Genomic DNA, 57,671 nt, shown 5'->3' with positions numbered 1-57,671 from the left:
AGATTGCGATTATGGGTTGTACTTCGAAGAATGGTGGCAGCAGGATCTCGGAGATATGTTGCGACGCGACCGAAACCATCCTTGTGTATTGTTCTGGAGTATCGGCAACGAGGTTCTAGACATGAAGCCCGAAACAACTCGCAAGCTTGTTGAATTTGTGCATCAGCTTGATCCAACCCGGCCGGTTACCTGCGGCATTGATTCAATTGGGCCGGGTCCGGATGAGAACCGCTCGCTTCTTGATGTGGCCGGTTACAATGATGGCCGTGGTTCTTGCTTTGGTTATGAGCTAGATCACGAGAAACATCCGAATCGAATAATGGTTGCTACGGAAGCGCCGCACACCTTCCAGACCAGAGGCTTCTACCGGACGCAGACCTGGTGGCGTGACAAGAACCGTCACCGCATCGAAATCCCCAATTTGACGGAGAAGGAGCTCTTTTTTGACGGTGCGCTCCAGTACAATTCCTCGTATGACAATAGCGGGGTCCGGACCTCTGCCAGACATTCGTGGGGCTTTGTTCAGAAATATTCATACCTGATCGGAGAATTCCGCTGGACTGGCTTCGATTATCTTGGAGAATCGTTCGGCTGGCCTGCACGAAGCGCGAATTTCGGAATCATCGATTTGGCCAACTTCCCGAAGGACCATTATTATTTCTACCAGAGCCGATTTACGAGTAGTCCCATGATTCATCTGCTTCCTCATTGGACACATCCAGGCTTGGAAGATAGCCGTATACCGGTATGGATATACACGAATTGTGATGAAGCAGAGCTGCTGCTGAACGGTCGCTCGCTGGGCAGAAAGAGAATGGGAGATGCGATGTACTTGTCGTGGGACGTGAGCTATGAGCCTGGCACACTGGAAGCTATCGGGTATGTAGCAGGACAGCCGCAGGCTGTAAAGAAAGTGCGTACTGCCGGTGAGCCTGCGGGCATACGGCTGGAGACGGATACGGACAGCCTGCGCCCGGATGGACGCGATGTCGCGCAAGTCAGCTTCTCAATCATTGATGCACAAGGGCGATTCGTGCCGAGCGGGGATAGTGTTGTCGCTCTTCAGGTTGCCGGACCTGCAGAGCTTCTTGGCACGGAGAATGGGGACCCATTGGACCTGACTCCGCCGCGGTCTCCGCTTCGCAAGGCGTTCTACGGTCTCGGCATGGGGCTTGTGCAGTCAACCTTCGAGGACAAGCCGATTGAAGTTACGGCTGCCGTAATCGCAGGATCGACTATATTTACTGATTCAACCACAGTGACTATTGCTTTAGAGCGCATTGCCCTAAGAGGGGGGTTAAGCTCCAGGGAGCTTGCCATCTATTATTCCATAGACGGTTCAGAGGCGAACACGCTTTACAGGGGAGCCTTCGAAATCAATAACAGCTGTACCATTCGAGCTGTCGTGGTGGAGAATGGAGATACGATCCTTGAGCTGCTTGCCGAATTCAAAAAGGGAGTGCATGAGAAGGTCATTGATCTGACGCATGGCAATCATCAGGAAGAGCCTGCTAGGTTCAACGGGCCGTTCGCTTTTCAAGTATGCGGTGATTGGACGGATGGCACCCTGCGGTATCATTTCCAGCCTGACGGAACGGTGCTGCAATCCATCGGCTTAGATACTCCTCTGCTGTATGGAACATGGTGGTGCGATAGGGGAACGGGAGAGCTTGCGCCTCTGGATCGGCAGAAGAATCATAAGCTCACGCTTGTCACTCAGCCAGCGGAAAGTCTGTCTCTTGAACATGACCATTGCAGGATCACATTGACTAGATTGACTCAGGGGACAATATGAACGGATATAATATCTTATTTATCATGACAGATCAGCTTCGATTGGATGCGCTCGGCAAAACAGGAGGCTGGGTAAAAACGCCTCATATCGATGCTCTTGCCGCAGAGGGAATGCTGTTTACCAATTGTATCACCAATTCTCCGGTTTGCATTCCGGCCCGGGTTTCTTTAGCTACAGGCTTGTACCCTCATAATACAGGGGTTTGGAAAAATATAGAGTATGATTTGCCGGCGGACAGCAGCACATGGATGCAAACGATTCGGGATGCGGGTTACCGTACCGGTCTGATTGGCAAAACTCATTTGCACCGTCACATAGGCGATCTGAGGGAACGTGAACATCTTATGCATACCTATGGATTTGATCATGTGGACGAAATTGGCGGACCAAGAGCCAGCATGTGGGTTGGCAGCCATATGACGGACGAGTGGAGCAAAGCTGGCGTGCTGGATGCATATATTCAGGAATATAATGACCGGTTCACCACCAAACCGTATGTAGCGAGACCGTCGGTTCTTCCTTTGTCTCTGTATGCGGATGTATATGTCGGAACCAAGGCCCAAGCATTCATCAGCAGCTATAAGGACGACAAGCCTTGGTTTTGTATGGTCAGCTTCGGCGGTCCGCATGAGCCGTGGGACGCTCCTGAGCCTTACGCCAGCATGTACGAACCGGAGCAAATGCCAAAGCCTATCCCTAGACCTTCAGTTGACTCAACTCGTCCCATAGGGCATTTGGATGAGCTGATGAACGAGAATCGGCATTCACCTGTTCTAGAGGAGCAGGACATTGCCGCCATGAGGGCCAATTATGCCGGTAATGTGACCCTGATTGATGAGCAGATCGGTCAGATACTTCAAGTCTTGAAAGAGAAAAACGAATTGGATAAGACGGTGATAGTGTTTACCGCGGACCATGGGGAAATGAACGGGGATTACGGCTTGCTTTACAAAGAGAACTTCTTAAACGCAGCGGTAAAGGTGCCGCTTATCATTTGGACCCCGGAGCTAAAGAGCAGTGAGCATGCTGGAGCAGTATACGACGGAATGGTGGAGCTGTTCGATATTGGTCCGAGCATGTGCGAATTAGCCGGAACGCAGCTTGCGCATCGTCATTTTGCGAAATCGTTGAGTCCTGTTCTCGAAGACCCCAGGACAGTGCACAGGGAAGAGGCGATATCCGAGATTCACGGCGAAGTGATGCTGCAAAACCGGGAGTGGAAGTTAGTGCTTAACGCACAAGGTACTCCTTATCTGCTGTTTCATTTGACAGAGGATCCCAATGAGCAGCGTAATTTGGTGGGAGAACCGGCTTATGGCGAAGTAGTTCAGAAGCTTAAGGATACTATTTTTGCAAGATTGATGTCCAGCTTAGTTTATAAGAACTAAGCCAAATCATTAACGGAATGGGGGATTTACGTTGGAAGCCAACCATACCTTGGTCAACCGACCGAACTTCATATTTATTTTGTTGGATGATATGGGATGGAAGGATCTGGGTTGTTATGGAAGCTCCTTCTACGAGACGCCACATCTAGACCGCCTTGCAAGCGAGGGAATGAGATTTACGGATGCATATGCAGCTAGCCCAGTGTGCTCTCCTACACGCGCTAGCATTCTGACAGGGAAGTATCCAGCTTCTCTCGGAATCACGAACTGGATTGGCGGCGATGCAAAGGGGAAACTGCTTGATGCACCTTATCTTCGCTATTTGCCCTTGGAAGAGAAAAGTATGGCCCGTGCTCTTAAAGAGCATGGATATCGCACCTGGAACGTAGGCAAGTGGCATATGGGCGGAAAAGATTTTTATCCCGAAAAACACGGCTTTGACGTCAACGTCGGCGGCTGCGACTGGGGATCGCCGCACAAAGGATACTTCAGCCCTTATGGAATTGAAACGCTTCCGGATGGTCCGGAGGGAGAATATTTGACGGATAGATTGACCGATGAAGCGATCAGACTGATTCAACAAAAGGATCAGGCGCCGTTTTTCCTTTACTTATCGCATTATACGGTGCATACACCGATCCAGGCCAAAGCGGAAGATATCGCCAAATATACCGAAAAAGCCAAGAAGCTGGGATTGGATCAGTTAAGTGCTATCGAAGAGGGGGAACTCTTCCCCTGCGAGCACAAGAAACATTTGCGCGTCCAACGAAGGGTGATTCAATCGGATCCCGTCTATGCGGCAATGATTGATAATCTGGACTGGAATATCGGAAGGCTGCTGCAGGCTCTGGAGGAGACGGGACAAGCTGAGAATACGGTCATTATCTTCACCTCGGACAACGGTGGATTGGCTACAGCCGAGAGCTCGCCTACATGCAATGCGCCGTTGCAGGAGGGAAAAGGCTGGATGTACGAAGGCGGTGTGCGCGAGCCGTTGATCGTCAAATGGCCGGGAACAATAAAGCCCGGCAGTGTATGCGAGGTTCCGGTAACCAGCCCCGATTTTTATCCGACCCTGCTCGAAATAGCGGGACTCCCCTTATTACCAGAGCAGCATTCGGACGGAATCAGCTTCGTCCCTTTGCTGAAGGGAGAAGATAGCCTGGAACGGGAAGCGATATATTGGCATTATCCCCATTATGGCAATCAAGGAGGCACCCCTGGTTCATCCATACGTATGGGAAATGATAAGCTCATTGAGTTCTTTGAAGACGGGCGTGTTGAGCTGTACAATTTGCTTGCGGATTTAGGTGAGGAACATGATATTGCCAAAGAGCGGCCGGACTTGGCGGAGAAGCTCCAAAAGAAGCTAAGCCAGTGGCGAGAGCAGGTTGAAGCGAAAATTCCAGTGCCGAATCCTGAGTATACACAATCATTTTGATGTCCAAACGCTGGAACTGTTCACGTCAATAGAATGGAATATCGCCGCTTCTTTCGTCATTGAAAGATAGCGGCGATACTTTTTTAAATATCCTTTAACTGGGATCTTCATGATCTTTCAATTTTCGCATAGTTCTATATTGCCCGGGTGTTAGCCCGGTTTCCTTCTTAAACGAACGTATGAAATTTTGAGTATTTTTGTAGTTCAGTTGTATAGAAATTTCATTAATCGCCAAATCGGACTGAATCAGCATTTCCTTCGCTTTATTGATTCGGTCGTATTTCACATATTCAGAGAACGGAACACCTTGTTCCTTTCGGAATATCAGCCCCAGATATCCCGGCGAATAGTTCAATTTCGTGCTGATCGACTCAAGGGTTGGCTCTGTTTCATTTTGGATAAGCGACAGCATTTGCTCGGATATTCGTTGATGCTGCCGTTCGTTTTTTTCTTCTATTAAACGTAAAGATGGTATGATTACACGATGCTTGAACCAGCTTTCAATTTCATCAGCTGTCTGCAGCTCCATAAGTTCTCTAGGTAAGGATTGTCCGTCTAGTATTAAATTCGCATTCTCATTGTCAGGCTGGTATAGACGAACAATGTCATTCAGCAGTCTTATGAGAATCATCTGGTAGTCTGTAAGAGATAGATGATTGTTTTGGAACAGCAATTGAATAAACCGATGAAGCGCATCGTCGGCTTTTTCTGGTTCATTCAATTTTATGGCATCAGTTAGCTGAATAGATAAGTATTCAGGATAGTCAATTGGGTTTCTGTTGCTTGATGGTTCTACATCTTCAATAAATAGTAGAGACTGATTCCCGAACCGAACTCTATACTTAAGGGCATTCATGGCTTCTTTAAGAGCTAAAGGAGCATCGATGAGATCTGTAAATGTAGTACTAACTCCAGCACTCACCGATAGCTTAGTGTAATCGCGAATTTTTTCTAAAGTATTCTGAGCCTGAATAAGGATCGTACCTTTATTCAAGTTTGCATCTTGATTCTTTAATCCAAGGATGCAGATGAGGGATTGATTCATCACAACAGAAGATAATCGCATGGAAGAGGGGATGACTTCTTCCAAGATATTCATCAGGATAAAAATAAGCAACTCCCGATCGCTCTCCTTGAACCGACTGTTTGTCAGGGTGTCTATTTGAATAGCGATGAGAGCGTATTGCTCTTGAAATTGCAGCTGTTGGTGATGATCCAGTATTTTTTCCTGAATTTCGTTTCGCAGCATCCCACTGGACAAAAGCTGGAATACATAATATTTATTGAGATGAATGCCTTGCGATATGATTTGCTGTTTCATATTTTTCAGAGCAGATCCAATATATTCTAATTCATCATATGTCCAACTTCCTGGTTTTTTCTTCTCAATTAGACTTGAAATTTTTCTAATGGGGTTATGAATTTTCATAGCTCCTGTGAATGACAATGCCACCATGATAATTATTAATCCGCAACATATCATTAGCGTGAGCCAGCCGATCCAACGACTATCTTTATGAATGACTGATTTCGGCACAATGGAAATATAATAAGTCCAGTTAGTAAACTCCGATTTTTTGTAAAAAAAATATACATCCTCTCCTTGAAACTCTCCCCTTGTGAAACCTGAAGGCGTATCCGGATATTGCTCTAGGAAAGGAATATCTAATCGATCAGGGATGTTTTTATTGTCATTAGAAGCCAATACCTGTTTTTCTTTATTAATAATGAACAAGGTGTTAAAGCTTTGTGACTTGGCAATCCATTCACTCCACTTACTCTCGCTGATTTTTACAGCTAGCAAACCCATAGGTGACCTCCATACATTTGCAGGTACGGACTGTATATGCCAGATGCCTCTTGGCAACTGAGTATTGTGTATGAGAGGTTCTTGTCCCAAGTGATTATCTAATAATGTAGAAGATTTGAACTTTAATTGCTGTAATAGCAATTGGTAAGCATCTGTTTGATGTTGGTTTAATTGAAAGATTTTCCCCGGATAAATAGCCCAGTTATGCTTCATGTTTATATAGTAAATTGACTCGATGCCGAGTTCTTTAGTGAACATGTACTCCAAGTTGAGAGAAGCATCACGTATGACTTGAAAATTCCTCTCATGAAGTGCTGTATTCGATAGCTTATCCATTATTGGGAGGTTCGAGAATTGAACGACTGAACGCTCAATGATTTTCAAGTTCTGCTCGATGGATATCTCGGTTTGAGCAAGCAGTTGCTGGTTGCTGTTCGTCACTTTATTTAATATACTGGCCGCTGAATTGTGATACGCAAAATACCCAAGCAATACCATGGGGAAAATGGAAAGAAACAAGCCATAGATAAGTAGTCTCATGAAATATGTAGACAATAAATCACCCCTTTTTCTCATTTAACCATAGCTTATTAGGGATTTCACACGCAATAATCATTCTCCCCAATTCGTAATCATCATACATCGAAGTGTGTGATGATTATAGACAGTCATACAATATAGCTGTAATTTCGAATTGTAACCCACATCAAGCGTGAAGATGGGATGCGTTATCAATACGAATATAAACAACAAGGAGCTGAGAATACATTTGACTAATTTTTTCTCGAACAGACAGCGTATCAAAGGAGCTGCGGCACAAAACCTACTTAAGGATATTTGGCGAAACAGATGGCTCTATATTTTTGTGATCCCAGGGGTGTTTTATTTCTTGATTTTTAAATATATCCCTATGGGAGGTGTGGTCATTGCGTTTAAAGATTACACCCCATTTCTAGGAATTGTAGAAAGCCAGTGGGTGGGGTGGAAGCATTTCGAAAGACTATTTCAAAACAACGATTTTGTGATGTTATTCCGCAACACCATTCTAATCTCCTTATATAAGTTGTTGTTTTACTTTCCCGTGCCCATCATTCTTGCGCTTATGCTCAATGAAGTGCGTCTGAAGGTGTTCAAACGTTTTGTACAAACGGTTATTTACATCCCGCATTTTTTCTCATGGGTAGTCGTTGCAGGAATTACGTATGTGTTACTGACCACTGAGGGCGGCATTGTTAATGAGTTTATCACGTGGGCCGGCGGGGAGAAGATTAATTTTTTGGGCCAAAATGCTTGGATTCGCACCTTGCTTACCTTACAGACCATTTGGCGAGAAGCGGGTTGGGGGACCATATTGTATCTTGCGGCGATGAGTGCAGTAGATCCACAGCTTTATGAGGCGGCCAAGATAGATGGAGCAGGCAGATTTCGTCAGATGTGGAATGTGACCTTGCCTTGCATACGCAGTACGATTGTCATCTTACTTATATTGCAGATCGGAAACTTTATGGATCTAGGTTTTGAGCAAATCTACAACATGATCAATGCAGGCAATAAAGATTATGGCAATGTGTTTGATACGTATGTCTATACGATCGGTATAAAGGAAGGACAATTCAGCTATAGTACAGCTATTGGGCTGTTTAAGTCAGTCATAGGTCTAATCTTAGTGCTTGGCTCTAATTATTTGGCACGAAGGTCTGGTGAGGAAGGCATATTCTAGGGATAGGAGGAAATCTACAAATGAGGAAAAGTGGTTTAGCGGACCGTAGCTTTGACACTATAAACGTGCTACTGCTGATTGTAATTTCATTGATTTGCATTTTGCCTTTTTTGCAGATCGTAGCGGGCTCTTTTGCAACTCAGCAAGAGTTGATGGAAAAAAAGTTTGTGTTGATTCCTGAGGTGTATTCGCTTGATGCATATCGATTTATTTTTTCGGATATAACCATACCCAAAAGTATGATGATCTCTGTATTTATTACCGTTTGTGGGACAATCATTAATCTTGTTCTCACTTCTATTACTGCTTTTGCATTAGCTAGACGTGGCTTGAGAGGCCGGCGCTTTATTATGTTTCTAATCGTGTTCACCCTGCTGTTTGATGGAGGGATGATACCGGCATATCTCGTCGTGAAGGAATTAGGTCTCATAAATACGTATTGGGCAGTAATGATTCCGAATGCGATTAGTGCATTTAATTTGATCTTAATGCGCAACTTCTTCATGAGCTTGCCGGAGGAATTATTCGAATCAGCTAAGATTGACGGCTGTAATGATCTTAAAACATTTATCCAGATCGTTATTCCGTTATCTATGGCTTCAATGGCTACATTTATGTTGTTTTATGCTGTGAATCACTGGAATAATTTCATGATGCCATTTCTCTACTTGAATTCACCTGACATGTGGCCTGTGCAGATTTGGCTGCGTCAAATTATCATTATGGCAACTGCAGATTTTGGTGATTTTGGAGCTAGCATCGAAATACCATCTCAATCCCTTCGAATGGCTACGATTGTTGTAGCTACTCTGCCTATATTGCTTGTGTATCCATTTATTCAGAAGCATTTTGTGAAGGGTGTTATGATTGGCTCGGTTAAGGGATGACAATGAGAATCCATTTTGTGGAATGGGTTCGCATCATCTTTTAATAAATAAAACTAAATGGAGGGTTAGAATGCTTAAAAAAACAAAAAAAGCTTCAGTCATTCTCGTATCGTTCGTGCTATTGTGTGTTGTTGTCCTATCAGGCTGTGCGGGGAATGAGAATGGCAACGGCGCCGATTCCAATGCTGTCGGTTCGAATGGAGCGTCGGCAACAGATGGGAAACAAGACGACGCTCCCGAAGCAACAAAATCATTGGAGCCCATTAAGGTAACCGCGCTTCAACCATATTGGGGAGCACTGCCTGATATGGATGGCTCATTGTTCAAGTACATTGAAAAATCTATGAATGTAGAATTTGAAACGGAGTTTGTATTCGGACCGAACTTTATGGATAAGGTGAATGTCGCCTTAGCATCGGGAAACCTTCCTCACATGCTATATATCTTCGATGGGAAGCAGCCTTCTATCGTTACTGCGATTCGGGCAGGTGCATTCTGGGAATTGGATGGAAAACTTGAAAAGTATCCAAATCTAATGGCAGGTAAAGATAAGATAAGAGACGAGAATATCAAGGTGGACGGAAAAACTTATCAAATTTATATTCCTGAGGCTATCTCAAGACAAGGTATGAACATGCGCCAGGACTGGCTGGACAATCTAGGTCTCCAGAAGCCTACAACAATTGATGAGTTATATAATGTATTAAGGGCTTTTACCCAGGATGATCCTGATCGGAATGGAAAAAATGATACGATAGGTCTAGCGCAAAGACTGCACGCTGGCGTGCCTGTCGGATTTCCGATTCTGCTTGCTAAGTTTGGCGCCCCTAATGGTTATGAGGTGAAAGACAACAAATTTATTCCGGCTTTCACGACAGAGGCCTATAGAGAGACGATGCGTTTCTTTAAGAAATTATATGATGAAGGTATTATGAACCAAGATTTTAGCTATCTTCAAAGAACCCAGGGTGAAGAATTGATTCAAAATGGAAAAGCCGGAGTACAGATAAGCAACGTCGATGAAAAACTATTGTGGAATCCGTTACTAGACAGCAATCCTAATGCTTCCATCGTCTCATTATCCTATCTAGAGGGACCTACCGGCAATCACTTATTTACAAGTAAAGGCTATTGGGTGACTATTGCCTTCCCGAAAAGCACAGTAAAAACAGAGGAAGAGCTCGACCGACTTCTTGCCGCTTTGGATTTGATGGCTGCGCCAGAGCAAAAGGAATTTTTTATGCTAGGCATCGAGGGTGAGCATTACAAAAAGGATAACGGGAATATATCGATTGTAAAAAATGTGGAATCTGAGCTGGTTTCTTTGCGAATGTTTGCCCCTGACGCCTTTGAGCCTATAGCTCCACCTGGGACTCCAAAGCATATTGAGGACATGTATGATGTGTTAAGTGAAAATGAAACCTCTAATAACTTGGTGAACAATCCGGCGGCTTCCATTATATCGAAAACGGCTATTGAACTAGGTGGAGAGCTGGATAAAATGATTCAAGACGCAACTGTAAAGTACATTATGGGTGAGGTCAATGATCAACAATTTGACGAGGTTATTGAAAAATGGAAAAGCTCGGGCGGAGTTAAAATGTTAGAAGAGTTCGAGGCTGAATATAATAAGAAGTAAAAAATGATGTAAATAAAGTTGCGATCCCCTCACCAGCTCTACAGGTGAGGGGATTATGCTCTTTAATAAGAACGAGTATGGTCTATGAAAGGGCTAGGCATTTCCTCTTATTTATTCCATGAGGTGACGATTAATGGGGGTAAAGAGATTTGAATTCGAATCCGCAAGGTCCACCATCCGGGTTATCGATTAACTCAACGATGGAGCCGTCGGCTCGAAATAATGGCTGATAGTGCTTGCCAATGTGAGTGGCCGACTCGTTCGCGTAGTGGCAGATGAAAGCTCTCCGAAATCTGTCTTTTGTCTTATTTCGATAGGAGCCATGAATAAGATTTCCGTTGAAGAACAGCACATCGCCAGGCTCCATAATGACTGGCATAGGTTTTTGCTCCTTCGGGGGCTTTACATAGTGGGTTGTAAACGATTCCTTCGAATCTGACAGCTCCGGACAGACGATATCATATTGCTGCGTCTTGGGTACAACCAGTAGACCGCCGTTTTCTTCATCTGCGGGGTCGATAGCCGTCCAGGCTGCAATGCAGTTTCCCGGTTCAACCTTTAAATAAAAGTTATCCTGATGAAGAGCCTGTCCTCTCGCTCCAGGGGGCTTATAATAGAACATGCTTTGTGCTGCTAACGCCGCTTCATTATATAGGCTCTCGAGCACGGACATCACCGGCTGGTGCAGCATATATTTTTTTGCCGTTTCATTAAATCGATGCGGGTGCATAACCCGAGGATATCGCCTTAATGGATCTGGGGACTCAGAGGATAAATCAGGCTCAAAGTATCCTGGAATTGCTCTCTCGCTAATCTCGTGAAACGTTTGCTCGATTTCATCCAGCTCCTGCTTACTGAATAGTCCTTTTACAATAACGTACCCTTCCATTTCGAATTGGTTCTTTTGTTCTTTCGTTAACACGGTTTGGCTTTGCATGATGCTCTCTCCCTTCATATTTTGCTTAATAACAGTCTAAAGTCAAAGCAGGTTTCAAGGAATTAGCAATTCTGCTTTTCAATCATACCATTCTGCTTTCTGCAGTTATCTATAGTTGGTTAAATATCCGGATTGGAGGTATTGCATTGAAGCCTATCAACGACCCCTCTCTTCTGAACACTGGCATTAGCATTTCGGGACACTATCTAATGTCAGATGCTTATGCTACTCATCGGCCGAAAGGTATGACAGAGTGGCTAATAACCTATACATTACGTGGAAAAGGATATATGGATGTCCCCAGCGGAATGCAGCATTGTATCAAAGGTGATATAACATTTTTAAGACCTGGCACGCCTCACAGATATGGTACTGTGAAGGGCGAGGAATGGGATTTTTATTGGGCGCATTTTAATGACTATCTTATTGAAGACAACTTACTGCCTTCTGAACCACTTTTTATCCATAATTTTAAAGCAAATACGGCTCAAAGGAGAATAAATCAGGCGTTTCGCAGACTCCTTTTTGATTCGACTGAACGAGACGAATATTGGCAGGAGCTTTGTTTGAACTCGCTTCGCGAAATGCTAATGCTGTTAGCTCAGGAGCAAAAGCTACAGCGTGATCCGCGCATCGTAGAAACAATCCATTATCTTTCTATCCATATGCGGGATAGTGTGCAAATCGAGGAGCTCGCACGAACAATCGGGCTTTCTTCCTCAAGATTGTCGCATTTGTTCAAGGAGCAGACTGGACTTTCCATTATTGATACCTTGAACCAAATGCGAATTCGTCAGGCTGCTTTACTGCTTACGCATACAAATCGAAGCGCAAGTGAAATATGTTATGAGGTGGGATTCCACAATTACAATCATTTCATTAATCAGTTCCGAAAGTGGTATGGATTGAGTCCAAGCAGCTATAAAAGAAAGCATACTTAACATAAAAGGGCTTTTTTACGATTTTGTAGATGGAATTTCGTAAATGTTCGATATACGTTGTGGAAAAGGGGCTCTTATAATCGGGATAAGGAGTTGTGAAACTCTCGACAAAAAATGGGAGGTTGATGGTTGCGGTGAAAAAGACAAAAGCAAGCTAATTCATGATTCTAGTCAGTGTAACAGCAGCATGCTCCAGTAATTCAGAGGAGGCAAGCCAGAGCTCAAACAGCCCGACACAAAGCGCAGCCCCACAAGACAATACGAATTAGGCAACGACCTATCCCATTCAAATGGATAAGAAGCTTACGTATTGGGCGGGCATTAATTCTAATCTGGCTGGGATTCGCACTCGCTGGATGAGCCTAATTTTTGTGTCCACTTTATTGACTTAAGTACATAGTCAGTCTTAGCAAGACATGTCAAAAAATCCACTTCTATAGTGGATTTTTTGACATTCATCTATATGGTGAAATGGAGGCAGGCGCTATGAATACAAAGCAACTAAAAATTTATAATATTCTAACCAAGCTTGGTTTGACGAGAACAAGAGTTCAATTATTTATGTGCTTTGTTTTTATTATGATATTAATTCTTTGGATAGCTGGATGGTTGACGTACCATACTACCCTGCCCATCATTGAGAGGAACACCGTTAGAATAGTGGAGAACAGCGCTGCGCAAACTCAGAAGCATGTGGAAGCATTATTTGGAGAAACGAATACGATATCATTGCAATTTACTATGGATTCTAGAGTGCAGGACATTCTTGAACAAGCTAGCCAAAACGCCGAAATCGGCATCTCAGACAAATTAAATGTAAGACCCATTATTATTAAATACACAGCATTTTCCCAAAATATTCATTCTATCGATATCTACTCGGAGAAAGGATCGTTATATCCCGTTGAATCGCTTGCACTCCAGGCTCGAATAGGTAGTACCGCTTACAATCAATTAAAGCAAAGCGCAGGAGAGGCCATCTGGCTTGGAGCAGATCCCCTAGACTCCAATTATTTGTTGTCTGTCAGAAGGATTAGATTACAGCATAATGGCCAGTTTGCTGGATACCTGGTTGTTCGCACATTCAATACCGTGCTAACGCAGGTTCGTACGGAGCAATCATCTGAAGAGCTATTGCTCCTCTTCGATCAGCAAGATAGATTAGTGTATACGTCGATGGAACCCATCTCATCCATCGAAATGGAGGAGCTTAAGGGGAAGGAAACTGTACTTATTCGAAATCGAAGCTACAAGCCTGTAATTAAATCATCGAATATGACAGGCTGGAGCTTGGTCATTCTTACACCTATGGATCAAATTACTGCTGCGATACATGCGCTTAAGAAATCATTGTTATGGTCAGGTTTAGTGACAGGGGTGCTGCTGATTATCCTTTCACTGATTCTCTCATCTAAGATGATTCAATCGCTTTATAGTATAAGGAAAATTATGCACAAAGCAAGGAACGGAAAGCCAATGATTAACGACAAGATCTATTTCAACAAAGAAGTCAATGAATTAAATCAGTCATACAACAAGATGGCTGCAGATATTGATCAGTTAATTCATACCGTATATGAAAAGGAAATTTACAGAAGTCAATCAGAGCTAAAAGCGTTACATGCTCAAATTCATCCACATTTTTTGTACAACACACTTGAAGTTGTAAATTGGATGTTAAGAGAAAAAGGACAAGACGATTCGGCTGACGTTATTGTAGATTTGTCACAGCTGTTTAGATATTCAATAAAAGCGCCAGAATGGGTTGCTTTAAAAGATGAGGTAGATCACGTTCGAAGCTATTTGAGAATTATGCAGTTACGCATTAAAAGGCTGGAATTCAATCTTATTCAAGATCCAGAGGTATCAGAATGCATCATTCCAAAGCTAATATTGCAGCCCATTATAGAAAACGCAATAAAATATGGTATTGAACCCATGCGTAAACAATGTATTCTGACCATAATCATTGAAAAACAAAATGCTGAACTCAAGGAAGATGCAGAGCCAGAGGAACTTCTTGTTATAAAAATTCATGATAACGGCAAGGGAATAAATGAGGATAAATTAGCACAGATCCGATCAACCTTATATGATACCAACATCAATTTGTTTAATGGTGAATCGGGAATTGGCTTAACAAATGTTCATCATCGATTGCAGTCGCTTTATGGGCATCGATATGGCTTGGAAATCAATAGTAAAGCGGATGAGGGAACTTGTGTCTCCATTGTAATACCGTTAAATAAATTTAAATGAATAAGGTGAGGGTTACATGCGGGAGCAAATAAAAATTTTGGTCGTGGAAGATGAGGATTTAACGAGGAATGGAGTGGTAAAGGCTCTGCTCAATTATTTTGGAAGCGAAATAATCGTTGATACAGCGGAAAACGGAATAGAAGCTCTGGATAAATTTGAAGAGAAAGAAATCAATTTATTAATTACCGATATTAAAATGCCCGAGATGGATGGGATATCTCTGTTAGAAATATTGAATCAATCTAACAAGGAGTGTATGACGATTGTGTTGACAGGTCATGCGGAGTTTGAATATGCCCAGAAATCTATTGCTTATGGTGTGTTTGATTATATATTAAAACCAGTGAACCCCAAGGTTCTGTATGAGTCTGTTCAGAAAGCGATCACAAAATTCTCTGAATTAAAAAAAATGAAAACGAACCTAAAGCTCGTCGAGCAGCACGCAGGTACTTTACACCCTATTCACACAAGTAAAAACAGAATCATTCAATACATTACGGAGTATGTCATGGAGAATTTGGACAAGCAGCTAACTCTAAAGGAAATTTCCGAGCTCGTGCATATGAACCCGAACTATTTGAGCGGTCTGTTCAAGGCTGAAACAGGTGAGCTTTTTAGTGAATTTATACTGAAGATCAGACTCTATAAAGCGAAGGAGCTTTTGGCTCAGACAGATATGAAAATCTATGAGGTGGCTGAAGCAGTGGGTTATCAGACTAGCAGATACTTTAACAGAATTTTTCAAGAGCATGAGCAAAAAACGCCAAACGAATTTAGAAAGTTATTTCGTAACAATTGATTAGATATGAGAATTGTGGCATTTTTACTGAGTGTTGTGTCATTGTGAGAGCGGTTTCAATTGCTTAAACTAAATGTGTAAGAAATAAAAGGGAGGTGCTACAATGAAGAGAATTTTTCATGTCATTCTTGTGCTTTCAGTGTTTTTGGTTGCTGCATGTGGGAATAATACCCCAAGCAACAGTGAGTCATCCAGCAATTCAAACAACAAGACTGAAAATCAAGGAGAGGAAAAAGAAAAGATTGAATTGTTGTTCTGGACACCAGAGGTAGGGGCCAAAAAAGAAGCAATTCAGAGCAGCGTTGATACGTTTAATGCCAGTCAGAATGAAATTGTTGTAAAAGCAGAGCATATGGATGGTGAATCATTAAAAACTAAAATGAAAGTGTCTATGGCTTCTAACCAAATGCCTGACATTTTTCATTATTGGTCAGGGGATTCATTTAAGCTGTTTGTTGACGCTAATGTAGTCGCTGACTTAACGGATCATATAAACAAAGATGAGTCATTTAAGAACAGCTTGATGCCAGGGGCACTGGATAGATCAAGTTACGATGGTAAGGTGTATGGTCTTCCTAACGCCATCAACAATGTCATACTCTGGTACAACAAAGATATTTTTGCTCAGTATAATCTGCAACCGCCAACTACCATGGAAGAATTGGAAGCAGTAGTTAAGGTGTTGAAAGAAAATGATGTGACCCCAATTTCATTAGCAGGTAAAAGACGTTGGCCTGTACTTCATTGGTTCTCCTATCTGTCCAATCGTATTGGAGGCAACGAGCCTTTCCAGAAGGCCATCGCTGGTGAAGGGGACTTTACCCAAGAAAGCTTTATTCAGGCAGGAGCAAAGCTTCAAGAGTTAGTTCAGAATGGAAGCTTTACAAATGGATTTTTAGGCGTGGATAACGAAGCAGCCGAAGCAGAATTTACGTCTGGAAAATCCGGCATGTACTTGATGGGTGACTGGTCTTTAGGCAACCTGAAGAAAAATTCGAATTTTGAAGTCGGTTATACGATGTTCCCTGTTATAGACGGTGGAGCTGGGGAGCCCAATCATGTGCATGGCGGTTTTGGCACCGGCTACGCTGTTTCTAATACAGCAGACTTAGATGCAGCATACAAATTTTTGGCCTTCTTATTAGGAACGGAAGAAAGAACCAAATTCATAGAAACCATGGGTGAACCTTCACCCGTTAAGACCAATCCATCAGAGGATAAGCTTGATCCTGTATCCTATTCGTATTTGAAGTTTGCAGGTTCCACGCCTACGGGATATTTTCCGTTTTATGATCAAGCACTTGGACCTAAGAAAGCAGAATTATTATTAAATGCTGTTTCAGCTATTGCTGGGGATCCAAGCTTAGATGTGAAAGCAGAATTGTCGAAAGTAAAATAATTCATTAATTGAAAGTAGGGGTCACCGCAGGGTGACTCCCTATTTACTCATAAGGAGAAGGTTTCATGGAAAAAGGAGTAAAAGGATGGATCAATCGTATTGTATTTATGTCTCCGGCTATGCTGATTTATCTTATCTTCATGATCATACCTATTATTTACAGCTTCTATTATAGTATCTTCCAATGGGACGGCGTTTCCGATAAGGAATTTATAGGTTTTGATAATTATTTTAATTTAACGAAAGATGCAGTTATATATAAGACGCTCATGAATTCAGGCTTACTGACTTTCTGGGCTCTAGTTATTCAACTGCCTGTAGGGCTGCTATTAGCAGTATTGTTAAGCAGACAGATTAAAAGAGGCATTCGTTTTTTTAAAACAGTCTTTTTCTTGCCTGTCGTTCTCTCGACTTCAGTTGTAGGTGTGCTATGGGGATTGATTTATGATCCTAATGTCGGCCTGCTTAATCAAGTGCTTAGCGCTGTAGGTTTAGATGATTGGACACGTGTATGGCTTGGCGAGACTGAGTCTGCGTTAAATTCAATCATTGCGGTTGTTAGTTGGCAATATATAGGGTTTTATATGGTCGTATATTATGCTGCACTTCAGAATGTTCCAGATGACGTGCTGGAGGCGGCCAAAATGGATGGAGCTTCTGAATACAGGTTGCTGTTCCAAATCAAGATTCCGTTAATCTGGCATGTTATTAACTTCACCATTATTTATTGTATTGTTAATTCATTAAAATATTTTGATTTGATTTATATCATGACAAATGGCGGTCCCAATGGATCCAGCGAGGTCATTGCCTCATATATGTTCAAACAAGCGTTTAGGTTTTATGATTTCGGCTATGCCAGCACGATTTCAATATTTTTGTTTTTATTAGGCGTACTGCTTGCAATAGTGCTTAACAAATTATTTAGACGCGAAGCAGTAGAGTACTAGGGGGATAATATGTCGAAAGTAATTAAGCTGTTTTTTTTATTCGTGTATACATTGATTACTGGCTATCCTTTAGTATGGATGATAATATCTTCTATGAAAACTAATTCTGAATTTCATGCAAACCCATGGGGATTTCCTGAAAATCTTCAGCTATCCAATTATGTGAATGCATGGGAAAATGGCATTCAGAATTATTTGTTGAACAGTGTGTGGATTACGATTATTACTGTTATTGCCACGCTTCTAGCTGCTTCATTAATCGCATTTATTCTTGCGCGCAGACCATTTAAGGGCAGTAAGATTGTTCTCTCTTTATTTTTACTTGGTATGATGATTCCCATTCACAGTACTTTGATTTCCCTGTTTGTGATGCTAAACAAAATGCATTTGTTGAATACTTACGGGGCATTATTTTTTCCTTATGTGTCATTCTCGCTTCCGGTCGCAGTGTTCTTATTATATGGATTTTATTTGCAACTGCCCAAAGAATTAGATGAAGCCGCTTATATGGACGGCTGTAACATATATTCTGTGTTTTTCAAAATCTATACTCCCTTATCCAAACCCATATTAGCAACGGTTGCGATATTTACTGCATTACACGTGTGGAATGAATTTGTATATGCGTTGGTGTTCATTTCTGACGAAGCGATGAAAACACTTCCCATTGGATTATTATCCTTTAATGAGGAATACAGCATTGATTACGCAAGTCTCACGGCTGCATTAGTCATAGCTACTTTGCCTACAATAATTCTCTACATTATAATGCAAGAACATGTTACAAAAGGTGTCGCTGCAGGTGCGGTAAAAGGCTAGATGGAGTAAGAATTTAATTAGATTGTACAAACGCCCTGATTACGGGGTGTTTGTTTTTTATAGTTAATCAAAAGCCAGAAAGTGGTGAGATTCATGAGCTGCAATGATGTATTGGTCTCGGTAGCGGACATAGCTCCGGTCATCCTTCGCAGTGCCCGTAATGTATTGACCCCTGGATTCACAACGGGTGAGAGGGTCATTCCCCATTACCAGATTCAATATATTCAAGACGGGTTCGGTACCATCTCCATTGATGATAAAGAATATAAAATGAGGAAGGGCATGCTTTGTTTTTGGGGACCAGGCACGAAGCATCAAATCTCTTCGGACCCCAATCAACCTCTGATTATTTTAGGGATACAATTTCATATGAGCCATACCTTACAACCTGTTCGATTTACGGATTTTTCTGGTTTCCCTCCGGTGACAATAGTCCATGCCCAAGCTCGTATCGAAGCCCTGTTAAGGGATATTGTTAAAGAATATATGGGGCAGCGAATATACTGGGAAGAGTCTGCCGGTGCGTTATGCAAAACTCTACTTCTGCTGCTTGCGCGCCAATCTATTATGTCAGACGGGGAGGGAGACGTGTCGTGGCAGATGACCGAGATGATTCTCAAGTTCATTGAGGAGAATTATCGCGAGCCTTTAACTAACGAGGCCATTGCTAAACAATTTCACTTTCATCCGGCCCATGTCAATAAATTAGTGATAACGTCTACAGGCGTTTCCCTTCATCAGTACTTGATGAATTTTCGAATCAGTCAAGCGGTTGAATTGCTGCTATCCACTTCTATGAGTATTCAGGAGATCGCAGATGCTGTCGGATATAAAAATATTCATTACTTCTCAAGAATCTATAAGAAAAAAATGGGAATTTCGCCTACAATGACTAGACGTCAAGCCCTCTCCGTTAAATAAAGCGATAATGCGAAACCTCGCAGCCGATTAAAGACTCAGAAAGGACAAAAAGCAATGCAGTTTGTCCAAAGCTCTTTTCCAACCTACGCCGTATAATAGGTAACAAGCAACTGCGGAAGGAGTATGATCTATGACTCAGAAGAACATATTGTTTCTATTTACAGACCAACAACGGCACGATACGATTGCTGCGCTCGGCAACCCAATGATTAAGACCCCCGTGTTGGATCGACTCGTTGAAAGCGGAATTTCGTTCACAAGGGCATACAGCCCATGTCCAGTCTGTGTTCCGGCACGTTTCTCGCTTCATACCGGCCAGCTTCCTCACCGAACCGACTGCGTTATCAATGAACGTATGCCCGAGGGGCATCGCAGCTTTATGGAGCTGCTCGCTGACCAGGGGTATCAAACGCACGGCGTAGGAAAGATGCACTTTAATTTCAGAGATAAACCGACATCTACATTATGGGGATTTGAATCGAGAGATGTCAGCGAGGAAGGCGGACCGCGGGATGATTTTAAAATCTTCCTAGAGGAAAATGGTTACGAGCATGTTCACGACCCGCAGGGCGTGCGCAGTGAATATTACTATATTCCGCAGCCTTCTCAGCTTCCCGAACGGCTGCATAATACGACCTGGGTAACGGACCGAAGCATTGATTTCCTGAAGCAGCGTGATCAAGAACGACCATTTATGCTCATGACGAGCTATATTAAGCCTCATCCACCATTTGAGACCCCGACCCCTTGGAACAAGCTGTACCGAGGACCGGAAATGCCGCTCCCCAAAAGGCCGCAAGAAAGTGAAAAACTGATTTCGTATTGGAATCGATTCCAGAATCGATATAAGGGTCGCGATCAAGGGATTGACGACAACTTGATGCGTGTGATGAAAGCAGCTTACTATTGCACCATCTCCTTCATTGATTATCAAATAGGAAGACTGCTCAGCTATATGGAGGAAAACGGACTATTGGAGAATACATTAATCGTGTTCTCTTCCGACCACGGAGAGATGCTAGGCGATTATAACTGTGTGGGGAAACGGAATTTCTTAGATTCCGGTGCTCGTGTGCCTTTGATTGTTGTCGATCCCAACGGACCAAGGGGCCAGCGTTGTGAGAAGCCAGTCTCTCTCGTTGATATTATGCCAACCTTCTTACAAGCCGCAGGAACAAAATCTGAGACTCCGCTTAGCGGTGAAAGCCTTCTTGATATCGCTAATGGCACCGTGAAAAGAGAATGGATTGCCGCTCAATATCATCGTAATGACTATGGTATGTACATGGCGGTCAGTGATCGCTTCAAATATATTTACTCCGCGCCTGACGATAAGGAATGGCTCTTCGATCTTAAGGTTGACCCTGATGAGACAAGGAATCGAGCGGGGAATCCAATGTATCTAGAGCAGACTGAACAAATGAAGAAGGATCTCATCGCCTTCTTCAAAGATGAGGGTTATACAGCACCGATTGACGGGGATGACTGGATTCGCTATCCGAAGCAAAGCATCCCTGAGGATCCCGATGAGATGCTGCTCTTTCAAGATACGCAATCCAGCATCCCGAACATACCTGGGTATGAGCGGAATAACCCCAAACCAACCGCGAAGATGAAATTTAAGGTAGGATTTTAATCATTATCAATGACAAGAAGGCAGCAGACTGCAAATCTGCTGCTTTCTTGCACTTGATGATATAGATACAGATGATCCGGCATATTAGAAGTCTGTTCCCACCAAGCCGGACATGTCAGCAATGAACACCCGGCGGGTGCCTCCTACAAAGCCATTGAATACAAGATGCTTAAAATCTGGAGTCCAAGCAGGGTGAGGATCTACGCGAAGCGCATTCGTCACCTTCGTTCCCGGATTGGCGATAGGGATTCGAACGATTGTTGCTCCCCTACCCGACTGCAGATTAATAAAGCGCAGAGGCACCGTTCCATCGCCGAAGGCTACTTTCTCTTGCTCATAGGAGTCCGTCACCATATGCAATCCATTCGGATGGACGGTGGGGTGACCTGAGCCGGGAATGTTGTCGATGATCTTCTTCATATTGGAGCCATTCGCATCAACTTGGACCAATGACAATTGCTTGTCGTCATCCAGACATAGATTCATAGAGAGTCTCTGTCCGTCAGGGAACCAGTTAATATGATGACCGCCCTTCTTCCATTGCTCCGGCCCAACCGCGACACGAATGTCTCTGCCGTCTGTATTCATGGTGACAACCCAAAACCGGAGACCCTCTGCGATTTTGTTCCATGGCTGCTGTTCATCTGTATGAAACCATCTCATGGTGAATAAAATACGATCGCCTTGCGGGTTGAATTTGCAATGGAAGCCATAACATTCGCCATGCTTGTACATTTCCTTATCGATAGTAGGCTCGGCGCGGTCGAATACATCCTGAATGGAGACTAACAGCTTTCTCTCGCCGGTTTCTGTATCCAAAGTATATAAACCGTCATCATCCCGGAAGCCATAGTTACGCGGCACATGCTCGTCAGGAACAACGATGCCGTAACCATACTGCGTGCGTCGCATTCTCTTGGTGCATGCGGATATAATCGTTTTGCCGTCCGGTGAAATTTTGTAGATACTTCCCTTCATTATTTTTTTGTCCCCGGTATGCGGGTTCAGACGTACACACAGCTCTTGCCACGTCTCTGGATCAACATCGTTGTAATAAATAAATTCGTCGTCAGGTCCCCAGTTGATGTTAGCGCCCAGCTGTGTCTCCCAGCCGTAGGTTGGAGAGACGATTCGCTCCTCCGCTGTATGCAAATCAACGAGCACAATATGAGCCGCTTCACCAGGCTCTGGCAGTCGCTGCTCTTGCGGCAGCTGAAGCAACGCGGCATAACGTCCGGAAGGGCTGATCGGCGAGGTGTCGAAAAAACGATGAAAGCAGCCATCTGTGTGAGGGGTTATACATCTTACCGGAACAAGTGGATTAAAGTCAGTATAGGTGGGGAAATCCTTGCTTATGTTCACTAGAGCTCACTCCTGTCAGTGTTATAGGCGGATCAAGTTAAGTTGTCCTGCTACTATTGTAAAGGCTGCATAGGGAGAAGTCTTTGCTTGGATGAAGGCATTATTTATCTGAAGGAAGGTTTTGTGCTGGTGGAACGGGGGGGGGTGCCTATGCACAAATTGGAGATAGAGTTGATCTGGGTATCGCGATATGACTACGAAAAAGGTATACAACTGGCTGTGCACGCTCATGACTATTATCAAATCATTTATTTGATTAATGGAGACATTAATTTCTCATATGGAGGGGAGCCATATCCGTTGAATCGTGGGTATTGCGCCGTTATTTCTCCTGGAGTAGAACATGGCTTTATTCATGATAACCAATCAGTTGTCAAAACACTTGATGTCAAATTCCGCATTCACAGCACCAGGTTAAACCAACTGATGAAGCAAATTATTGGACTGCATGCGACGGTGCCCAAGGAAATGGTGGTTTTGCTGGAGCAGATCAAATATGAGGGAACGCATCAACAGCCTTTTTTTCGCGAGATGGCCAGCTTGAATTTGTTGAAAATCGTGTACATGCTCCATAGAAAATCAACAGAGGCACAGACCTTCAGTCATAGCCGCTTATTAGGTATGGAGGTATTGTCTGGGACGGAAGATGGACAGGCAATCGTTGAACGGACAAAGGAATATATTCAGCATCACTATTCGGGCGAGCTGCGAGTGGCGGATATGGCGAAACGCATCGGGTTTCATAAAAATTACATGGGACAAATGTTCAAGCGAGTATGCGGGCAATCGATCTCCATGTATATCAAAGAGCTCCGAATCGGGAAGGCCAAGGAATTACTGACCTATTCGGAACTGACGCTTAAAGAAATTGCACCGGAGGTAGGCTTTAAAAACATACATCATTTTAATCGCGTGTTTAAGCAGGTAGAAGGAATTAGTCCTGGACAGTGGAAGCGGAAGGAAATTCAGGGCATACGCAAGGACATTCATTTTTGATTCGAGCATATAAGGATCATGCCAAAGGAGCGATAACATGGATAAAGTATGGTCAGCAAGCTGGTTAATGGATAAGGCGTTTGAAGGGGTGTCCCCTCCTGACAATCTCTTTCATAAAGAACAGAGCAAGCCTGTTGCTATAGAGCACAGAGTGGATCTAGCCAATCGTCACTGGTTAATTAGGAAATCGTTCGAGCTGGATAAAAGCATGAAGCGCGCTGTACTGGATATTACAGCTGATGATTACTACAAGCTATATATCAATGGGCATCTGGCAGGTCAAGGACCAGCCCAGTCTACATTTGATCATTACTATTATAATCGTTACGATGTGACGGAGCTTCTTCGTCCTGGGCCCAATGTAATTGCTGTTCACGTCTATTATCACGGATTAATCTGCAGAGCGTATAACAGTGGTGACAATCGGCAAGGTATGATTGCTGAGCTTCGAATCGATGATGAGGTATTCGTGCATACGGATTCAACCTGGAGATGCTGGAATACGGAAGAATACGGTCACGGTGAAATCATAGGGTATGATACACAATTTGGAGAGCCCCTTGACCTGCGGCTCAAGCAGCCGGAATGGAAAGCCAACGGATTTGACGACTCTTCATGGGAAGAGGCTGTTGTCCAATCCACCGATCATGTGCTGTATCTGCAGCCTACCCCTCCTGTATCGGTATATGAGAAGTCTCCTGTTCAAATAATACAAGCGGCGCCGGGGCATTACCGCATAGATTTTGGCGAAGAAGTGACGGGACAAGTGAAGTTCACTGCTAGCGGACAGGCTGGAAACAAAATTGAGGTTCGATATGGTGAAGAGCTTCAGGACGATGGCGCTGTTCGTTATGAGATGAGATGTAATTGTACTTATCAAGAGGTATGCACCTTGTCGGGTGGCGTTGACGAGTTTGAGTTTTTTGATTACAAAGCGTTCCGTTATGTAGAGCTATTGTCTTATGAACCGGGGATTCACGTTGATTTGACGAGTATAGCAGCAATCGTGAGGCATTACCCGATGAAGGAGGACGCATGTATCTTCGAATCCTCTGACTCTTTGTTAAACAATATTTGGTCAATCTGTCGGAATGGGGTGAAATATGGCTCTCAAGAGGGGTATGTGGATTGTCCGTCGCGCGAGAAGGGACAGTACTTGGGAGACAATACAATAATAGCTCCATCCCAAGCCTACTTAAGCGGCGATCTTAGATTATTCCGTAAAGCGTTACTGGATTATGTCATCCTCTCCTCCAAGGTTTGCCCAGGACTTATGGCTGTTGCACCCGGACATTACATGCAAGAAATTGCCGATTTTTCTCTGCAATGGCCAGTGCAGCTGTTGAAATATTACAAAATGAGCGGCGATATTCAATTTCTACGTGAGATGTATCCGCATGCTTTAGGGATATTAGAGCATTTCGCTGCCTATGAAAGATGTGACGGACTCCTGGAGCGGGTGACGGATAAATGGAACCTGGTAGACTGGCCGGAGGGGCTTAGAGACGGATACGATTTTGATCTAAGAAAGCCGGTTGGCGCTGGCTGTCACAATGTTTTAAATGCCTTTTATTATGGAGCCCATGAAACGGTGGCGGAGATTAGCAGCATCCTCGGTGAATGTTCAGATGAGCAGAAGCTGACAAGCTTGTATCATGCCTATATTAAGACCTTCTATAATGAGGAAACCGGCTTGTTCGTCGATGCAGAAGGCTCCACTCATTCCTCTTTACATTCTAATGCATTAGCACTGTTATTCGGATTAGTACCTTCTGGGAAGAAACAACCTGTAATCGAATTTATTCGGAAAAAGCGTCTGTCTTGCGGTGTATATATGGCATATTTTGTCCTGAAAGCTCTTACATATGCAGGTGAACATGAGCTTGCATACGATTTGATTACATCCACGGATGAAAATTCCTGGGCGACAATGATCAAGGAAGGTGCCACTACCTGCTTTGAGAGCTGGTCCAAAGAGCATAAGTGGAATACAAGTTTGTGTCATCCATGGGCTAGTGCTCCAATATTAATTCTAATAGAAGATTTTATTGGTCTGTCATCGGCAGAACCGGGCTGGACGAAGATCGGATTCAACCCAAGTATTCCTCAAGCGCTTGAAGCTTTTCAGCTAGAAATCGAGACGCTAGCAGGTCGAATAGAGGTACATTATAAAGAAAAAAATATCCAGCTTATTGTAGATAACGGAGCGAATAAGTATATTTACGGATAGATGGCACCTCTAAACGATCCAATGGGTGGTGGTGAACATTGGTTGCGTTTCAACTCGCGCTCGTAAATTTCTCAAAACCAAAGGCGGAAATTGAAAGCAGGGGCGGTGAGCCCCTGCTTTTTTACTATACAAGGTCAAACACTCATCAGCCCTCGCCTTGATGTCTTTTCACGGTCGTATTTATGTCGAAGCATGGCATCCCATGTAAGAAAAAAGTAAGAACTCTTTGCTAGAATGAGATCCATATTGTGATGGGTGAAGCCGTCATATTTAACTCTAGGGAGGAGAACAAAGGATGAAACAACGAAAATGGTTGGTTTGGATGCTGATCAGCTTGATGGTGTTCAGTATGTTTCCGTCTTCGGTTAGTGAAGCAGATTCTATGGACAATCCGTTTCTGAATGCCGTAGAAGTGGAGGTGGATCGAGATGATCATGTCTATGTCCGCACTCACAATGGGCAGACAGGATTTCTGAAAAAAGTGGATCGGACTACGAGTGTTGTGACGGATGTTTATGCAGATGTAGCCGCTTTTACAGTAGATGGTGCAGGGAATATATATATTGTTAAAGTAACCAATGGGGATTTGCTGAAAATCGATACCGATCAGCATGAAACTCATATCGCTACGGATATTCCTCCGAAGTTCACAGGGGTTACAGGTAATGGGGTTTTTTACTACATAAACAACAATACTGTTCATAGCATAGACACCAGGGCGAGTGATCCCCAGCCTCAACCGGTGCCCGAGATCCCTGTAAACGGGGTTAGAGCCATGAGTACAGGGGTAGACGGGAATGTATATGTTATTGCTACAGGTGATCAGAATGATTATAACTTATACACCATAACAGATGCGGACATAGCCTATAAACCGTTAATTTCAAGCGAGCATTATCATGATTTTAAGGATTCAGCCATGACGGTCGACAAGCAAGGACAAGTTTATATTACCAATAGGTACGGTCCACCAGCTCTATGGAAAGTGAGAAATAATGGATTCTTGGAGACCGCTTTCCCGGAGAGAAATATTCCATCGATCGAACAAAGTGTGGCCATAGACAGCAATAATATTCTATATGTGACACGATGGGACAACGAATATAAATCGAAAATCGTGAAAACCATTGATGAGCAAGGCAACATCGCAGCTTATGAACCGCACAAGGTACCGGTCTATGACCCTGTAGCCGAAGCCAACAAAGCAGCAACCTATTCAGCAATGCGGGCAGTGCTGGAGCATCCTGCGACAGGAAATGCATTAGATACTGACATCGCACAATTCCTAGATGAGTCGATAAGAGAAGTGTATGGTTTTCTCATGAAGGGATGGACGTACAACAACCTGTCGGATACCAGTAAAAATCTCATAGCAGACAATTTGGTGTCACTCAAGGAATACACCAATTATGAAAGTGTGGATGAGATCCGAAGTGATTTTGAAGAAACGCTGCCTTTAATGATGATATTATTCCTCCCGATCGAAAGTGATGACCATAGAATCGTAGCGGCATCATTGCAGCTTTCACTCAGCATGTTCGAGTTAGTTACAGAGGAACATCCGCTCAATGATATCCAGTATAAGGTTATAGCCCGGCGCCTTATTGACAACCAGCCGTATGTCTACGAGGATATTATCCCGATGAATACAGACGTTGAAAAAGATAACATTATACGGGCGTTTTTTGGAAGTCACATCCCTGCTGTTGCACCATTAGGTGATGTGTTGATAAACAAAGGAGATTCCGTAACGATAGATTACTCTAATGTATATCCTGGCGGAATCTTAACCGCTGTCGCTGAGGACCCTTCTGCAGTGACTGTAAGTAACAATACAGGCAGTGCTTTTGACATTAAAGGTTTAACTGAAACCCGTGCTGCAGCCATTACGATCACGTATAGGGATACCGCGGGCCATGAACTATTCTCTGGCAACATGTCGGCAGGTGTTCTTGCTGAACCGGTCTACCGCATTGGAGAACTTGCGGACCTGACCGCAAAGTCTGTAACGGCAGGCTATGCATCAGGAACTCAGGAGACGAAGTCGGCAGTTGTACGGAACACGGGAACCGAAGCTCTGGAGAACCTGAAGGTGGCATTGACCGCAGGGGATGTGGATGATTTTGAGCTGACTCCGGTCGAGCAAGTGCTGCAACCTGGGGAAGAGGGAAGCTTCACAGTTAAGGCAAAGGACGGCTTGGCGGCAGGAACCTACATGGCAACAATTACGTTGACGTCGGATCACCTGTCGAGCGTGACATTGAACGTCAAACAAGTTGTACATCCACAGCCGGCGCCTCCAGCGCCTAATCCACCAGCTACACTGCCTCCAGTAGAAACACCGCCTTCGACTTCAGTCCCGAGTCAGCCTGGGTCTCAAGCGGTGGAGGTTCTGGTAAACGGAAAGGTTGAAAAAGCGGGAACCCTCATTCAGTCAACCGCAGGTAACCGATCTGTCGCGACGGTTGTGGTAGATCCGGAGAAGCTGAATGAAAAGCTGGCCGCTGAAGGAGATCATGCCATTGTGACCATTCCGGTTCCAGGCAAAGCGAGCCTTGTCATTGGTGAGTTGAATGGGCAGATGGTGAAAAATATGGAACAGAAGCAGGCGATAATCCAGATTCAAACGGACAAAGCGGCTTACACGATACCTGCAGGGCAAATCAATATGGATGCCATTTCTAACCAGATTGGCCAGGAGGTTAAGCTCTCAGATATCAAAATTCAGATTTCAATGGCGGATGCCCATGAAGATATGAAGCAGGCTGTTCAACAGGCTGCGGCGGATGGGGGATTCAGCATTGCTGTTCCGCCCGTGGATTTTTCCATTCAGGCCTCTTATCAAGAAAAAATCGTGGATATTCAGAGCTTCGACACTTATGTTGAGCGTTCCTTGAAGCTGCCGGCGGGGGTAGATCCTTCCCAAATTACAACCGGCATTGTTATAGATGTCGATGGAAGCATCCGGCATGTGCCTACGAAAGTAGTGGAAGCTAACGGAGGGTATTCGGTCGTTATGAACAGCTTGACGAACAGCACTTACGCGGTGATTTGGCACCCCGTGGAATTTAGTGATACTGCGGAGCATTGGTCCAAAGACGCTGTCCATGATATGGGCTCCAGAATGATTGTGAACGGGACGGGAAAAGGTGTGTTTAGCCCGAACCAGGAGATCACACGTGCAGAGCTTGCTGCTATCATGGTTCAGGCTTTGGGATTGAAGGCTGAAGAGGGATCTACAGCCTTTGCGGATGTAGAAGCCTCTGCTTGGTATGCAGGCGCAGTTGAAGCTGCATTTCAATACGGGCTCATTAGCGGCTTCCAGGACGGCTTGTTCCATCCAACGGATAAGGTCACTCGGGAGCAAGCGATGGTTATGCTGTCGCGAGCCATGACGCTTACAGGCTTGTACGAGAATGTAGAGCAGCAGCATGTGAAGGAGATTCTGGCTCACTTTGCGGATGGAGCACAGATTGCGGATTGGGCTAAGAGCCAAGCGGCCAATGCCCTGCAAGCAGGTATCATTCACGGCAAGAGCGGTCAAAAGCTTGCACCGAAGGATGCGATCACCCGGGCAGAAGCTGCAGCGATCGTGCAAAGGCTCTTGCAAGAATCGGGACTCATTTAGATTAGAGATGTGGATGAAGCTCCATCGCCGTATTTCTATAGACCGTGCATGCCTTATGCACGGTCTTATTTTAATGGGAGCAGGTTTGGCTTATTGGGGGCGGATCCTGGAAGGAATCGACGTAGTCCAGCAAACGTTCAATGGTGGTGGATGCGACATGGCAGCGGGTATCAGAGGAAGCATAATAAATGTATACCTCACCATTCGGGTGCGCCACGACGCCATTACAGAACAACACATTGGATACATCGCCAATCCGCTCTTCCCCTTCCGGTGCAAGCAGATGGCCTGCCGGGAGGTGAGTGACCCAGCAATATATTCCCCCGAATTAAAATCTGCGTTTATGAGTGTTTCGTCAACCACCCCATCCCACAAAGTAAGAATATCCATAAAACTAGATGTTTATCTCCATGTTGTGATCTCTTCAAGAGGCGTAAACTTTACATTGTGATGAAGAAGGGGAGGGATCATGAGTGAAGTCAAACACATTATTTAAGGAGCACATGCTGCAGTATAAGTTCAGCTATATGATAGGGACAGCGTTATTGTCCATATCCTGCCTTCTTCAATTGTATATTCCTCAGGTGCTTGAGACATTTACAGACCAATTGCAGGGAATGTCCATCACTGCAGAGGAAATTATCTCATTAGCTTGGTTGATCGCAGGGATCGGCATTCTATTGGCTGTGTTTCGAGCTACAGCCCGGATTGCTCTGCTGCGGCTAGCCCGATTAATCGAAAAGAATGTGAGACAGAGGCTGTTCGTGAAATGGGAAGGCTTGTCCAACGAATACTTTTCCAGGCAGCGTATCGGGGACTTGATGTCCCATGCCGTGAATGACATTAACATTTTGCGGGAAGTAGGCATGATGGGCGTATTCGCATTGGTTGAGGCGGCTGTATTGATCGTTATAGCTATTGCGGCCATGGCGAGCACGGTTCATGCCGGACTTACCGCCTTGGTTATGCTGCCATTGCCGGTACTGGCGTATATGGCTTATCGTTTCCGTACACAAATTGAGGTGAGAACGACCCGTGTGCAGGAGGCTATTGGCCAGCTTACCAGCCGGGTACAGGAGTTCTGTGCAGGCATTCGAGTCGTCAAGGCTTATGTGCAGGAAGAGCAGGAGCTTGACAAGTTTAAACAGGACAATGAGCTCAATGTTGCAACCAATCAGAAGCTTATAGAGTCGAACTCCTTCTTTACCGCTTTAAGCCAAGCCATCGTGGGTTTTAGCTATTTACTGTCTGTTGTATTCGGAGGGCTGCTGGTCATGCGGTCCAGTATCACCCTGGGTGAGTTTGTTGCATTTAACACCTATTTAACGATGCTGATTCCTCCGGTGGAGAATTTGGGGCGCGTGATCAATGTGTTTCAGAGAGGAAGAGCAGCAGATATCCGGCTGCGCAGCATATTGAATACCCCGGCGGCGGTTGTTGATGCTGAGGAGGTGCAGCGAGTCCCTGATCTTAAGGGGCACATTGAGTTTAAGGGACTGAGCTTTCGTTATCCTGACCAGTCCAGAGAGGTGCTGGAGGATATTCAGCTCACGGTGCCGGCGGGCAGCAGCCTGGCGATTGTCGGGAAGGTAGGCAGCGGAAAAACGACGCTCGTCCACTTGCTGCTGCGGCTCTACAATCCGCCAGAAGGAACGCTTTTTATGGATGGTATAGATATAAGGAGCATTCCTTTGAAGCAGCTGCGGCAGTCGATCGGATTTGTGCCTCAGGAGCATATGCTGTTCTCCACAACGATCGGTGAGAATATTGCCTTTGACCCCAAGGAGTATACCTTCAAACAGATTACGGAAGCGGCCAAAATAGCTCAGGTGCATGATAACATCATTGAATTTCCCAGACAATTTGATACCTCGCTCGGTGAAAGAGGCGTGTCTTTATCAGGAGGACAGCGTCAGAGAGTGAGCATAGCTCGAGCACTCATCAAAGAGCCGTCCATCCTTATATTTGATGATAGCTTATCCGCGGTCGATGCAGAAACAGAAGAGAGAATTTTAGCAGAGCTCAAGAGAATGATGAAGAACAGGACGACCATCATTACAAGTCATCGGCTGTCTGCCATTCGACATGCAGATCAGATTGTTGTCATGGATCAGGGACGGATTGTTGAAAAAGGGACGCATCGTGAGCTGATGAAACAAGGCGGCATGTATGCTTCGATTTATCATATGCAGACTATGAACCGCGTAATGGAGGGATAGCATGGACATTCATGAGGAAGCTCAGCTGAAGAAAGTGAAGGATTCATTGTTGTGGAGAAAAATGATGCGGTTTGCTATCCCCTATCGGAAGCGGATTGCGGGTTCTTTTGTGCTTGCCATGCTGATTGCTGCATTGACCGTAGCCCAGCCGCTGCTTGTAAAAAATGCAATTGATGAGCGCATCCACGGTATTTTCAAACCGATGATTGCTACGGATTCCTCCATTGCGCCAGCAGACCTTGCCCCTGTTGTAACCGGGGATGCAATACCTTATGAAGATCGTATGTATTATCGGGTCAATGCCAAGGACCTGACTGAATCGGTGGGGGGAGAGAGCGTTCAGCGCGCTCAAATTGTTGCCTATCAAGATCAATATTATGTATTGAACGGTTGGGTGGAGAGAACAGACGAGCTCACGTTTATTCCCGCCGCAAGCGGGATGGAAATCACGGCACCCGAAGGGCGTACTCAGCTTGTGGAGCCTATGACGGACAGCCAGGTTCGCGCGTTCCGGAGTCAGGACGTCAGCGGTTTTATTACGATCGGTGTGCTCTTTCTGATCAGTGTCGTATTGGCAGGGGTGTTTACATACTGGCAATCCATATTGCTTCAAACGACGGGACAACACATTATTCGTGATCTGCGTGTTGTCATGTTTGAGCATTTGGCGAAGCTGCAGACCTCGTTCTATGATCGAAATCCTGTAGGCCGGCTCGTAACCCGGGTAGCTTATGACGTCGAAGCCGTGAATCAATTGTGCTCACAGGTTATTGTCAATCTGGCCAAGGAGCTGCTGTTGTTGATCGGGATCGCTGCGATTATGCTTCATCTCAACGTCTCACTGGCACTCGTTTCGTTTGCGATGATTCCACTGCTGATTGTTATTACGATTTATTTCAAAAAGGTGATTCGGGAATCGCAGCGGCTCTCCCGCATCATGCTCTCCAAGCTTAACTCGTTCCTGGCTGAAAGCTTGAGCGGCATGAGTATCGTCCAAATATTTACTCGGGAGAAGAAGCAGCTGGAGCAGTTTGTGGGTCTCAACGATGCGCATTACCAAGCAGGCATGAAAGCAACGGTAAATAACTCTCTTTTTAATCCGCTGATCGGTCTCTTCGGCAATCTGGCCCTGGCTCTCATCGTATGGTACGGGGGTGGCTCTGTGTTGGCGGCTACCGTTACGTTTGGGGTCGTGTACGCTTTTACAACATATGTTCGCCAATTCTTCCAGCCGTTAATGGCGCTCTCAGACCGCTACACCCAAATCCAGATGGCATTGACATCAGCAGAGCGTATCTTTGAGCTTCTGGAAGAACAGCCGGCTATCATGGATTCGCCGCACGCGAAGGAGGTTACCAAGCCGCTTCAGGGCAGCATAGTCTTCGACAAGGTGTGGTTCGCCTATGAGGCTGACGATTGGGTGCTTAAAGATATCAGCTTTGAGGTCAAGCCGGGAGAAACGGTGGCCTTTGTAGGCTCAACCGGGGCAGGGAAGAGCTCGATCATTCAGCTGATTAATCGTTTCTATGATATACAAAAGGGAAGCATTTGCTTGGACGGGAAGGCTTTAAACAGCTATGCATTGACGGGGCTCAGACAATCGGTGGGAGTTATTCAGCAGGATCCGTTCGTGTTTACAGGCAACGTATATGAGAATATACGGCTCAACCGCACGGATATTTCCGATGAAGAAATTACATTGGCCGCGAAGGCGCTGCACATGGATAGCTTCATTCAGCAGCTGCCGCAGCAGTACGAAACCATGCTGGGGGAGCGGGGGATCAAGCTTTCGTCTGGACAACAGCAGCTATTGTCCTTTCTCCGGGTGTACGTAAACAATCCGGACATCCTGATTCTCGATGAAGCTACGGCTCACGTGGATACAGAAACCGAGCAAACTCTGCAGGCCGGGCTGCTTGAAATGTCCAAAGGCAAAACGACATTGATTGTAGCGCATCGTCTATCCACGATCCGTCATGCGGATAAGATTATTGTGCTTCATAAGGGTGAAATTAAAGAGGTGGGTACGCATCATGCTCTACTCCAGCAAAAGGGAGTGTATCGTAAATTATATGATCTGCAGAACAAAGAACACAGCTTGGATGCCATGCCCCATGTACAGTAGCAAAGTTAGTGCTTAGGCGTTGTCTCATAGTTTTTGGCGTAGGTGGAAGGAGAGAGGCCTTCGGTCTTCTTGAACAGGCGGCTGAAATATAGCTCGTCCTCGTACCCTACGCTGCGCGCAATGGCCTTCAGTCTGTAATCCGATAAAATCAACAGCTCCTTCGCGCGGTCCATACGCAGATGCGTTAAATAGTGAATCGGGCTGTAATTCGTATATTTTTTGAATAAACGAGAGTAGTGGCTAATGCTCAGACTAGCCATCGTAGACAGCTGCTCTAAGGTAATGTTTTCGTTGTAGTGATTGACCATATAATTGATCGTTTTTTCTATAGCCATCGTGGTATCCCCGGTGACCAGTTGAGTTCTTAAATCCGTCAGTATTTGCATAAGCAGCTCAAGGAACAGAATGCGCCGATGCATCAAGGTGAACTCACCTCGACGCTTCATATTTTGCACTAATTGTTCCATCGTGTTCACCAAGGAAAGAGGCGTCAGGATCGTATACGCCCCGCTCAGCGGAAAGGGCGAGGGTGGACTGTGATCTGAATTGCCGGGGTCATTTGAGGCACAAGCTAGGGCATACTCAAATCGGACGAAATAAAACTCAATGGCTGGCTCAGACATGCGCTCAACGACCATGCCGGGCGACACGACGAACAGCCTGCCAGGCTCCGCCGTATATGAGTTTCCGTCCAGCATGAAGGTTCCGCTGCCTCTGGTGACCATCCATATGCTATGAAAGCGATGTTTGTACGCTTTGCTGTGCCAGCATGGTCCGTGCTTGGCTAAGCCGGCAATGAGAACGTTAAAGTTCATTTGATTCAGCTGCTTCATGATTTCCCATGGTTTACTCAAGCTGGTTTCCCCCCTAGTCTCTATACGATTTATACAAGACCCACGCTACAGTTATTCATTATAATAGCTTCGGCTTGGTATTTTAACCTATTTTTCTCAGCATGCAGCAATGTCATAAACCTTACATGCATACAGGAGGCCGTATGAGTCAATATATTTTGAAGCTGAATGAGAACCGAGTGCGAAGAAATTACCGCGGAGGCTATGGGCTTGACGTATTCAAGGGAAAAGAGGCTTGTGCCGACGGGGAGACTCCGGAGGATTGGATCTGCTCTACGGTGACAGCCAAGAATCCGGGTCTTGCGCCACGGGAAAACGAGGGCTTATCCCAGGTGCTTGTGGATGGGGAGCTCATCACGGTAAAAGAGCTGTTTAAACGAGAGAAGGAGTTTTATTTAGGAGCGGCGGCGGAAATGCCGTTTCTGTGCAAGCTGCTTGATTCCCAGATGAGACTGCATACACAGGCTCATCCTACGAAGGAGTTCTCGCGTGCCTTCCTGAATTCAAATCACGGCAAGCTGGAATGCTATTATATTCTGGATGTCCGGGATGATGTCGAGCCCTATATCCGGCTGGGGTTTCAGCATTCGCCTGCGCGGATGGAGTGGAAGCGGATCATCGAGACGCAGGATTTAAAAGCGATGGATGACTGCTTTGAGCGGATACCGGTTCAGCCCGGACAAATCTGGTACATTCCGGGCGGCGTTCCGCACGCGATAGGCGAGGGAATTACGATGATTGAAATGATGGAGCCTTCGGATTGGGTCGTGCGGTGTGAATTTGAGCGCGAAGGGCTGGTTGTACCGCCGGAAGCCCGGTTTATGGGAAGGGATCTGGAGTTTTGCCTGGATGTGTTTGATTATACAGAATATACTCCGCAGGAGGTGCAGGACAAGTTCAAGCTAACCCCGAAGCCGCGCGGTCAGGTGGAGAACCTGGTCGATACAGATATAACCCGGGATTTCAGAGTGGATCGGCTGAAGGTACAGGGTGAAACCACATTGGCCACGGAGAACAGGCTGATGGTGGGAATTGTTGTGACCTCTGAAGCCGAGATTTGTGCGGGGGGAAGCTGGTTCACGGTGAGCAAAGGGGAGAGCTTTGTTGTGGCCGCCAAGGCTACCGAGATTCATTTCCGGGGAGATCACGCGGAGATCATCTTGATCAGCTAGGAAATCACGGAGAATGAGCCGAGTGAATTCAGGATGGAGTGCCTGAGTTTGCTCGGCTTTTTTATCATGAATCCCCTTCTGTATTCTGCCTTACGGTCTGGAGTCCGTCCATTGTGGTAAGATAGGTGAAAAAAACAAGGCTGCAGGCCCGGCATGATTCCGGCGGCGGTCATTGTGACAAAGCCGCGGAGGATGAGCGATGAACAAAATACCCCCTTGGATATGGAAGGCGCTTGGAGCAGCAGTCATTGTTGGCGGCTTGCTATGGTTTCATCAGAATGTGCTGGATCTCAGCCCGAGTACGATTCAGGCCTGGATGCTCTCGCTCGGCTGGGCGGCGCCGGTCATTTATATCGCACTATATACACTGCGGCCGCTGATTCTGTTCCCGGCCTCCCTATTGTCTGTGGCTGGCGGGTTGGCCTTCGGGCCGCTGTGGGGAACGGTGTATACGATCGCAGGTGCCGTCATGGGAGCGGCGGTCGCTTTTATGGCTGCACGAATGCTGGGAAAACGACTTGTGAAGAAGGAATGGAAGGGCCAATGGAGCAAGGTGCAGCAGCAGCTGGAGGAGCGCGGATTTGTCTATGTTGTGGTGCTGCGGCTCATTCCGTTATTTCCCTTTGACCTGATCAGCTATGCGGCCGGAGCCTCGAAGGTCAGGCTGCTGCCGTTTGTGCTCGGCACGCTGGTCGGGATTATACCGGGAACCTTTGCCTACAATTTTCTCGGCGCGAGCCTGGCAGAGGGCAGGACCGGGCTCATTCTGGCCGCTGCGGCCGTGCTTCTGATTGCAATTGCGGTACCGCTGCTCATTAAACGAAAGATGAATACGGCAAAGGACAAGAGAGAAAATCCCAGGGAAGCATAAGTGCTGAGTGCGGACCACTCCAGGCTTACCTGATCCTGATCCTGCGGGTCTTGCCGTTTCATCCATGCCCCAAACCCGCTATAATGGGAGAGGATGCATTACATCACATGATATTGGGAAACTGCGGGATTCACGTTGTCCTGGTATAAATAGAGAGGTTTTGAAGATGAAGAATCATTTCTGGCTGGAATTGCCGCGGCCATTCTTTGTGCTGGCACCGATGGAGGATGTAACGGATGTCGTGTTCCGGCACGTTGTGAGTGCCGCGGCAAGACCGGATGTGTTTTTTACGGAGTTTGCGAATACAGAGAGCTACTGTCATCCGGAAGGGAACCAAAGCGTGCGCGGCCGCTTGACGTTTACAGAGGATGAGCAGCCTATGGTCGCTCATATTTGGGGAGACAAGCCGGAGTATTTTCGCCGGATGAGCATCGGGATGGCGGAGGAAGGCTTCCGAGGCGTTGACATTAATATGGGCTGCCCCGTACCGAATGTGGCGGAGCACGGCAAGGGCAGCGGCCTCATCTGCCGGCCGGATCTGGCCGGAGACATCGTCCAGGCTGCCAAGGCAGGGGGCTTGCCCGTTAGCGTGAAGACAAGACTTGGCTTTCATGCTGTAGAGGAATGGCGGAGCTGGCTGACTCATATTTTGAAGCAGGATATTGCCAACCTCTCTATCCATTTGCGGACCAGAGACGAGATGAGCAAGGTGCCGGCGCACTGGGAGCTGATTCCGGAGATCAAGCAGCTTCGGGATGAGATCGCGCCGGATACGCTGCTTACGATCAATGGAGATATTGCGGATCGTAAGGCCGGATTGAAGCTGGCCGAGCAATATGGTGTAGATGGCATTATGATCGGGCGGGGGATTTTTCACAATCCGTTTGCCTTCGAGAAGGAGCCTAGAGAGCACAGCAGTGAGGAGCTATTGAATTTGCTGCGGCTGCACCTCGATCTTCACGACCAGTACTCCGCGCTGGAGCATCGCTCGTTCCGGCCGCTGGCCCGCTTCTTCAAAATCTATGTCCGCGGCTTCCGCGGCGCAGGCGAGCTGCGGAATCAATTAATGAACGCCAGATCCACAAGTGAGGTCCGTTCCCTGCTGGATGCTTTCGGGAATGTGGAGCACAGCAGAACGGAATAGACATAAGAAATGGCAGCATGAATTAAGCACAGAGCCGGATAAGACAGGAGGCTGCTCCTGTTATTATCCGGCTTTTTGCGTATGCCATGGGTTTACGGCGCTGCAAATGTATTGGAGCAAAAAGGAGTATAAAAACAAAAATCGGGGCATTCGATGATGTGCAGCTGGAGCTGAAGGGGGCACGCGAAGCATTAAGCGGTGGGGCTATAGCTCCTTAACCGTTTTACACTGAGCATATATACAGCAGCAAGGCCGATCAGGTTCATATGAATCTGGTTGGCCTTGTGTGTTTTATATGCACCTTGCTCAAGCCAGCTTGTCCCTATATTCCTGCGGGGTTAGGCCGAATTTATCCTTGAACAATTTGATGAAGTAGCTGGTCTTCATATAGCCCAGTCCCTCCGCGATCTCGTACACCTTCTCGCTCGTGTTCCGCAGCTTGTAGGTGGCCTGCTCCATTTTCAGGCGGAATAAATAATCGCTGATGCCTTCACCGGTTTCCAGCTTGTAGACCTTCGAGAGATAGGAGGGATTCAAGAACACATGAGCTGCGATGGATTGCAGGGACGCCTCGCTAAGATGATGGTACACGTAGTCCTGAACCTGCCGAACAAGACTGGACCGTGAATCCTTGGTTTCAGCGTCCACGCTCTGCTTGTAAACCTGCAAAATGCTCATGGACCAATCGCGCAGCTGCTGGATGGTATGGAACTGAGGGCCATTCACCAGCTTCTTGTATTCCTCCCCGAGCAGCTCCTGAATCCAGCGCTTGCTCTTATGAATGGAGTAGCTGAATGCACTGACAATCATGAAATAGGTCTCCAGAATATGCTCATGAGAGTGGCTCCATTTTTGCTCCAATTCATTAAATATGGCATCCATCTTCTCATCCAGGGCTTCCCATTGACCGGCCTCAATGAGGTGGACCAGCATCGGGGGATCATATAAATGAGTCAAGGAATTCACGGACCTTGCTTCCGGCTCCGGCTGCTCGGCAAGGGTCAGCAGCAGCTCCCGATCGCTACCGATATGCTGGCGGAACTGGATCACGGACTCATCATAGAGTTTCTTCACTTGCTGTGGGAATGGGCCCCATCTGCTGAGCAGGACGGAGATCGTCCCCTTCAGAAATTGCTTGACGCTGTGCTGCAGCCGGGACGCTTTGTTCTCGGCTTTATCCTTCCAATCCAATTCGCTGCTTCCGGTACCCGGTTTAGGCTGAATCAGGAAGATGAGATAGCCATGCTTATCCTTGATCTGCCAAATGTGAAACGTGTCGGCAAACAGCTCCTCCGCCATATTGAATATGGCATACTCCATCAGAGGAACATCATTCCCCCGATAGCGGTCAAAATAATCCTCCAGCCGGATCAGCATCAGGCTGTACGGCACCTCCTGCCGCAGAGGCAGCTCCAATAGCTCAAGCCGCTCATCCAGCTCCTCGAATGAGACACGTCTGCCCTCAAGCAATTCCATGAGCAGATGATTGCGAAGGGCGGGCTGGTTAAGCTTAATGGACTGCATTGCATTCTGGTATGAAGCGATGGACTTCCACTCGTCCTCAATGCTTTTGAGGGCTTTCGTCACAGCACCTAGCACTTCCTCGTCTTCACAGGGCTTGAGTAAATAATCGGTCACCTGGTTTTGAAGCGCGCGCTTGGCATAATCAAAATCATCATATCCGGTGAGAAGGATACAGCGGATTTTTTCCCATGAAGCTCTGACCTGCTCGATCAGATCGAGCCCGGAGTCTCCGGGCATGCGAATATCTGTGATCATAACACTGATCGGGTGGACGGTGATAATCTCCAGAGCCTCCCGAGCCGAGTAGGCTTTATGAACTTTTACAATGTCGAGCTGTTCCCAGGGTATCATTTCCGCGAGGTCATCTACCAGGTCGGGCTGGTCATCGACAATAAGAAGCTGATGCATCTGTCACACTCCAATTCTTGTAAGCTTTGCTGCTGTGCAGCCGATTGAAATCAAGGGAGACCGCTAAAGCAGGCGACTCTTATTCGCCGGGCTCTATCGGCCATTGGATCCTCACCTTCATCCCGCCATGCTCCCCGGGAGCAAAATTCAGCGACGCCTCATTCCCGAATTGCAGGAAGATGCGCTGGTGTATGTTCCACAAGGCCGTGCCGGTTTCCGTCGTCGAAGGCAGCGTAATGCGATGCTGCAATTCTTGAATCTGATCCAGGGTCATGCCCATGCCGTTATCCTCAATGGTAATGCAGTTCAGTCCGTCCGCCTGCTCGCCGCTGATCGTTACGATGCCGTCCATAGCAGATTTCTCAATCCCATGGATGACAGCGTTCTCAACGAGTGGCTGCAGCAGCAGCCTTGGCACCTCAAGTCTCAGCATGCTGTCCGGCACGTCAATCTCGTACGACAAATGCTGGATATGCATTTTCTGAATTTCGAGATAGCTCTCAATGAGGTTTAATTCCTCGCTCAGCGCCGCGCTCGATTTCTCGCTCCTTGTGGTGTACCGGTAATATTTACTGAGGTGCATAGCCATATCCATAACCTGCTGCTTCTTGCCCAGCCGAGCCAGACTGCGAATCAATGCAAAGCAATTGTACAAAAAATGCGGATTGATCTGCGACTGAAGCTGCTTCAGATTCGCCTCCCGCGTGCTGATCTGCTCTGCATACACCTTGTGAATCAACCGGTCAATGTCGGATGCCATATCGTTAAAGCGCTCAAACAGATACGAGAATTCGTTGTTCGGATTTACCGTGATCCGGGTGGAATACTCGCCGTCCCGCAGCCGCTGTACATTTCGGATGAGCAGCCATATCGGACGCTGTACGTTCCGGTACAGCAGATACGCAGCGACAGTGCTTAAGATCAAGAGCAGGCCGATCGATCCATAAAAAAGATTACGCGATTTCACAATAGGCTCCAGAATGGCCTCCAGCGGATAATAATCGACCAGATATCCGTCCAGGGACTCGATCCGGACGGTACTTACCAGATACTGTTCACCTGCAAGCTCCATCACCGTACTGTCCTGCCCCCTAAGAGGCTCAGCGACGATCCGGCGGCTCAATTCCTCCATCTTGTCCAGATCGGCGGTGCTGTTCGTAATCATCTGGTCCGAGGGCAGGAGCATAAAGGGATCTCCCTGGCCTCCCAGCTTGAAGCGGTCCAGATCCTTGGCCAGCAGATCCTGTGGAAATGAAACCTCCACGACAAGCCCGGCCTGTTCAATGCGGTCTCGCATGCTCTCCGGCTTGACGACATGGCGGACATACCGATACTCCATGCGCCCGCCGACGTTCATTTCTTTGAACTGCCAGGTTGGCGATGCGATGCGTTTCAGCTCCTCCAGATCAAAGGCCGCGCGCGGATTCGTAGAGACGATATCCTGCTGCTGCGGAGCAATGACGCTGTATTGTGTATCCCACCGTTCCGCAACATTTAACAGGCGGAGGCGCTCCAGCATCCGGGATTTCTCGGAATTGCGCTCATAGGCCGTCCGGATGGAGGGCAGCTGCTGCAGCTCTTGAATGTGGATATCCTCACTAAGAAGAAAAGCAAGGGTGGATAAATTGTCGACGCTGTTGTCGAATTCGGTAGCAAGGAAGCGCAGATCCTTCTGCTTCATAGCCCGGATTTCACTGCTTACGACCGAGACACTGACCCGGTTGGATAGGCTGTACAGCACCAGGATCGGGATCAGCAGCAGCACTAGCACGATAATCATCTTGGTTAATGTATTGGTTTTGATCGGTAACAACATCACTTCTTCCCTTCCTTGGTGAACGGCGCCGGCTCATAATAGTCAACAGAATGGCATCGTTCCAAAAATCGTGGTCTATAAGCATGGGAGCGCTGTTGATACAATTATTAATACAGAAACCGTTGAAAATCAATCCATGTCAACAATTAAGTAGAGGAGCGAAGCAGGATGGAAAGCGTGAAAAGCAACCCGCAGGCAGCACCAAAGCCTTCCGTCAGTAAAGTAAGAAAAAGCAAAAAGCCAAGGGAGAAGCTAGGCAGAACATGGCCGCTGCATCTCATGCTGTTACCGGCTGCGCTGGTGACTCTGATTTTTGCCTATGTGCCTATGGGCGGCCTGATTATGGCCTTTCAGGATTTCAAGCCATACGATGGCGTCTTTAATTCTCCATTTGTCGGTCTGGAGCATTTCCGATTTATGTTCGAGTATCCCGACAGTAAGCAAGTCATTATCAACACCCTGATTATTGCAGGACTCAAGATCGTGTTCGGGCTTCTCGTTCCGTTCACCTTCGCCATTCTTCTGAATGAAATCCGCCTGACCCTGTTCAAGCGGGTCGTCCAGACCCTGGTTTACCTGCCCCACTTTATTTCATGGGTCATTCTGGGTGCCATCCTGACCGATATGCTTGGCAGTGAGGGCATCGTCAATGGCATGCTGCAGGCCATGGGTATGGATCCGATCTTTTGGCTCGGGGACGGGAACTGGTTCCGGTTTACGGTCGTCGTCAGTGACATTTGGCAGAACTTCGGCTTTAACACCATCGTGTTCCTTGCGGCATTAGCGGGTGTGAATCCGTCGCTGTACGAGGCGGCCGAGGTGGATGGCGCGAACCGCTGGAAGCAGACGCTGTATATTACGATCCCAGCCATGATTCCGATTACGGTCGTAGTCGCCACGCTGTCGATCGGTAATATTCTGAATGCAGGCTTTGACCAGATCTTCAACCTGTATAACCCGCTTGTGTACGACAAAGGAGATATCATTGATACATTTGTCTACCGCACCGCGATTTTGAATGGACAGTTCAGCTTTGGTACGGCAGTCGGCATGTTCAAGTCGGTGGTCGGTCTCGTACTGATCGTCATCTCTTACCGCCTGGCAGCAAGATATGCAGGCTACAAAATATTTTAGGGCGAAGGAGTAGAAAGAGATGTATTACAAAACAAGCGGCTATCGCATATTCAGTATCTTCAACTACACACTGCTCACATTGATCTGCATATCCTGTGTGCTGCCGTTGCTTCATATTCTGGCGGTCAGCTTCAGCGGAAGTGCGCCGGCGAACTCCAACCTGGTTGGACTTCTGCCCATTGATTTCAACGTCGAGGCATACACGAAAACACTGAACAACAGCAACTTCCATCAAGCATTGTCGATGGGCGTGTACCGGACACTGCTCGGCACCGTTGTCGGCATGGTACTGATCGTGCTCGCCGCCTATGCGCTGTCCAAGGATTCTCACGGCTTCCGCAGCAGATCCTTTTACACCTGGTACTTTCTGTTTACGATGCTGTTCAGCGGGGGAATCGTCCCGGCCTACATGTTGATCCGTAACCTGGATCTGATGAACTCCATCTGGGCGCTGGTGCTGCCGGTTGCCGTCAATGTCTTCAACATGGTTCTGATGATGAACTTCTTCCGGGCCGTGCCGAAGGAGCTGGAGGAGGCGTCACTGATTGACGGCGCGGGCCATTTCCGCACCCTGTGGAGCGTATTCCTGCCGATTTCCATGCCGGCGCTGGCCACCATCTCCCTGTTCACCATGGTCTTTCACTGGAATTCCTGGTTTGACGGCCTGCTGTTTATAACAGACTATAAGAAATATCCGTTGTCAACGTTCCTGCAGACCGTCATTGTTCAGCAGGATTTCAACAAAATTAACCCGGATGTGAACGAGCTTAAGAACATTTCCCAGCGTACCGTAAAATCCGCTCAGATCTTCATCGGAACGCTGCCGATTCTGTTAGTATATCCGTTCCTGCAAAAATATTTTGTGAAGGGTATTATCCTGGGTGCGGTAAAAGAATAGCGGTAAGACATAATAAATTAGCATAAATGCAAATATTGTGGCATTTCAGAGATTGCAGCAGTCGGGTTATAGTGTAAACGTATTCAAGAAACACGACACAAATAATGATGATGGGGGAAGTACACATGAAAAAATGGATGTCTGTTTTGTTGGTAGGCACGCTGTCCTTGAGCTTGGCCGCATGCGGCAGCAGCAATAACAGTGAAACCGATACAGCGAATAATAACACATCGCAGAATGAAGGCTCGACGGGATTTGAGAATGGCAAATATGATCCGCCGATTACGCTGACTACGGTACAAGGACTTGACTCCAATGCTTCGATCTTCAAGCAAGGCGAGACGATGGAGAACAATGTGCACACCGAGCTTATTAAGGACCGGCTCGGCATCGAGCTGAAATATGACTGGGTCGTAACGAACACGAATGACGCCTACAAAACCAAGCTCCGGCTGATGCTTTCTTCCGGGGAGAAAATGCCGGATGTCGTTCGCTACCGCGGTGACATGGAAACCGTCAACATGCTGATTGACTCCGGCCAGTTTATGGCTGTGGATGAGCTCGTTGAGCAATATGCCGGCGAGGAATACAAAAAGGGCCTGGAGCTCGATCCAACGATCTGGTATCCGGTAACACGCGACGGCAAGAAGATGGCACTTCCGATTCTGGATTACGCCTATAACTCGAACCAGACGCTGTTTATCCGGGAGGATTGGCTGAAGAAGCTGAACCTGAAGGCGCCAACGACGCTGGAGGAAATGGAGCAGGTGATGGATGCTTTTGTAAACCAGGATCCGGACGGCAACGGCAAGAAGGATACCATTGGTCTTGCAGCAGGCTTCAAGAATGGCTTTAACAACTGGATGACCGACATCGGCTTCGTGTTCGGAGCGCACGGCGTAATTCCAGGCAGCTGGAATCCGGATGAAAGCGGAAAGCTGAGCATGGGCTCTGTCGATCCGGCAGCCAAGGAAGCCCTAGCTACGATCCAGTCCTGGATGGAAAAAGGCTACATTTCTCAAGACGCAGCCTTGAAGGATGAAGTTGGCGCGTCGGAGTTCTTTACAAAAGGTCAGGCCGGCATGATGGTAGGTCCGAACTGGATTCCGGCATGGCCGCTGCCAGACTTCGAGAAGAACGTACCAGATGGCGAGTATAAAGCGTACCCGCTGCCTGCAGGTCCTACGGGTAAAGCAGGCGCCGCTGGAAACAACCCGCCTGTAAACGGCTACCTGTTCATCAACAAGGCTGCCAAGAACCCGGAAGCGGTTCTCCATTACTACAATTTCTTCTTCGATAACTTTGCAAATCCGGCAGAGGGCAGCGAATTCGCTCAGGGCTTTGCAGAAGGCTATGATTACGCAGTAGGTCCGGACGGCAAGGTTATCAAAACGTCAGAGGAAGCCAAAGCCAATCCGGAGCTGTTCCCTGGCGTAGATTTGAACAACCCGCTGCCAAACCCGATGTTCTACACCTTGACGTATGAAGGTGCACGGATTCCGACACTGTACGCCGAAAGTATGGTCAAGGCAGCGGAGGGCGGCGAGCTGGAAACTCCTTACGAGAAGACTGAGGTCGGCGGACGTCATCCCGAGAACGTTCAGGCTATGAAGGTGATTATGGATCAGCAGGACATTTACCTGAAGAACTACTACATGGGTCCCCTGACAGAAACGATGCAGAGCAAGAATGAATTGCTGAACAAGCTGATTAACGAAGCGTATAACAAGATTGTGTACGGCCAGGTTTCGGTCGACGAGTTCGATAAGATGGTCGAGAACTGGAAGAAATCCGGCGGTGAGCAAATCACGGAAGAAGTTAACGCTTGGTACGATACTGTAAAATAGCACGGCTTAAAGACATCCCCCCAAGTTTCCTTGGGAGGGATGTTTTTTTAAGTGGTGGGCAATGCTGACCTGAGCCATGCTACAATAGAAGAAAGCGAAAATGGGAGGATCACATGTCCTGGAGTAAATTGAAGCAGCAGCTAGAGAGCTTTCTGAGCCCCGCGCTGCAGGGGAAGGTGGAGTACCGTGCTACGAGCTACCGGTATGCGCCTGATAAGGCAGGAGACTGCTATATTACCGCATTCAAGCACAATGTGCTGAATATGAATGACCCCGGCAGCCCTGTCACATGGTATGCCTCCGAGCAGGAAATCAAGCAGGATGACACGATTCAGCTGCACATCTCTCCGGAAGAGGTAGAGGCAGTCCGCGCTGGCGCAAATAGCAGCATTCCCGAGGAGCGGCTGCGGGTCATGGCAGCAAGCCGGAAGAAGACCGCGCTCGCCAAGGAGCTGATGTCGGTCCAGACCGCGCTGAGTAAATCGAGCTTTACGGTGAAGGCCACACATTTTTTATCCACTTCTATAGAAGAAAATTTGGAGAGCAAGGATATTCTGCTCAATATTCTGGCCCTGGTGGACCGGCGGGTGGGGAGAAAGCGTCTGCTGGCTCTGACCGACACCATGAAGCTTAAGCATCCTGCGGTGCAGTATTTCTATGAGCTGCGGCGGAGTGCGCTGTAATGGAGAGGGCTACGCCATGCTACGCCATGAAAGGAAGAAAGTCCTGCTGGACGTGAGGCTTAGATAACCTATATGCTAGGGAGCATGAATCTATGGTTTGGGGGATGTCTGATTAATTATGTTGAAAAAAGAAATCGCTTATATCCGCAAGCAATTCAAGCTGGATCATGAGAAGCTTCATATATACGACATTCTGAACGTGTATATTATGAAGGATAGCAGCGAGGTGTATCATGATGAACGCCTGCCGTTTGAGATGCTGGACCGGGAGAAGCAGGAGCTGTATATGGGCAATTTCAAAAAGCTGCTGGCCGGAGAGCTCGATCAGAAGCTGTTCGAGCTGAAGCTGCACGAGGAAGCGGAGACGCCGACCCGGGTCATGCTTCACCAAGGCCTCGTAACCGGCGATCCGGAGGAGTGGCATGATCTGATGCTGCTGCTGGTGGAGAAGATGCTGACAGATACGACCTATGAGAAGGATACGGTCGTCACCTTTGTCCGGGGACAATACTATCAGCCGACTCAGGCGCGCAAGGATGAGAACGAAGAAAGCCCGAATAATGAAATGTTCGCGAATCCGTTTATTTTGTGCAGCATCAATTCGACCGAGCAGCAGCGCAAGTCCCTGCTCTTCGATTATGTAGAGCGAGAATTCAAATACAACGTGATTGTCGATCCCATCATTAAATTAAGCTCGCCGGAGCAAGGGTTCTTCTACCCGAGCGTGACCGACGGCTATTCCGATGTGAACCGGGTGCTGTACTGCTCGGGTAAGCCGAACGATCCCAATCTGCGCTTCATAGAAGAGGTTCTGAATGCGGAGAAGACGGTAACCGCGCTGGAGGAACGCTCTATTTTTGAGGAGATTGTGAAGGAGGTCGCAGAAGACCAGCTGGATGCCTCCAAGATTGCCAGTGTATATGAAGAAATTCATCAGGTGATCGAGACCCATGAGGAAGAGGAGCCGGTAAGGCTTGACTACAAGGATGTGGAGCGGCTCCTGACGGGAAGCGGTGTCGAGAACGTCACCGCCGAGAAGGTGGAGCGGGCTTTTGAGAGCATCGTCGATAACAAGAACTATGAGATCAAAGCAAGCAGTGTGATCCCGAAATTCAATTCCAAGTCCATTAAGATCAATACCAAGGTGGCGACCATCTCTGTCAGTCCGCAGGACTTGAAGTATGTGAAGCAGGTTAACTACCAGGGCAAGAAGAGCATCCTGATTGAGGTCGATGAGGACATTATCATTGAGGGCTTTACGCTGAGTACGGAGGATTTGTAGCGCCTGGAGGTAGATTCTTATTTCACGAGACAACTCCCTGGAGTGAAGCCCGAAGCAAAACAATAAAGACATGGCGGAGTCGGGTAGGTTAGCCCAGCCCCGCCATGTTTTTATTATGGTGAGTACGAGAATTTATTCTATAGCTTTTTAAGAACATATGTTCGATGACACACTGCTGCCTCTGAGGAAATGTAAAATAGAACAAAACGCTGGATTCATGTGAAGGAGGATGTATATGGAAATGATTGCACTCATCGTAAATGCCCTGACGCTGTTGGTCGTGTCTGCCCTTTACTTCAAGAAACAAGAGGTTGAGGTGATTCAGGCTGAGCTCCGAGGGGAGCTGGAGAAGACAAAGGAAGAAATACGCAAGTCCATTATGGAGCAGGCTGTGCAAAATCGGCAAGAAGCCAATACCGCGGCCAAAATGAACCGGGAAGAGCTGAACGGATCTATGGGTAATATGAATCGTACCCTTATAGCGAGCATTGGGGAGCTGGCCTCTCAGCAGAAGAATCTGCTCGACAGCTTCTCTAAGCGTCTCTCTGATCTGACCGTGATGAATGAAAGGAAGCTGGAGACGATCCGCAGCACTGTGGAAGAGAAGCTCGTGCATTTGCAGGAGGATAACAGCAAGAAGCTGGAGCAAATGCGCGCTACCGTCGATGAAAAGCTGCATGCTACCTTGGAGCAGCGGCTCGGCGACTCTTTTAAAATGGTGAGTGAGCGGCTGGAGCTGGTCCATAAAGGACTGGGGGAAATGAAGACGCTGGCGAATGGAGTCGGCGACCTGCGAAAAGTATTGACCAACGTCAAGACCAGAGGAACACTGGGCGAGCTGCAGCTGGAAAATTTACTGGAGCAGACACTTACTGTAGAGCAATATGACAAAAATATCGCTACCAAAAAAGGCAGCAGCGAACGTGTAGAGTTTGCTATTAAAATTCCGGACAAGAACAACAAGGATCACTTCATACATCTGCCGATTGATTCCAAATTCCCGATAGAAGACTATCAGCGGCTGTTAGATGCTCTGGAGGAAGGCCATAGCCAGGCGGCAAGCGAGTATTCGAAGCAGCTGGATGCCAGGATTAAGAGTGAAGCCAAATCCATTCGGGATAAGTACATCGATCCGCCGAATACAACCGATTTTGCGATCATGTTTCTGCCGGTCGAGGGCCTGTTTGCTGAAGTGCTTCGCAAGCCGGGACTATGGGAGTCTATTCAGCGAGAATGCCGTGTCGTCATCGCAGGCCCCACTACACTTACGGCTGTTCTGAACAGTCTCCAGCTGGGCTTCCAGACGCTGGCCATACAGAAGCGCTCCAGTGAAGTATGGCAGGTGCTTGGCGCCGTCAAAACCGAATTCGGCAAATTCGGCGACGTGCTGGAGAAGACTCAGAAAAAGCTGCAGGAGGCCAGTAATTCGATTGACGCTGCATCTACCCGGACGCGAGTTATTGAGCGCAAGCTCAAAAAAGTTCAAGAGCTGCCGGCAGTGGAAGCAGAGCAGGTTCTGCTGGAGGCAGCTATAGACTGATCTGTATAGGCAGCGGTCCGGATGCTGCTGCCCAAGTTACTTTTTTTAACGAAAAGCTGTAAAATAGTCTGTGGTAATTGGGCTGCGGTAAACGTAGACGCAGAAGACGAATGGGTAGAGGTGAAGCCGTGAATACATTAATTCAAGACTTGAAGGAAGGCGACGATTTCGTCGGCTTCTACCTGATTAAAGCGATGGAAGCAAGACAGACGAACAGCTCGGTGCCCAAGGATTACCTGGACCTGGTCCTTTCGGACTCCAGTGGAAGCATTTCCGCGAAGTATTGGGATGCCAGCAAGACGGATTTGGAAACCTTTTTTCCGATGTGCGTGGTGAAGATCCAGGGGGCGGCGCACGTTTATCGGGACCAGCTGCAGGTGAAGGTGCTTCGGATTCGCAAAGCGGATGAGAATGATGGAGTCTCTGTCACGGATTTCATCCGCAGCGCGCCTGTCGCGGCAGAAGAGCTCATTGCGGTCATCCAGCGGACCATTGAAAGCCTGGAGCATGAGGACATCCGCAGGATCGTCACCTTTTGCTTCGACAAGGTGAAGGAGCAGCTTCAGTCCGCGCCAGCGGCAAAATCGTTTCATCATGCTTATTTTGGCGGGCTGGCCTATCATATGGTGCGCATGCTGGAGCTCGGTGAATTTCTGTGCAAGCAGCGGCCGTTTCTTCAACGTGATCTGGTTCAGGCAGGCATTATTTTGCACGACATTGCGAAGCCCGCCGAAATGATCTCGGAATACGGGATCGTGCAGGATTACAGCAATGCAGGCAAATTGATCGGGCATATCAGCATGGCTGCCCAGTGGGTCACCGAAGCAGCCATCAAGCTGGAGCTGGATACGGGATCGAACGTAGTATTGGCTCTGCAGCATCTGATTCTGTCTCATCATAACCTTGGGGAGTGGGGCAGTCCCGTCCAGCCGCAAATGCCGGAAGCCGTGGCTCTTCATTATATTGATGCGATGGATGCGAAGCTCCAGATGGTGGAGGACATGCTCGTGGCGACAGCAGACCATCAGGAATGGACACCGGCCATTCGGGGACTGGAGAACAAGGCCATGGTCAGGCTGAAGCTGTGATGATGAACGGAGGCGAAACCACAGTCTATGGTTAAAAAAATTGGCTTAGCCCTCTTTTATCTTGTCATCGCCGGTCTGATTTATAAGTATGGGGAGTCCATTCTAGACTGGTTTCGGGAGACCGACAGTGCCTTCCAGGTCATTGGGATGGCCACGCTAATGGCGTTGTTTCCGATGATTCCGTATCCTGTGGTGGGAGGCTTGATCGGAGCCGCATTCGGCCCGGTCACCGGCGGATTGATGATCTGGACCGGCTCGACAGCGGCTTCCTTGATCATGTTCCTGTTTGTGCGCTACGGGTATCAGGACTGGGGCAAGAAGGCCTTGATGAAGGCGCGAAGGCTGGAGAAGATGACCGTGCTTTTTGAACAAAATGCGTTCCTGTTCATCCTCTTCGCCCGGATGGTCCCCACCATCCCGTCCATCATCGTGAATGTATATTCGGCCCTGAGCCGGGTTTCGTTCGGGGTCTACGCACTTTCTTCCTCCCTGGGCAAAATTCCTGCAATGCTGCTGTTCGTGCTCATTGGCGACAGCCTGCTCACCGAGCCAAGAAACGTATTTATTACGATCATTATTTATGGACTGTTTCTCGCCGTAACGATCTATGCGTACCGGGCCTGGAAGAGCAAGCATGTGAGTCCTGCTTCTTAGGGAGTGTTAAATGTCAGAGCCGGTTATGGACCGGCTCTTTGTGTTGGTTTTAGTAGCGCGATAGAAGAAGTATTGCCGAATGAAACGTAAATAGAGGATGTACTTTTTAGTCACACAGGCTACAGCTAATGCTTAGAAATTCCCTGGCCCTGTGGTATAATGAACATACTAAAACCACTCCATATCGGAGGTGTTATATATGGCAATCGATAAAGATAAAATAATACAAATGTTTGAGCAATTGACCGAATCGTCACAGCAGTCAGCTTTTGATTTTATACAGTATCTTGCCGAAAAGCAGAGTCAGCTTGATTGGGAAGATCTCAAAAAGTTGGAACCGGATGCCTCGCCATTGAGTCGAGAGGAAGAGCGCCAGCTGAATAGTGATGCTGGATTTATGTCATGGGAGGAAGCCATGCATGAGCTTGACTTACCAACTGACATTCAATCGTGATGCTGTTAAGTTTGTAGCCAAGCAAGAAAGAGCTGTTCAGGAACGTATTCGTAAGTCGCTGCTCGGGTTGACTGTCCGGCCCCCGGTTGGTGATATTAGGCCAATGAAAGGTTATGATAAGCGTTTTCGACTGCGTGTAGGAAGTTATCGGATATTGTTCGAAATAAATCATCAAGAACAAGTCATATATATTCTGACGATTGATAATCGCGGTGATATTTATTAATTCACAGGAAAACATTCCCCCAACGTGCTGGAGGGATGTTTTTTTGTGAGATGTGCGCATGCTTGATTCAAAGGCGGGGTCGTTCACCTTCTGCAGTCTATATTTGCTCACGGTGGGAATTAAATCTGTTTAGATTATAATAGGAATAAGCAAGAGCCCGTGATAGGAGCGATAACAACAGCAAACTGAAATCAGTACAACTTAGGAGGTACATCATGGACGAACTTATCGACAGTATCATTGAATTTCGTGATGAGCGAAATTGGAAGCCGTTTCACGATCCGAAAGACCTGGCTCTTTCGATTACATTAGAAGCCAGTGAGCTGCTGGAGCTTTTTCAATGGAAGAGCGGCCAGGAAGCCATAGACCAGCATTACGCTGACATGCAGGACGAAATCGCGGACATTCTCATCTATACGCTGACGCTTGCGCATGATCTGGATATCGATGTAAAGGCTGCTATCCTAGAAAAAATGAGAAAGAACGCGATTAAATATCCGGCAGACCGAACTAGAGACCACTCAAATCAGTACACTTCGGTGGACGAGTAGAAGGCTGCCATGATTATTTATGAAGCGACGAAGCAGCAATTTATGAGCGACGTAACCGAGGACAGCATCGCGGTGAAAATCCATAACCAGTTCGTGCAAAAGATCGGCAGGGTTTCGATGGGCGAGATCAATGCCTGGAACAATTTTATGAACTACCTTTATAAAGTGCTGAACACTCCCGCCATTCCGGATGACGCAGGGATCGCTATTGAGTATAAAGTTCCGGCTTCCTCAAGAAGAATCGACTTCATGATTACGGGCTTGAACGAAAAGGACCAGTACTCTGTGGTCATTATCGAGCTGAAGCAGTGGACTAGTGTCGAAGCGATTGAAAACGCAGATGGCATTGTGGAAACCTTTTTTAACCGAACGAAGACGAAGACACCGCACCCATCGTTTCAGGCTTGGTCTTATGCACAGCTGATCAGCGATTATAACGAGTCCGTGCAGAACGAAGCGGTCCAGCTGTACCCATGTGCGTATATGCATAACTATGTGAAAGTCGACAACGACCCAATTTTGCACCCGGTATATGATCCATATTTGAAATCAGCCCCTATCTTTTCCAAGGGAGACGCGCTCAAGTTAAGAGGCTTCATTTCAACTTATATTAAGAAAACGGACAGGAATAAATCGCTTTATCTCATAGAGCATGGCAAAATCAAACCCTCCAAGTCCCTCCAGGATTCACTTGTCAGCATGCTGCAGGGAAACCAGGAATTCATTATGGTCGACGATCAGAAGGTAGTATACGAGGAAGCGTTAAGATTGGTGGAGAAGGCCCAAGCGGGAAGGAAGCAGGTATTGATCGTGGAGGGCGGGCCAGGGACAGGTAAGTCGGTTCTCGGAATTAACCTTTTGGTAGAGGTGACGGCGCGGGAGCTGGTCTGCCAATATGTAACCAAGAACAGCGCACCCCGGGCGGTATATATGAAGAAGCTTCAGCAAAATGTGAAAAAATCAGTCATTGATAACCTGTTCAAGTCATCCGGGGTCTATTACGAAGCGCTGCCTAATGAATTCGACTGCTTGATCGTAGATGAGGCTCATCGACTAAATGAAAAATCCGGGCTGTTCAAAAATAAAGGTATCAATCAAACGATGGAGATCATCCGCGCTGCGCGGTTTTCGGTTTTCTTTATCGACGAATATCAAAAAATCGCCATGCATGACGCTGGCAGTAAAGAACAGATCAGACGCTATGCCGAGCAGATGGATGCAGATATCATCGAGATGACGCTGGCTTCTCAATTCAGATGCAATGGATCCGATGGATACCTGGCGTGGCTTGAGGACGTATTAGATATTCGGGAAACGGCCAATGCGGAGGGATTTGATGTTGACTATGAAATCCGTCTGTTTGATGACCCCAATCAACTAAGAGAAGAGATCTTCAGCAAGAACCAGATGAGCAATAAAGCAAGAATGCTGGCCGGCTACTGCTGGGATTGGAAGAAGGACGGCAAAAACAACCCTGGCGTTCACGATATTGAGCTGGATGAATTTCAGTTTTTTATGAGCTGGAATCTTAGCAATACGACGACCTGGGCCATCGATCCTGAATCCGTAGATCAAGTGGGCTGCATACATACGTCCCAGGGATTGGAGTTTGATTATGTCGGTGTCATTATTGGCGAGGATCTGCGTTTTGAACATAACCGTATCATTACCGACCCGTTCAAGCGTGCGAAAACGGATAAGTCTCTTTCTGGCTTCAAAACGTTGTATAAGAAAGATAAAGAAGAGGCGCTCCGGGCAGCCGATCAAATTATACGAAATACGTACAGGACGTTAATGACCCGGGGGACAAAGGGATGCTATATTTATTGTGTCGATCCTCATTTAAAAGCTTATTTGCAAAGGCGGTTAGCGATTCAACGCCAGGCGACGATCATGTGATTGTGCCGACACATAGGTTATGATGAATGAATCGAGTACAGCGGAGGGACAATGATGATTCCCAGGAAAATGGATCAGCAATCAGCGAGAACGATAAAATCCATTCTTCAACAACTTAACATCAATCATTCTCAGGTATTAATTGACCGGGAACAGCATTCCGTTGAGCGTCAGGAGGAGGATTACTCTATTGATGACCTTTTAGAGGCTGCGGGTTTATTAACGCCTGAACGAGGGAAGAGCTTCAAGAAGAGATCAATAGATCCTGTGAGGACTGGAATACATGAGCAGTGAAAATCTTCTTGACACAAATATTGCCATAGCAATTCATATCAACGAATGCGTGTAGAATATTTATTTCATCAGCAAACAAAAAAAGCCACTCCATTATGAGCGACTTACCAGAAATCTTCACCAGAGTCCAAAAATTCTTGCACTTTCTTTTTAATATTTTGAATATCTATCCTATGTAGTTGTCCGATAAATTGATCTTTGCGAAATGAGGAGGCGTCAACTTCAGCTAAACAGTTTGCTTTAGCAAACGAGTTGTTCCCTAAGCCGCAATCGTCACCTTTGTATATGGGAACTTTCCACTTATCATATTTACCATCAAAACTTTTGATTTTAGAATGAGTGAGTGCTGTGAAAGTAACAAAAACAGGTGAACCATCACTGTTCAATTCAAGTATTGCTACTGGTCGAATTTCTCTTTCACCTGTTTTTGGGTATTCCACCTCATACCAAAAAACCTGACCTACACGTAGTTGCATTTAATTATTTTTTAAACTCCTCAAACCATTTCTTCTGAATCGTGTCATCTGAATCAATCCTTGCGACACCATTAGAAACACTGAGCCGAGGAACTTTTCGTTTATAATTTGGATGGTCTGATAGAGTTTTTTTGGTGGTTTTTTTATTCAAAATAAGACTCATATCATTTTCCTCCTCTTTCTCACACATTGTACACATCCTCCGCTCATACATTTCTAAAAGTATAGACATCTATAAATATGTCTATACCCAGAAATCCATACGTAAAGCAGAAGAACTAGTTGTATTGTATCACGTATCATGTGATACAAAAAGGTAGAAATTTGCAGTTTCCACAACACAATGGTACCTCAGCCATCACCTTAACCGAAGGTGACCCGACTGGAGGTGCCTTTTTACATCCTCATCATTTTTAACTAGTCTGCAGAAGCCCAGTCCTTTAAAATAAATGACATGTAACAACGTTTGAAAGAGCTGAAGAGGTAGACGACAGGAGTATATCTGAGAAGAGTACATCCTATATAAGTAGGAGTGAGAGCACTGAAAATCACATGTTACTATGGTACAAGCGGCAATATGGGCTATATTACGTTAAAGCCGCCGGCAATGAATGAATCAGAGCTCAGCGGAAGCAGTGATAACGAACTATTTCAGCACGTAAATCCTGATGAGATCACAATTCCCTATATAGCCGATGCCAACGTGAGTACATATTTAGATCAGTTAGTCATCGCCCCACAGACGTTTAAAGAAGCTAATGAACAGAGATGCGATATTGAATTTGGTATTGATATGGACCGTGATGGTTACATCACAGGCATTGAATTAACCCTCCTGCCCTCAAAATTCATTGCATTGATCCAATCGCAGGCTTTTAAAATCTATGGGACCATATGGCGGGACAGGGAATTTCATCTCGTCACCTTAGATCATGCGGAGCATGTGTTTAAACCGGAGAATGTCGTCTACAAAATGACGGACAAGGAAGATGCCTTTGTTATTGTAGAGCATGTTGAACCTGAAAATCTCGGTTATCATTATCCAGACCCGGCCCACAGAGGAACTGTAGCTTTGTTTAAAGGCCTGATTTCGGCAAGGGATGATATCTATCCGCTGGAGTATATGAGGGAGCCGGATTTTCAATTGAGGAAAGATGTGTAGCTTGAATCAACTGCAACTATAAATATCTTGACCTGATAAAACTGGCGAACCTTACAATAGAACAGGATTCATGATCCAATCAGGCTTTGGAATTATAAATGGATTCCTTTTTCTATGCTATAATGAAATCGTTAGCGAGTTATATGGAGAAAGTAGGAGTAGATTGTGGACATAAAAATAAAAGATGTCGCCAAAACGGCAGGAGTCTCAGTGGCAACGGTCTCAAGAGTCTTGAATGGCAGTGAATTAGTTACGGAGAAGACAAGAAACAAAGTCCAGAACGCAATAGATCAGATGAATTATCATCCTAATGCTACTGCTAAATATTTACGATCCAAAAAAACGATGACAATAGGAGTAATTGTCTCTGATATCAACGTCTCTTACTACGCAGAAATTGTTAAGGGTATTGAGAATATGGCTTATTCCAGAAAATATAAGGTCATTATATGTGATGCACAAAATCAACAGGATAAAGAAGTCGCGTACCTTGAGCTTCTGCTGAACCGCACGGTGGATGCAATGATTCTTATTACCCACATGGTTTCAGACGAAGTTATTAATGAGTTTGTAGACAATGGTTATCATATTGGAGTAATTGGAAGATTTATTGATAGCCCTAAAGTTCCGTGTATATTTACAGACAACGTTAAATTTTCAAAGCAGGTAGTGGAGCATTTAATTGAAAGAGGACATCGAAATATTGCATTTCTTAGTGGATATCCAGACGCGCTAGATAGTTCCGAACGATTAGAAGGATATATAAAAGCCCTTCAGGAACATCAGCTTGAATACAAGCCTGAACTTATCGAAAACGGTGATTTTAACGAGGAAGGCGGTTATAAGGCTTTTAAGCGATTACTAGACAAAAATATTACATTTAGCGCAATTTATTCAGCAAATGATGAAATGGCTTTAGGTGTATATCGTGCTTGTGCAGAACTAGGAATTCAAATTCCTAATAATATAGCGATTGTAGGGGTAGATAATAATAGAATTTCAAAATATCTTAATCCGCGTTTAAGTACAGTTAACCAGCCCAAATATACAATGGGGGCGTTAATTGCAGAGAAAATTATAGACCAGCTTAATGAAGATGAATTTGATCTTCAAAGAGTCTTTAAAATCGACTCAGAACTAATTATAAGAGAGTCCTCCGATTTTAAAATCTAGATTGACCCTTAGATGTAAGTCGGATAATTGCTTGCCAAAGATAATATAATTAAAGTAATCAATACAACAATCAAGGCTTGTTAATGTATCGAATAAATCTTGTCGGTAGTCTGAAATAATAAATGCTATAGTATATTGTAATCGATTACAGTCAATGATATAATCAACCGTAGAATCAACAACTTAGATGTTCATTTTGTAATCGATTACAGTTTAGAAAGAAATTTAAGGAGGTGTTGACTATCGCAACAAAAATCACGATGTAAAATGATAAGACAATAGGGGATCCATTAATTTAGGAGGTTTTCAAATGAAAAAAACAATGACATTATTTTTAGTTTTAACACTAATGATTGTATCTGTTGCATGCGGAAGCAGTAACGACACAGAGACAAACAATGATGCCGCTAACAATGAAAAAAGTTCAGGTGAGGTTACAGCACAAACCCTTGATTTCTGGGTTTATGAGCCGGAAACCAAAGAGCGTAAAGACGTACTTGTAAAACTGCTGGATCAATATGAAGAAACCTCAGGTCACACCATCAAAACCACGTTTGTTCCGAAAGATGATTTTAACACAAAGCTAAACAGTGCAATTGCTGTTGGAAAAAATCCGGATG

General features: G+C 46.2%; 46 protein-coding genes and 1 pseudogene (2 of these 47 cut by a window edge). 38 read left to right on the top strand and 9 right to left on the bottom strand.

Annotated elements, in window-relative coordinates; translation table 11 throughout:
• The 3 genes in view from ACH6EH_RS11375 to ACH6EH_RS11365 are tightly spaced (at most 31 nt apart) and all read left to right on the top strand, a layout consistent with a single transcriptional unit that may run on beyond the window.
• Nucleotides 1–1,795: the 3' portion of a glycoside hydrolase family 2 TIM barrel-domain containing protein gene (locus ACH6EH_RS11375; RefSeq protein WP_138224627.1), read on the top strand. It extends 1,091 nt beyond the left edge of the window; the window shows 1,795 of its 2,886 coding nt (coding positions 1,092–2,886); its start codon lies beyond the left edge, outside the window; its stop codon occupies nt 1,793–1,795.
• Nucleotides 1,792–3,183, top strand: coding sequence for a sulfatase family protein (locus ACH6EH_RS11370; RefSeq protein ID WP_138224628.1), 1,392 nt, complete (start codon nt 1,792–1,794; stop codon nt 3,181–3,183). Before ACH6EH_RS11375 ends, ACH6EH_RS11370 begins: the two co-directional genes overlap by 4 nt.
• Before the next feature lie 31 nt (nt 3,184–3,214).
• A complete protein-coding gene (locus ACH6EH_RS11365) occupies nt 3,215–4,624 on the top strand; it encodes a sulfatase (RefSeq protein ID WP_217496374.1) in 1,410 nt (469 codons plus the stop codon).
• 94 nt (nt 4,625–4,718) lie between these two features.
• Here ACH6EH_RS11365 and ACH6EH_RS11360 read toward each other — a convergent pair whose 3' ends face one another.
• Nucleotides 4,719–6,974: a helix-turn-helix domain-containing protein gene (locus tag ACH6EH_RS11360; RefSeq protein ID WP_397332402.1), complete on the bottom strand. Its 2,256-nt coding sequence runs from the start codon at nt 6,972–6,974 to the stop codon at nt 4,719–4,721.
• Nucleotides 6,975–7,203: 229 nt separating this feature from the next.
• On the opposite strand from ACH6EH_RS11360, the gene ACH6EH_RS11355 reads away from it, so the two are divergent.
• The 3 genes from ACH6EH_RS11355 (at nt 7,204) to ACH6EH_RS11345 (ending at nt 10,680) form a co-directional block, all read left to right on the top strand.
• Nucleotides 7,204–8,154 carry an ABC transporter permease gene (locus ACH6EH_RS11355; protein ID WP_233281127.1) on the top strand — a complete coding sequence of 317 codons (951 nt, stop codon included), beginning with the start codon at nt 7,204–7,206 and terminating at the stop codon, nt 8,152–8,154.
• Nucleotides 8,155–8,174: 20 nt separating this feature from the next.
• Nucleotides 8,175–9,041 (top strand): carbohydrate ABC transporter permease, encoded by an 867-nt coding sequence (locus ACH6EH_RS11350; protein ID WP_138224630.1) that lies wholly within the window; start codon nt 8,175–8,177, stop codon nt 9,039–9,041.
• 70 nt (nt 9,042–9,111) lie between these two features.
• Nucleotides 9,112–10,680 carry an extracellular solute-binding protein gene (locus ACH6EH_RS11345; RefSeq protein ID WP_397332401.1) on the top strand — a complete coding sequence of 523 codons (1,569 nt, stop codon included), beginning with the start codon at nt 9,112–9,114 and terminating at the stop codon, nt 10,678–10,680.
• A 130-nt stretch (nt 10,681–10,810) separates the two neighbouring features.
• Here the strand turns inward: ACH6EH_RS11345 and ACH6EH_RS11340 are convergent, their stop codons facing one another.
• Nucleotides 10,811–11,617, bottom strand: coding sequence for a phytanoyl-CoA dioxygenase family protein (locus ACH6EH_RS11340; protein ID WP_138224632.1), 807 nt, complete (start codon nt 11,615–11,617; stop codon nt 10,811–10,813).
• 146 nt (nt 11,618–11,763) lie between these two features.
• Here ACH6EH_RS11340 and ACH6EH_RS11335 point away from each other — a divergent pair, with 146 nt between their 5' ends.
• The 8 genes from ACH6EH_RS11335 (at nt 11,764) to ACH6EH_RS11300 (ending at nt 21,341) form a co-directional block, all read left to right on the top strand.
• Nucleotides 11,764–12,558 carry a helix-turn-helix domain-containing protein gene (locus tag ACH6EH_RS11335; protein WP_397332400.1) on the top strand — a complete coding sequence of 265 codons (795 nt, stop codon included), beginning with the start codon at nt 11,764–11,766 and terminating at the stop codon, nt 12,556–12,558.
• Nucleotides 12,559–13,044: 486 nt separating this feature from the next.
• Nucleotides 13,045–14,817 (top strand): sensor histidine kinase, encoded by a 1,773-nt coding sequence (locus tag ACH6EH_RS11330; RefSeq protein WP_397332399.1) that lies wholly within the window; start codon nt 13,045–13,047, stop codon nt 14,815–14,817.
• Nucleotides 14,818–14,833: 16 nt separating this feature from the next.
• Nucleotides 14,834–15,616 carry a response regulator transcription factor gene (locus ACH6EH_RS11325; protein WP_138224634.1) on the top strand — a complete coding sequence of 261 codons (783 nt, stop codon included), beginning with the start codon at nt 14,834–14,836 and terminating at the stop codon, nt 15,614–15,616.
• Nucleotides 15,617–15,719: 103 nt separating this feature from the next.
• Complete coding sequence (locus ACH6EH_RS11320) at nt 15,720–17,015, top strand: ABC transporter substrate-binding protein (RefSeq protein WP_397332398.1); 1,296 nt, start codon at nt 15,720–15,722, stop codon at nt 17,013–17,015.
• Between the two features lie 65 nt (nt 17,016–17,080).
• Nucleotides 17,081–17,965: a carbohydrate ABC transporter permease gene (locus tag ACH6EH_RS11315; RefSeq protein ID WP_138224636.1), complete on the top strand. Its 885-nt coding sequence runs from the start codon at nt 17,081–17,083 to the stop codon at nt 17,963–17,965.
• Between the two features lie 9 nt (nt 17,966–17,974).
• The gene (locus ACH6EH_RS11310; protein WP_138224637.1) at nt 17,975–18,784 is read left to right on the top strand and encodes a carbohydrate ABC transporter permease; all 810 of its coding nucleotides are present in this window, start codon (nt 17,975–17,977) and stop codon (nt 18,782–18,784) included.
• Nucleotides 18,785–18,877: 93 nt separating this feature from the next.
• Complete coding sequence (locus tag ACH6EH_RS11305; protein WP_138224638.1) at nt 18,878–19,705, top strand: AraC family transcriptional regulator; 828 nt, start codon at nt 18,878–18,880, stop codon at nt 19,703–19,705.
• 130 nt (nt 19,706–19,835) lie between these two features.
• Nucleotides 19,836–21,341 (top strand): sulfatase family protein, encoded by a 1,506-nt coding sequence (locus ACH6EH_RS11300; RefSeq protein WP_138224639.1) that lies wholly within the window; start codon nt 19,836–19,838, stop codon nt 21,339–21,341.
• Between the two features lie 84 nt (nt 21,342–21,425).
• Here the strand turns inward: ACH6EH_RS11300 and ACH6EH_RS11295 are convergent, their stop codons facing one another.
• Nucleotides 21,426–22,703: a TolB family protein gene (locus ACH6EH_RS11295; RefSeq protein WP_397332397.1), complete on the bottom strand. Its 1,278-nt coding sequence runs from the start codon at nt 22,701–22,703 to the stop codon at nt 21,426–21,428.
• A gap of 87 nt (nt 22,704–22,790) precedes the next feature.
• Between ACH6EH_RS11295 and ACH6EH_RS11290 the strand changes: the two genes are divergently transcribed.
• The 3 genes from ACH6EH_RS11290 to ACH6EH_RS11280 all read left to right on the top strand — a co-directional run bounded on the left by ACH6EH_RS11290 (nt 22,791) and on the right by ACH6EH_RS11280 (nt 29,557).
• Nucleotides 22,791–23,699, top strand: a complete 909-nt coding sequence (locus tag ACH6EH_RS11290; protein ID WP_397332396.1) for a helix-turn-helix domain-containing protein — start codon at nt 22,791–22,793, stop codon at nt 23,697–23,699.
• Between the two features lie 37 nt (nt 23,700–23,736).
• Complete coding sequence (locus tag ACH6EH_RS11285; protein WP_397332395.1) at nt 23,737–25,929, top strand: family 78 glycoside hydrolase catalytic domain; 2,193 nt, start codon at nt 23,737–23,739, stop codon at nt 25,927–25,929.
• Nucleotides 25,930–26,224: 295 nt separating this feature from the next.
• A complete protein-coding gene (locus ACH6EH_RS11280) occupies nt 26,225–29,557 on the top strand; it encodes an S-layer homology domain-containing protein (RefSeq protein ID WP_397332394.1) in 3,333 nt (1,110 codons plus the stop codon).
• 70 nt (nt 29,558–29,627) lie between these two features.
• On the opposite strand, the pseudogene ACH6EH_RS11275 reads toward ACH6EH_RS11280, so the two are convergent.
• Nucleotides 29,628–29,864 (bottom strand): annotated as a pseudogene (locus tag ACH6EH_RS11275) (glycoside hydrolase family 130 protein); the annotation flags it as partial.
• 166 nt (nt 29,865–30,030) lie between these two features.
• On the opposite strand from ACH6EH_RS11275, the gene ACH6EH_RS11270 reads away from it, so the two are divergent.
• Both ACH6EH_RS11270 and ACH6EH_RS11265 read left to right on the top strand, forming a co-directional pair.
• Nucleotides 30,031–31,776: an ABC transporter ATP-binding protein gene (locus ACH6EH_RS11270; RefSeq protein ID WP_208204139.1), complete on the top strand. Its 1,746-nt coding sequence runs from the start codon at nt 30,031–30,033 to the stop codon at nt 31,774–31,776.
• 1 nt (nt 31,777) lies between these two features.
• Nucleotides 31,778–33,901 carry an ABC transporter ATP-binding protein gene (locus tag ACH6EH_RS11265; protein WP_397332393.1) on the top strand — a complete coding sequence of 708 codons (2,124 nt, stop codon included), beginning with the start codon at nt 31,778–31,780 and terminating at the stop codon, nt 33,899–33,901.
• A 5-nt stretch (nt 33,902–33,906) separates the two neighbouring features.
• On the opposite strand, the gene ACH6EH_RS11260 is transcribed toward ACH6EH_RS11265, so the two are convergent.
• Nucleotides 33,907–34,755 (bottom strand): helix-turn-helix domain-containing protein, encoded by an 849-nt coding sequence (locus tag ACH6EH_RS11260; RefSeq protein WP_397332392.1) that lies wholly within the window; start codon nt 34,753–34,755, stop codon nt 33,907–33,909.
• Between the two features lie 143 nt (nt 34,756–34,898).
• Between ACH6EH_RS11260 and ACH6EH_RS11255 the strand changes: the two genes are divergently transcribed.
• The 3 genes from ACH6EH_RS11255 (at nt 34,899) to ACH6EH_RS11245 (ending at nt 37,942) form a co-directional block, all read left to right on the top strand.
• Complete coding sequence (locus ACH6EH_RS11255; protein ID WP_397332390.1) at nt 34,899–35,927, top strand: class I mannose-6-phosphate isomerase; 1,029 nt, start codon at nt 34,899–34,901, stop codon at nt 35,925–35,927.
• Nucleotides 35,928–36,126: 199 nt separating this feature from the next.
• Nucleotides 36,127–36,798, top strand: a complete 672-nt coding sequence (locus tag ACH6EH_RS11250) for a TVP38/TMEM64 family protein (protein WP_397332389.1) — start codon at nt 36,127–36,129, stop codon at nt 36,796–36,798.
• Between the two features lie 166 nt (nt 36,799–36,964).
• The gene (locus ACH6EH_RS11245) at nt 36,965–37,942 is read left to right on the top strand and encodes a tRNA dihydrouridine synthase (protein WP_397332388.1); all 978 of its coding nucleotides are present in this window, start codon (nt 36,965–36,967) and stop codon (nt 37,940–37,942) included.
• Nucleotides 37,943–38,248: 306 nt separating this feature from the next.
• On the opposite strand, the gene ACH6EH_RS11240 is transcribed toward ACH6EH_RS11245, so the two are convergent.
• Both ACH6EH_RS11240 and ACH6EH_RS11235 read right to left on the bottom strand, forming a co-directional pair.
• Entirely contained in the window at nt 38,249–39,874 is a 1,626-nt protein-coding gene (locus ACH6EH_RS11240) for a response regulator (RefSeq protein WP_397332387.1), read from the bottom strand.
• Nucleotides 39,875–39,953: 79 nt separating this feature from the next.
• On the bottom strand, nt 39,954–41,690 hold the full coding sequence (locus ACH6EH_RS11235; RefSeq protein ID WP_397332454.1) for a sensor histidine kinase: 1,737 nt from the start codon (nt 41,688–41,690) through the stop codon (nt 39,954–39,956).
• A gap of 279 nt (nt 41,691–41,969) precedes the next feature.
• Between ACH6EH_RS11235 and ACH6EH_RS11230 the strand changes: the two genes are divergently transcribed.
• The 13 genes from ACH6EH_RS11230 to ACH6EH_RS11170 all read left to right on the top strand — a co-directional run bounded on the left by ACH6EH_RS11230 (nt 41,970) and on the right by ACH6EH_RS11170 (nt 54,240).
• A complete protein-coding gene (locus tag ACH6EH_RS11230) occupies nt 41,970–42,824 on the top strand; it encodes an ABC transporter permease (RefSeq protein WP_233281208.1) in 855 nt (284 codons plus the stop codon).
• A 19-nt stretch (nt 42,825–42,843) separates the two neighbouring features.
• The gene (locus tag ACH6EH_RS11225) at nt 42,844–43,722 is read left to right on the top strand and encodes a carbohydrate ABC transporter permease (protein ID WP_397332386.1); all 879 of its coding nucleotides are present in this window, start codon (nt 42,844–42,846) and stop codon (nt 43,720–43,722) included.
• A gap of 125 nt (nt 43,723–43,847) precedes the next feature.
• Entirely contained in the window at nt 43,848–45,569 is a 1,722-nt protein-coding gene (locus ACH6EH_RS11220) for an ABC transporter substrate-binding protein (protein ID WP_397332385.1), read from the top strand.
• 113 nt (nt 45,570–45,682) lie between these two features.
• Entirely contained in the window at nt 45,683–46,252 is a 570-nt protein-coding gene (locus ACH6EH_RS11215; RefSeq protein ID WP_397332384.1) for an SF0329 family protein, read from the top strand.
• Nucleotides 46,253–46,370: 118 nt separating this feature from the next.
• Nucleotides 46,371–47,534 carry a DUF4317 domain-containing protein gene (locus ACH6EH_RS11210; RefSeq protein ID WP_397332383.1) on the top strand — a complete coding sequence of 388 codons (1,164 nt, stop codon included), beginning with the start codon at nt 46,371–46,373 and terminating at the stop codon, nt 47,532–47,534.
• 235 nt (nt 47,535–47,769) lie between these two features.
• The gene (locus tag ACH6EH_RS11205; RefSeq protein ID WP_397332381.1) at nt 47,770–49,074 is read left to right on the top strand and encodes a DNA recombination protein RmuC; all 1,305 of its coding nucleotides are present in this window, start codon (nt 47,770–47,772) and stop codon (nt 49,072–49,074) included.
• 194 nt (nt 49,075–49,268) lie between these two features.
• Entirely contained in the window at nt 49,269–50,162 is an 894-nt protein-coding gene (locus tag ACH6EH_RS11200) for a 3'-5' exoribonuclease YhaM family protein (RefSeq protein WP_397332453.1), read from the top strand.
• Between the two features lie 27 nt (nt 50,163–50,189).
• Nucleotides 50,190–50,816 carry a TVP38/TMEM64 family protein gene (locus ACH6EH_RS11195; RefSeq protein ID WP_208204128.1) on the top strand — a complete coding sequence of 209 codons (627 nt, stop codon included), beginning with the start codon at nt 50,190–50,192 and terminating at the stop codon, nt 50,814–50,816.
• Between the two features lie 199 nt (nt 50,817–51,015).
• Nucleotides 51,016–51,270: a hypothetical protein gene (locus ACH6EH_RS11190; protein ID WP_208204127.1), complete on the top strand. Its 255-nt coding sequence runs from the start codon at nt 51,016–51,018 to the stop codon at nt 51,268–51,270.
• Nucleotides 51,236–51,496, top strand: coding sequence for a type II toxin-antitoxin system RelE family toxin (locus ACH6EH_RS11185; RefSeq protein WP_208204126.1), 261 nt, complete (start codon nt 51,236–51,238; stop codon nt 51,494–51,496). The genes ACH6EH_RS11190 and ACH6EH_RS11185 overlap by 35 nt, the downstream gene beginning before the upstream one ends.
• Nucleotides 51,497–51,711: 215 nt before the next feature.
• Entirely contained in the window at nt 51,712–52,047 is a 336-nt protein-coding gene (locus ACH6EH_RS11180; protein WP_397332380.1) for a nucleotide pyrophosphohydrolase, read from the top strand.
• A 9-nt stretch (nt 52,048–52,056) separates the two neighbouring features.
• Nucleotides 52,057–53,946, top strand: coding sequence for a DNA/RNA helicase domain-containing protein (locus tag ACH6EH_RS11175; RefSeq protein ID WP_397332379.1), 1,890 nt, complete (start codon nt 52,057–52,059; stop codon nt 53,944–53,946).
• A 69-nt stretch (nt 53,947–54,015) separates the two neighbouring features.
• Nucleotides 54,016–54,240, top strand: a complete 225-nt coding sequence (locus ACH6EH_RS11170) for a hypothetical protein (RefSeq protein ID WP_397332378.1) — start codon at nt 54,016–54,018, stop codon at nt 54,238–54,240.
• 104 nt (nt 54,241–54,344) lie between these two features.
• On the opposite strand, the gene ACH6EH_RS11165 is transcribed toward ACH6EH_RS11170, so the two are convergent.
• Together ACH6EH_RS11165 and ACH6EH_RS11160 are read right to left on the bottom strand one after the other, a co-directional pair.
• Entirely contained in the window at nt 54,345–54,716 is a 372-nt protein-coding gene (locus ACH6EH_RS11165) for a type II toxin-antitoxin system PemK/MazF family toxin (RefSeq protein WP_397332377.1), read from the bottom strand.
• A 4-nt stretch (nt 54,717–54,720) separates the two neighbouring features.
• A complete protein-coding gene (locus ACH6EH_RS11160; protein ID WP_397332376.1) occupies nt 54,721–54,879 on the bottom strand; it encodes a hypothetical protein in 159 nt (52 codons plus the stop codon).
• 369 nt (nt 54,880–55,248) lie between these two features.
• Between ACH6EH_RS11160 and ACH6EH_RS20225 the strand changes: the two genes are divergently transcribed.
• From ACH6EH_RS20225 to ACH6EH_RS11145, 3 genes are all read left to right on the top strand, one after another.
• Nucleotides 55,249–55,878 carry a hypothetical protein gene (locus tag ACH6EH_RS20225; protein WP_483875081.1) on the top strand — a complete coding sequence of 210 codons (630 nt, stop codon included), beginning with the start codon at nt 55,249–55,251 and terminating at the stop codon, nt 55,876–55,878.
• Between the two features lie 165 nt (nt 55,879–56,043).
• Nucleotides 56,044–57,051 (top strand): LacI family DNA-binding transcriptional regulator, encoded by a 1,008-nt coding sequence (locus ACH6EH_RS11150; protein WP_397332375.1) that lies wholly within the window; start codon nt 56,044–56,046, stop codon nt 57,049–57,051.
• A gap of 310 nt (nt 57,052–57,361) precedes the next feature.
• Nucleotides 57,362–57,671 carry the 5' portion of a sugar ABC transporter substrate-binding protein gene (locus ACH6EH_RS11145; protein ID WP_397332374.1) on the top strand. The gene runs 959 nt beyond the window's last position, so the window shows 310 of its 1,269 coding nt (coding positions 1–310); the start codon lies at nt 57,362–57,364; its stop codon lies off the right edge, out of view.

The organism is Paenibacillus sp. JSM ZJ436 (genome assembly GCF_044383795.1).
Taxonomy (GTDB): domain Bacteria; phylum Bacillota; class Bacilli; order Paenibacillales; family Paenibacillaceae; genus Paenibacillus_AQ; species Paenibacillus_AQ algicola.
This window is presented reverse-complemented; position numbering and strand designations above follow the sequence as displayed.

Coding starts and splice junctions, on each gene's coding strand:
- ACH6EH_RS11370 (WP_138224628.1), top strand. CDS start 1,792: ATGAACGGATATAATATCTTATTTATCATGACAGATCAGCTTCGATTG.
- ACH6EH_RS11360 (WP_397332402.1), bottom strand. CDS start 6,974: ATGAGACTACTTATCTATGGCTTGTTTCTTTCCATTTTCCCCATGGTA.
- ACH6EH_RS11350 (WP_138224630.1), top strand. CDS start 8,175: ATGAGGAAAAGTGGTTTAGCGGACCGTAGCTTTGACACTATAAACGTG.
- ACH6EH_RS11345 (WP_397332401.1), top strand. CDS start 9,112: ATGCTTAAAAAAACAAAAAAAGCTTCAGTCATTCTCGTATCGTTCGTG.
- ACH6EH_RS11340 (WP_138224632.1), bottom strand. CDS start 11,617: ATGCAAAGCCAAACCGTGTTAACGAAAGAACAAAAGAACCAATTCGAA.
- ACH6EH_RS11330 (WP_397332399.1), top strand. CDS start 13,045: ATGAATACAAAGCAACTAAAAATTTATAATATTCTAACCAAGCTTGGT.
- ACH6EH_RS11325 (WP_138224634.1), top strand. CDS start 14,834: ATGCGGGAGCAAATAAAAATTTTGGTCGTGGAAGATGAGGATTTAACG.
- ACH6EH_RS11320 (WP_397332398.1), top strand. CDS start 15,720: ATGAAGAGAATTTTTCATGTCATTCTTGTGCTTTCAGTGTTTTTGGTT.
- ACH6EH_RS11315 (WP_138224636.1), top strand. CDS start 17,081: ATGGAAAAAGGAGTAAAAGGATGGATCAATCGTATTGTATTTATGTCT.
- ACH6EH_RS11310 (WP_138224637.1), top strand. CDS start 17,975: ATGTCGAAAGTAATTAAGCTGTTTTTTTTATTCGTGTATACATTGATT.
- ACH6EH_RS11305 (WP_138224638.1), top strand. CDS start 18,878: ATGAGCTGCAATGATGTATTGGTCTCGGTAGCGGACATAGCTCCGGTC.
- ACH6EH_RS11300 (WP_138224639.1), top strand. CDS start 19,836: ATGACTCAGAAGAACATATTGTTTCTATTTACAGACCAACAACGGCAC.
- ACH6EH_RS11285 (WP_397332395.1), top strand. CDS start 23,737: ATGGATAAAGTATGGTCAGCAAGCTGGTTAATGGATAAGGCGTTTGAA.
- ACH6EH_RS11280 (WP_397332394.1), top strand. CDS start 26,225: ATGAAACAACGAAAATGGTTGGTTTGGATGCTGATCAGCTTGATGGTG.
- ACH6EH_RS11265 (WP_397332393.1), top strand. CDS start 31,778: ATGGACATTCATGAGGAAGCTCAGCTGAAGAAAGTGAAGGATTCATTG.
- ACH6EH_RS11255 (WP_397332390.1), top strand. CDS start 34,899: ATGAGTCAATATATTTTGAAGCTGAATGAGAACCGAGTGCGAAGAAAT.
- ACH6EH_RS11250 (WP_397332389.1), top strand. CDS start 36,127: ATGAACAAAATACCCCCTTGGATATGGAAGGCGCTTGGAGCAGCAGTC.
- ACH6EH_RS11245 (WP_397332388.1), top strand. CDS start 36,965: ATGAAGAATCATTTCTGGCTGGAATTGCCGCGGCCATTCTTTGTGCTG.
- ACH6EH_RS11240 (WP_397332387.1), bottom strand. CDS start 39,874: ATGCATCAGCTTCTTATTGTCGATGACCAGCCCGACCTGGTAGATGAC.
- ACH6EH_RS11235 (WP_397332454.1), bottom strand. CDS start 41,690: ATGTTGTTACCGATCAAAACCAATACATTAACCAAGATGATTATCGTG.
- ACH6EH_RS11230 (WP_233281208.1), top strand. CDS start 41,970: ATGCTGTTACCGGCTGCGCTGGTGACTCTGATTTTTGCCTATGTGCCT.
- ACH6EH_RS11225 (WP_397332386.1), top strand. CDS start 42,844: ATGTATTACAAAACAAGCGGCTATCGCATATTCAGTATCTTCAACTAC.
- ACH6EH_RS11220 (WP_397332385.1), top strand. CDS start 43,848: ATGAAAAAATGGATGTCTGTTTTGTTGGTAGGCACGCTGTCCTTGAGC.
- ACH6EH_RS11215 (WP_397332384.1), top strand. CDS start 45,683: ATGTCCTGGAGTAAATTGAAGCAGCAGCTAGAGAGCTTTCTGAGCCCC.
- ACH6EH_RS11210 (WP_397332383.1), top strand. CDS start 46,371: ATGTTGAAAAAAGAAATCGCTTATATCCGCAAGCAATTCAAGCTGGAT.
- ACH6EH_RS11205 (WP_397332381.1), top strand. CDS start 47,770: ATGGAAATGATTGCACTCATCGTAAATGCCCTGACGCTGTTGGTCGTG.
- ACH6EH_RS11200 (WP_397332453.1), top strand. CDS start 49,269: ATGGAAGCAAGACAGACGAACAGCTCGGTGCCCAAGGATTACCTGGAC.
- ACH6EH_RS11195 (WP_208204128.1), top strand. CDS start 50,190: ATGGTTAAAAAAATTGGCTTAGCCCTCTTTTATCTTGTCATCGCCGGT.
- ACH6EH_RS11190 (WP_208204127.1), top strand. CDS start 51,016: ATGGCAATCGATAAAGATAAAATAATACAAATGTTTGAGCAATTGACC.
- ACH6EH_RS11185 (WP_208204126.1), top strand. CDS start 51,236: ATGAGCTTGACTTACCAACTGACATTCAATCGTGATGCTGTTAAGTTT.
- ACH6EH_RS11180 (WP_397332380.1), top strand. CDS start 51,712: ATGGACGAACTTATCGACAGTATCATTGAATTTCGTGATGAGCGAAAT.
- ACH6EH_RS11175 (WP_397332379.1), top strand. CDS start 52,057: ATGATTATTTATGAAGCGACGAAGCAGCAATTTATGAGCGACGTAACC.
- ACH6EH_RS11170 (WP_397332378.1), top strand. CDS start 54,016: ATGGATCAGCAATCAGCGAGAACGATAAAATCCATTCTTCAACAACTT.
- ACH6EH_RS11165 (WP_397332377.1), bottom strand. CDS start 54,716: ATGCAACTACGTGTAGGTCAGGTTTTTTGGTATGAGGTGGAATACCCA.
- ACH6EH_RS11160 (WP_397332376.1), bottom strand. CDS start 54,879: ATGAGTCTTATTTTGAATAAAAAAACCACCAAAAAAACTCTATCAGAC.